We start from the raw sequence: 57,671 nt of genomic DNA, 5'->3' as shown, positions 1-57,671 counted from the left end.
CGCTGTGGGGCCCGCTGCACGGCGGTGCCAACCAGGCCGTGCTGGAGATGCTGGAGCAGATCCAGAAGGACGGCGGCGACGTCGACGCGTTCATCCGCAAGGTGAAGAACCGCGAGGACGGCGTCAAGCTGATGGGCTTCGGCCACCGCGTCTACAAGGCGTTCGACCCGCGCGCCGCGCAGGTCAAGGTGCTCGCCCACGAGGTGCTGGCCCAGCTCGGCAAGTCCGACGAGCTGCTGGACATCGCCCTCAAGCTGGAGGCGCACGCGCTCCAGGACGACTTCTTCGTCTCGCGCAAGCTGTACCCGAACGTGGACTTCTACACGGGTCTGATCTACCGCGCGATGGGCTTCCCGACCAGCATGTTCACCGTGCTGTTCGCGCTCGGCCGGCTGCCCGGCTGGATCGCCCAGTGGCACGAGATGATCAAGGACCCGACCAGCCGGATCGGCCGCCCGCGGCAGATCTACACCGGCGTCGAGCTCCGCGACTACGTGCCGCTCGACGGCCGCTGAGCGAGCCGCACCCGTACGAAGGGGCCCGGCCCCCTGCCACCCGATGAGGGAGGCGGGGCCGGGCCCCTTCGCGCTGCGGTCGTGCTGCTGTCGTGGTGGGGCGCACGGCGCCCGGGACGAACCCCGGGTGGGGAACGGCCGCTCAAAGCAATCCCCGGGCTCCCGGATCCGGCCCGGCGCCGTGCGCGAGGGCCGTCGACGAATCGACGACCGTCCGGGGCCCGCCGGAGCCCCGCTCTACAAAAGGTAAGACGTATCAGGGGGCGCAGAGTTACGCCAGGGGGGTGTGAGTTGCCTCTCTCCACTCTCCGTGTGCATCCGCGCACCCGTACGGCGGAGCGCATATCACACCGCACGGTGGGCGCGCGGCGTCACCCACCCCGCAGACACCGCAACCCAGCGTGATAGGAATCGTGGCAATCCGGTACGGACCGCCTGCCATCCGCTGAGCGGTGAACGGTCAGGGAGGGAGTGCGCCATGGCCAGGAATGTTGTTGTCACCGGTGGAGGCACCGGCATCGGCTTTGAGGTGGCCCGGCGCTTTGCCGAGGCCGGCGAGCGGGTGGTGATCGTCGGGCGCCGCCCCGGGGTCCTCGACCACGCCGCCGCGGAACTCGGCCCCAACGTCACCCCGTTGATCTGCGACCTGGCCGACCCGGACGCCGTGGAGGCCGCCCTGGCCGCGCTGCCCGCCCGGATCGACGTGCTGGTGAACAACGCGGGCAGCCGGGAGACCGTGTTCGGCGCCGGCCCGCACGCCGTACTGGCCCGCTGGCGCGGCGACTTCGAACGCAACGTGCTCACCGCCGTGCTGCTCACCGAGTCCGTCCGCGACCGGCTCACCCCCGGCTCCGGCCGGGTCGTCACCGTCTCGTCGATCGCCGCGCTGCGCGGCGCCGGCTCGTACGGGGCGGCGAAGGCCTCGCTGCACGCCTGGAACAACTTCCTGGCGGCCCAGCTCGGCCCGTCCGGCATCACCGCCAACATCGTGGCTCCCGGCACCGTGGCGGGCACCGAGTTCTTCGGGCCGCGCCTGGACGAGGCGGAGGTCGCCCGCCGCTCGGCGCGCACCCTGCTCGGCCGGATCGGCGAGTCCGGGGAGATCGCCGCCGCCGTGTGCTTCCTCGCGTCGGCGGAGGCCGGGTTCATCACCGGCGAGATCCTGCACTGCAACGGCGGCGAGCTGCTCGGCCGCTGACCCGCCCGCCGGACGGTCAGACCGGTCGGAAGTTGCGCAGCCGCAGGCTGTTGGTGACCACGAAGACCGAGGAGAAGGCCATGGCGGCTCCGGCGATCATCGGGTTGAGCAGGCCGGTGGCGGCCAGCGGCAGGGCGGCGACGTTGTAGGCGAAGGCCCAGAACAGGTTGCCCTTGATGGTGGCGAGGGTCCGGCGGGACAGCCGGATGGCGTCCGCCGCCGAGCGGAGGTCGCCGCGCACCAGGGTCAGGTCGGCGGCCTCGATGGCGGCGTCGGTGCCGGTGCCGATGGCCAGGCCCAGGTCGGCCTGGGCGAGGGCCGCGGCGTCGTTGACGCCGTCGCCGACCATCGCGACCGTCCGGCCCTCCTGCTGGAGGCGGCGCACGGTGGCGACCTTGTCCTCCGGCAGCACTTCGGCGATCACGTCCTCGGCGGGGATGCCGACCTCGGCCGCCACCGACTCCGCGACCGTCCGGTTGTCACCGGTCAGCAGGACGGGGCGCAGGCCCAGTGCCCGCAGCTCGGCGATCGCTGCCGCGCTGGTCGGCTTCACCGCGTCCGCGACCTCCAGCACGGCCCGCGCCGCACCGTCCCAGCCGACCGCGATCGCGGTCCGACCGGCCCGCTCGGCCGCGGCCCTGGCGTCGGCGAGGGCGGGCGGCAGGGGCGTGCCGGAGAGCAGTGCGGCGCGTCCGGCGACCACCGCGTGGCCGTCGACCACGCCCTGCACGCCGAGGCCCGGAACGTTCTCGAAGCCTTCGACGGCGGGCAGTTCGCCGAGCCGGTCCTGCGCGGCGGTGGCCACGGCCTGGGCGATCGGGTGCTCGGAGGCGTGCTCCAGTGCGCCGGCCAGCCGCAGGGCCTCGTCCTCGGTGGTGCCCGGGGCGGTGTGTACGGCGGTCAGGGTCATCCGGCCGGTGGTCACGGTGCCGGTCTTGTCGAGGACGACGGTGTCGACCTTGCGGGTGTTCTCCAGCACCTCGGGGCCCTTGATCAGGATGCCCAGCTGGGCGCCGCGGCCGGTGCCGACCAGCAGCGCGGTCGGGGTGGCCAGGCCCAGGGCGCAGGGGCAGGCGATGATCAGCACCGCGACGGCCGCGGTGAAGGCCTCGGTGGGGCTGTCGGAGGCCAGCAGCCAGGCGGCCAGGGTGCCGAGGGCGATCAGGATGACGGCGGGCACGAAGACCGCGGAGATCCGGTCGGCGAGGCGCTGGGCGGCGGCCTTGCCGTTCTGCGCGTCCTCGACCAGCTTCGCCATCCGCGCCAGCCGGGTGTCCGCACCGACCCGGGTGGCCTCGACCACCAGCCGGCCGCCGGCGTTGACGGTGGCGCCGGTGACGGGGTCGCCGACGGCGACCTCGACGGGCACGGATTCGCCGGTCAGCATCGACGCGTCCACCGCGGAGCTGCCCTCGACCACCGTGCCGTCGGTGGCGATCTTCTCGCCGGGGCGGACCACGAACCGGTCGCCGACAGCGAGCCGGTCGACCGGGACGCGGGTCTCCCGGCCGTCGCGCAGCACCGCCACGTCCTTCGCGCCGAGGTTCAGCAGGGCGTGCAGGGCGGCGCCGGCGCGGCGCTTGGAGCGGGCCTCCAGCCAGCGGCCGAGCAGGATCAGGGCGGTGACGGCGGCGGCGGTCTCCAGGTACAGGGTGGAGGAGGCGCCGGTGCGGTCGACGGTGAAGCTGAAGGAGTGCCGCATGCCGGTCATGCCGGCGTGGCCCCAGAACAGGGCCCACACGGACCAGCCGAAGGCCGCCAGGGTGCCGAGCGAGACCAGGGTGTCCATGGTGGCGGCGCCGTGCCGGGCGTTGGTCCAGGCGGCACGGTGGAACGGCCATCCGCCGTACACCACGACGGGGCCGGTGAGGGCGAAGGCCAGCCACTGCCAGTTGTCGAACTGCAGGGCCGGGACCATCGAGAGCAGCACCACCGGGAGGCTCAGCGCGGTGCTGATCAGCAGCCGGTCGCGCAGCGGGTCGCGTTCCGGGGCGGGCGAAGGGGCTTCGGGTTCGGGTTCCGGCGGGGGCGGGAGTTCGGCGGTGTAGCCGGTCCGCTCCACGGTGGCGATCAGGTCGGTGACGCTGGTGCCGGGGCCGAAGTCCACCCGGGCCTTCTCGGTCGCGAAGTTGACGCTCGCCTCGACGCCGTCGATCCGGTTCAGCTTCTTCTCGATCCGGGCGGCGCAGGAGGCGCAGGTCATGCCGCCGATCGCCAGTTCGACGCGCTCCCGGGGCCCGGCCGGGGCGGCGGGATCGGTGGTGGTGCTCATCGGCTCGTTCTCTCTCGGCGGCGGTGCGGGGGGTGGCCCGGGAGGCCCGGACCGCCCCCGCGGGAGGGTCAGGCGGCCTGGCCGACCAGCTCGTAGCCGGCCTCGTCCACGGCGGCGGCGATCTGCTCGTCGCTGAGCGGGGATTCGGCGGTCACCGTGACGGTGCCGGCCTTGGCGTCGGAGGAGACCGCGGTGACGCCCGGCAGGCCGGAGACCTCGCCGTTGATCGCCTTCTCGCAGTGGCCGCAGCTCATGCCGCTGACGGTGTAGGTGACGGTGCTGGACATGGTGACCTCCGGACGCTCGCTGCTTGTACCAACGTCAACAGCATACCCCCCAGGGGTATTCCGTCCAGGGGTGGGCGACGGTTTTCTCCCCGGGCCCGTCCCCGAGCCTAGTCCGCGCATCCCGCCCGCCCGCACCGCCGGGCGCCGCGCCGCGGGACCGTCCCCAGCTGCCGCTGCGAGCAGTCGGACCACCCCGGCGGCGCTCGTCCCGCGGGGCGGGGCGGGGCGAACGGAGGTCCGATATGTTCGAAACGTGCCCAGTTGGCGCCGGGATCGTTCGGTGGCCGCCGGGAGCGGCGACGTGCCGCCCTCCTGGCGCCGGGCCGCGCTGCTCGCCGACCTGCAGGACGTCCCCCCGCTGCTGCGCGCCGCACCCTCGCTGCTGGCCATCGGCCTGGTGGCGCTGGCCGACGTGCTGGCCGGGCCGAGCACCTACCTGGCGCCGCTGATGGTCGTCGTGCCGTCCGTCGCCGCGCTCACCCTCAGACCGCGCGAGCTGCTCGGGGTGTGCCTGCTCGGCCTGGTGGTGATGCTCGTCCTCAACCGCTACTACGACCGGGTCACCGCGCCGGCCGACAGCCGCTTCCTGTTCGGCGCGATGATCAGCTACGTCGTGCTGAGCGCGTTCAGCGCCTGGGTCGCCGACCTGAGGATGCGACGAGCCGAGGCCTTCGCCGCCGTCAGCTCGGTCGCGGAGGCCGCCCAACGGGCGCTGCTGAGCCAGCCCGACCCGGTCGTCGGGCCGCTGCGGCTGTCCGTGCGCTACGTCTCCGCCGCGGACGCCGCCCGGATCGGCGGAGACCTGTACTCCGTGCTGGACACCCCGCACGGCACCCGGGTGCTGGTCGGCGACGTCCGCGGCAAGGGGCTCGGCGCGGTGCAGACCGCCGCCGTGGTGCTCGGCGCGTTCCGCGAGGCCGCCTACGACGAGGAGCGGCTGCCGGACGTCGCCACCCGGATCGAGGCCAGCATGCACCGGCACGTCGCCGACGGGGAGTTCACCACCGCGCTGTTCGCCGAGTTCCGCGCCGCCGGCCACGTCGACCTGGTGCACCTCGGCCACGTGCCGCCGATCCGGGTCGCCGCCGACGGCCGCGCCGAGGTGCTGGAGGCCGCCGACCCGTGGCTGCCGCTCGGCCTCGGCGACCTCGCCGCCGGCGCACCCCGCTCGATCACCGTCCCGTTCGGCCCGCAGGACGTCCTGGTGCTGTGCACCGACGGCGTGATCGAGGCCAAGGGCCGGCGCTCCGGCGCGTTCTACCCGCTGGCCGAACGCGTCGGGCCGCTGGTCAAGGACGGCTGGCGCTCACTGACCGAGCTGGACACCGCCGTCGCCCGCCTCTACGGCGACCTGCTGGAGCACACCGGCGGCGGACTCGGCGACGACGCGCTGCTGCTGCTGATCAGCCGGCCGCCCCCGCCCGGGCGCTGAACGTCCGGGTGCTGAACGTCCGGGTGCTGGGCGTTCGGGCCCCGGGTGGGCGGTCATTTGGCGTCGCCGTAGCAGTCGACCACGGCTGTGCTGAGCGGGAAGCGGACCGGGGTGTCGCCGAAGACCAGGGCGGTGGCCTCCTCGGCGGCGGCGGCGACCTCGGCGGCCACCGCGTCGGCCAGGTCGGCCGGGGTGTGCACCACCACCTCGTCGTGCTGGAAGAACACCAGGTGCGGGCGGTCCGGGCCGGAACGCAGCGCGGACAGGCGGCGGCGCAGCGCTGCCAGCAGGGCCAGTGCCCAGTCGGCGCCGCTGCCCTGGATGACGAAGTTGCGGGTGAAGCGGCCGCGGGCGCGGGCCGAGCGGCCGGCCGCCTCGCCGGCCTCCGCGGCCTCGGTGAGGTCCAGCCAGTCCGCCGAGGGCGGCGGGCAGACCCGGCCCAGCCGGGAGGAGACCACGCCGCCGTCCTCGCCGGTGCGGGCCGCGGCCTCCACGTAGCCCATCGCGGCCGGGTAGCGGCGGCGCAGCGTGTTCAGCAGCGGGCCGATGCCGCCGCCGGTCTGGCCGTACATCGCGCCCAGCAGGCCCAGCTTGGCCTTCTCCCGGTCGCCCTGGAAGGCGCTGGCGGCGAGTGCCTCGTACAGGTCGCCGCCGGCGGCGGTGCGGGCCAGGCCGCGGTCTCCGGACAGCGCGGCCAGCACCCGCGGCTCCAGTTGCGCGGCGTCCGCGACGACCAGCAGCCAGCCCGGGTCGGCGACCACGGCGCGGCGCAGGGTGCGCGGGATCTGGAGCGCGCCGCCGCCGCGGGACGCCCAGCGGCCGGTGACCACGCCGCCGACCACGTACTCGGGGCGGAACCGGCCGCCGCGCGCCCACGCGGCCTGCCAGGCCCAGCCGTGTGCCGCGTACAGCCGCGACAGCTCCTTGTAGCGGATCATCAGGGCCGCCGCCGGGTGGTCGACCGCCTTCAGCTCCCAGGAGCGGGTGGAGGACAGCTGGATGCCGCGGTCGGCGAACGCCTTGATCACCTGGGTGTGCGAGTCCAGGTTGAACGGGCGGGCGCCGAGCGCCTGTTGGACCTCCAGGGCGAGTTCGGACAGCCGCGACGGCAGGGTGCCGGGCAGGGCCGGGCGCGGGCCGAGCAGCTCGGTCAGCAGCGTGTCGTGCACGTCGGTGCGCCACGGCAGCCCGTCGTGCGCCATCTCGCAGGCCAGCAGCGCCCCCGCCGACTCGGCCGCCACCAGCAGCCGGAACCGGGCCCTGGCCGCCGGGTCGTCGATCGCCGCGAGCCGCCGCAGCTGCTCCGCGTGGACGGCCACCGTGGCGTCCAACGCGTCGGTGCTGGGCGGCAGTTGGAGCCGGTCCGGGGCGAACAGGCCGTCCTCGTCGGGCAGTGCGCCCTCCGGCAGGTCGGCCGGCACCGGTAGCCCGTGCAGCCGCGCCCACGCCGCGCCGAGCGAACGCGGCGCGCCGAACCGGCCCTCGTGGCCGAGCAGCAGCGTCTCGGTCAGCCGCAGGTCGTGGCAGCGCGCCACCCGCTCCGGCAGGTCGGCCAGCAGCGGGCCGTACGCGGTGTCGGCGGTCGGCCACACCCAGCGCGGCGCGTGCTCGGCCTCCACCGCGGCCACCGCCTCGGCCAGCCTCGGCACCTGCTCGGCCGGGCCGAGCGGGGCGCCGTCCTCGGCCAGCGGGCGCAGCCGCCCGCCCGGGCCGTGCGGGTCGGGCACCAGGGCGTAACGCACGGGCGGCGGCTCCTCTCGGGCTCTGCACGGCAGGGTCGGGTACGGCAGATGGTGGACCTGTCGACGGTAGCCGGTACCGCTGACAGTTGCCGTGCGGAGCACAGCCGGGGATTCGGTGTTCCGCCCACGCGTTGCGACCAATAGGGTCGGCGAACATGAGCGACAATCCCTTCTTCTCGCCCAGCACCCTGGTGTACGAGCTCCCGCCCTTCGCCGAGATCCGGGAAGAGCACTACCGTCCGGCGTTCGAGCGCGGCATGGCCGACCAGCTCGCCGAGATCGCCGCGATCGTCGCCGACCCGGAGCCGCCGACCTTCGACAACACCGTGGTGGCGCTGGAACGTTCCGGTGCGGTGCTGCGCCGGGTGCGGGTGGTGTTCGAGAACCAGGACGCCTCCGACACCACCCCCGGCGTCCAGGCGCTGGACGCCGAGATCAGCCCCCTGCTGGCCGCGCACCACGACGCCATCCACCTGGACGCGGCGCTGTTCGCCCGCCTCGACGCCCTGTACGGGACCCGCCACGAACTCGGTCTGGACGCCGAGTCGCTGCGCCTGCTGGAGCGCCGCCACACTGCCTTCGTCCGGGCCGGCGCCCGCCTCGACCGGGCCGGCCAGGAGCGGCTGCGCGAGATCAACACCCGGCTCGCGGCCGACGCCGCCGCGTTCCGCAAGAACACCCACGAGGCTTCGCTGGCCGGTGCGATCGTGGTGGACAGCGCCGAGGCGCTCGACGGGCTGCCCGCCGGTGCGATCGCCTCCGCGGCCGAGAACGCCCGCGCCCTCGGCCACGACGGCAGCTGGGTGCTCAGCCTGAAGAACTTCTCCAACCAGACCGAACTCGACCGGCTCACCGACCGCGCGCTGCGCGAGCGCCTGCTCACCGCCTCGCTGCGGCGCGGCCTGGACACCAACGGCCCGCTGGCCGCCCGGATGGCCGCGCTGCGCGCCGAACGCGCCGCACTGCTCGGCTACGCCAGCCACGCCGCGTACGTGGTCGCCGACGAGACCGCCGGCACCGTCGAGGCGGTCGGCGCGATGCTCGGCCGCCTGGTCGGCCCCGCCGTCGCCAACGCGCAGCGCGAGGCCGCCGAGCTGGCCGCCGCCGCTGCCGCCGACGGCGTCGACGAACTCGCCGCGCACGACTGGGCGTTCTACGCCGAGAAGGTGCGCGCCGAGCGCTATGACGTGGACACCGCGGCGCTGCGCCCGTACTTCGAGCTGGAGCGGGTGCTGCAGGACGGCGTGTTCTTCGCGGCCGGCCTGGCGTACGGCCTGCGGTTCACCGAGCGGCCCGAGTTGACGGCCTACCACCCCGACGCGCGGGTGTTCGAGGTGAGCGACGCGGACGGGTCCGCGCTGGGCCTGTTCATCGGCGACTTCTACACCCGCGAGTCCAAGCGCGGCGGCGCGTGGATGAACGAACTGGTCTCGCAGTCCCGGATGCAGGGCCACAAGCCGGTGGTGGTCAACAACCTCAACATCGCCCGCCCGGCGGCGGGGGAGCCGGCGCTGCTCAGCTGGGACGAGGTGCGGACGCTGTTCCACGAGTTCGGGCACGCGCTGCACGGCCTGTTCTCGGACGTGCGGTACCCGCTGTTCGCGGGCACCGAGGTGCCCCGGGACTTCGTGGAATTCCCGTCCCAGGTCAACGAGATGTGGATGATCCGGCCCGAGGTGCTGGCCAACTACGCCCGCCACCACGTCACCGGGGAGCCGCTGCCCGCCGAGACGGTGCAGCGGATGCTGGCCGCCGAGAACTACGGGCAGGGCTTCCGGACGGTCGAGTACCTGGCCGCCGCGCTGCTCGACTGGGCGTGGCACTCGCTGCCCGCCGGGGCGAGCGTCGAGGACGCCGAGGAGTTCGAGGCGCGTGCCCTGGCCGAGGCGGGCGTCGCGATGGCGACGGTGCCGCCGCGGTACCGGACCGGGTACTTCAACCACGTGTTCTCGAACGGGTACAGCGCCGGGTACTACGCCTACATCTGGTCGGAGGTGCTGGACGCCGAGACGGTGGAGTGGTTCGGCGGCAACGGGCGCCCGGTGCGGGAGAGCGGCGAGCTGTTCCGGGCGGAGCTGCTGTCCCGCGGCGGGAGCCGGGACGCGATGGAGAGCGTGCGGGCGGTGCTGGGGCGGGAGCCTTCGATCGAGCCGCTGCTGGTCCGGCGCGGGCTGAACTAGGCGACGGGGCCGCAGGGCGCGCGGGTTCGTCGCGCGTGCCCTCGGCGCTGCCCGTGCGTGGTCGCCCGCGCAGTTCCCCGCGCCACTTCCGGGGCGCGGGGACGCGGCGGGGATCCGGAGAGTCCCGGTCGGGGCGCGGCTACTTCGCGAAGACGGGTCCGTAGCCGGGGGCGGGCAGGCCTGTCGGGGTGAGGGCGCAGTAGCCGCCGTTGCCCCGGCACCAGTACCACATGGTCCAGCCGGCGGCGAAGCCGTTCATCGCGGCGACCTGACGGCGGATCAGTTCGGCGTTGCCGGGGGTGGCGGCGCCGGGCGGGCCCCATTCGCCGACCAGGACCGGCAGGCGGTGGGCGCGGGGGTAGGCGGTGACGGCGGCGGTGTAGGCGTCGACGAAGCCGTCCGCGGGGTTCCAGTCCTGGCCGGCCTCGACGGCGGTGTCGTAGAAGTGCGGGGCGTAGCCGATCCGGTCGGCGCCGGGGCGGGGGTCGGCGAAGGCGGGGAGCCGGGTGGGGACGCCCTGGCCGACCAGCACGGTGGGTTCGACGAACAGCCAGGCGTCGTGGTCGACCTGACGGACCGCCGCGATCAGGCGGCGGTACATGGCGGGGAGCCGGCCCTGTTCGAGGGCGGCGGAGGCGGCGGCGAGCACGGCGGGGTCGGTGGGGTCGCCGTCCACCGGGCCGAACGGCTCGTTGAACAGGTCGTAGCCCAGCAGGGCGCGGTGGCCGCGCAGTTCGCGGGCGACGGTGGTGTACAGGTCGGCCTGGGCGCGTTGCAGGTCGCGGTCGTCGTAGAGGTGGCGGAAGGCGGCCTGGACGGCGGGCTGGAAGTAGCCGGCGAACCAGTCGTCGGGGTCGGGCGTGAACGGCAGGCCGTCGTCACGGGTGGCCCAGGCGGGTGCGCCGCCGTCGCCGCCGAGGAAGCCCTGCCCGTAGACGTCCTGGTGGAAGTCGACGACGGCGTACAGGCGGTACTTCTCGGCCCAGTCCAGGATGCGGTGCAGCCGCGCGAGTTGGGCCTTGTCGTAGCGGCCGGGGGCGGGTTCGAGGCGGGCCCAGGAGACGGCGACGCGGATCAGGCCGAAGCCGTGCGCGGCGAGGTCGCGCAGGTCGGCCTCGGTGGTCTCGTCGTACTTGTCGAGGTTGAAGCCGCGCAGGTCGAGGACGCGGCCCCACCGGTCGGTGAAGGCGGTACGGCCGTCGGCGAGGGTGGTGGCGGAGACCTTGCGGGCGTCGAACGGTGCGCGGTCGGCGGGCGGGCCGGCCGAGACGGTGCCGAGGACGGCGGCGGCGGTGAGCAGCAGGGCGGCGGCGGAGCGGCGGACGCGCACAGGGCACCTCGCGGCGGGGTGGGGGAGGGTGGGGTGCGCCGATCCTGCCGGAGCCGCCCCCGCCGCACAAGAGGTGAGACCTGCTCATGTTTGACGGGCGGTCAGGCCTCCGGCCGGGCCTCCGGGGCGGCGAGCATCGGCGGCAGGTCGGCGGCGGCGGAGAGCCGGCCCCACAGCAGGTCGGCGAGCGCCTGCACCATCCGGGCGCGCGGGCAGGGGTGGGTCTCCAGCCACCAGTCGCCGGCCGCCAGCACCATGCCGGTGATCGAGCGGCCCCAGGTCTCGGAGAGCAGCGGGCCGTCCTGGCCGAGGTCGATCTGCTGCTGGATGGCGCGGGTGATCTCCTCGGCGATCTGCCGCAGCGCGGGCGCCAGCGCGTTGCCCGCGCCGGTGGGGTCGCCGGGCTCGGGGTGGGTGAGCAGCCGGTACACCTGCGGGCGGGACTCGATCGCGGCCAGGTAGACGTCCAGCACGTGCTCGACCCGGTCGCGGCGCTCCAACGGCTCGTTCAGCGCGGCGCGGACGGCGGCCAGCAGTCCGCTCGTGTGACGTTCCGTCAGCGCGCCGATCAGGCCGTTCCGGTCGCCGAAGTGCCGGTACAGGATGGGCTTGGTGATGCCCGCCTCGGCGGCGATGGCGTTCATGCTGGCGCTCGGGCCCTCGCGCTGGACGACCCGGTCGGCGGCGTTGAGCAGTTGTTCGCGGCGGGGTTCGGTGGACATGCGCTGCTCCTCGTGCGGGTGGGGCCTGGACGGGCGTTGACACCGGTTACCTATCGGTAGCAGACTCGCCGCCATGTTACCGGAGGTAACAGCGCAGTGGCGCGGACGCTCCGGCCCGCACTCCCGTCTCCTGGAGGCCGATCATGACCACCTTCTCGCTCGACCCCGGGCCGGACCAGATCGCCGTCCGCGACTGGCTGCACGGCTTCGCCGCCGACGTCATCCGGCCGGCCGCCGCCGAGTGGGACGAGCGCGAGGAGACCCCCTGGCCGATCATCCAGGAGGCCGCGAAGATCGGCATCTACTCGCTCGACTTCTACGCCCAGCAGTTCTTCGACCCGTCCGGAGTCGGCATCCCGATCGCCATGGAGGAGCTGTTCTGGGGCGACGCCGGCATCGGCCTGGCCATCACCGGCACCACCCTGGCCGCCGTCGCGGTGCTGGCCAACGGCACCGACGAGCAGATCGGCACCTGGGCGCCGCAGATGTTCGGCACCCCCGACGACGTCAAGGTCGCCGCGTTCTGCTCCTCCGAGCCCGACGCCGGCTCCGACGTCTCCGCGCTGCGCACCCGCGCCGTCTACGACCAGGCCAAGGACGAGTGGGTGCTCAACGGCACCAAGACCTGGGCCACCAACGGCGGCATCGCGCACGTCCACGTGGTGGTCGCCACCGTCGACCCCGAGCTCGGCGCGCGCGGCCAGGCGTCCTTCCTGGTCCCGCCCGGCACCAAGGGCCTGAGCCAGGGTCAGAAGTTCAAGAAGCACGGCATCCGCGCCTCGCACACCGCCGAGGTCGTCCTCGACGACGTCCGGATCCCCGGCCACTGCCTGCTCGGCGGCAAGGAGAAGCTGGACGCCCGCCTCGCCCGGGCCCGCGAGGGCGCCAAGGGCGGCGGCAAGAACGCGGCGATGGCCACCTTCGAGGCCTCCCGCCCGGCCGTCGGCGCGCAGGCCATCGGCATCGCCCGGGCCGCGTACGAGGTCGCCCTGGACTACGCCAGGACCCGGGTCCAGTTCGGCAGGCCGATCATCGAGAACCAGGGCGTCGCCTTCCAGCTGGCCGACATGCTGACCCGGATCGACGCCGCCCGGCTGCTGGTCTGGCGCGCCTCCTGGATGGCCGTCAACAACCGGCCGTTCACCAACGCCGAGGGCTCGATGTCCAAGCTGTACGCCGGCGAGACGGCCAAGTTCGTCACCGCCCAGGCCATGCAGATCCTCGGCGGCAACGGCTTCACCCGCGAGTACCCGGTCGAACGGATGCACCGCGACAGCGCGATCTACACCGTCTTCGAGGGCACCAGCGAGATCCAGCGCCTGGTCATCGCCCGCGCCATCTCGGGCGCCCCGATCCGCTGACCCGACGCCGATCCGACGCCGACCCGGCGGTCGTCAGCGGGCGGCCCAGAAGGCCAGCCCGGCCGCGACCGCCCCCACCAGCGTGCCGACCGCCGTCTGGGCCGGGGTGTGGTCCCGCAGCACCACGCGGGACCACCCCACCAGCGCCACCCCGGGCAGCAGGAGCAGCCACCACGGGCCGAGCGCGATCGCGGTGCAGACGATGGCGCCGCTGAGCACGGCGGTGTGCACCGAGACCTTCCACCACACCGTGATCACCATGATCGGCACCAGCGAGGCGAACATCGCCAGCACCATCGCCGTCATGTCGGCCGGAGCGTCCAGGAAGATCATGGTCAGCAGGCTGACCAGCACCGACGCCATGATGAACGGGATCACCACCAGTCGGCGGCGGCGCTGGCCGACGTGCCGGTCCTCGATGTTGCCCCGGCGCACCCCGCGGGCGATGAACCAGGTCGGTATCACCGCGGCGAACAGCGCGGCGAACGCCGCCCAGGCCAGCCCGGTCCAGCCGTAGCGGACCACGCCGATCAGCGGCAGCACCGCGATGATCACGTTCTTCGGCTCCACGCCGTTGGTGATCCGGGTGGCCCAGGAGGTCTCGGCGGCGGGGGTGGACATGCTGCTCCTTCGGTCGGGCCGGATTCGCGGTGTGACGATCCGATCATCGGAGATTGTGCAGCACTTCCGAACGGCCCCGGGCCGCAGGGCCGGTCAGAACGTCGGCTCGCGCCGCTCCAGGAACGCCGCCAGGCCCTCGCGGACGTCCGGCGCGGTGCGGGAGGCGCGCTCCCAGGGCTCCAGGGCGGCGGCGGCCGCCTCCGGGGCGACCGCCAGGGCGGCCTTCACCGCGCCGATGGTCTGCGCGGAACGGCGCGTCAGCAGGCGGGCGAACTCGCGCGCCCGGTCGTCGAGTTCGGCGTCCGGAAGGACCTCGTCCAGCAGACCGAAGCGCTCGGCGCGGGCGGCCGGGACGAGGGCGCCGGAGAACAGCAGGTACTTGGCCCGGGCCGGGCCCACCAGGGCGGCCAGGCGGAGGGTGGGCACCGCCGGGTACACCACGCCGAGCTTGGCCGGGGTGATCCCGAGCCGGGAGTGCTCGGCGGCGAAGCGCAGGTCGCAGGCGACGGCCAGCTGGCAGCCGCCGCCCACGCAGGCGCCCCGGATCACCGCGATCGTCGGCCGGGGGAACGCCGCCAGCGCCTCCTCGGCCGCGACGTTCAGCGCGTGGTAGGCGTCCGCGGCCGCCGGGTCGGCGTAGGTGTCGGCGAGTTCGTCGATGTCCGCACCCGCCGAGAAGGCGCCACCCGCGCCGGTCAGCAGCAGCGCCCGGACGTCGGTGCGGGCGCCCAGCCCGGCCAGCAGGCCCGGCAGCGCCCGCCACATGGCGCCGGTCACCGCGTTGAGGCGCTTCGGCCGGTCCAGCAGCACCGTCGCCACCCCGTCCGCGCCGACCCAGCAGCGCAGGCCGTCCACGCCGGTCGGCAGCTCGGCGTCCCCGGGGCCGGGGCGGTCGAGCGGGTCGGTGCTCGGGGACATCGCGGCCTCCGGGAAGCGGGGAAGGGGACGGACCGTCAGCCTTCCACAGCGCGCCGGGCGTTCACCAGGTGATCCGGATCAGGCGGAGGCGTTCCGCGCCCGCCACTCCGGGGCCAGCATCGACCAGACCTCCAGGTCCAGACGCTCGCCGCGGTGCTCGGTGGCCTGGCGCATCGTCCCGTCCAGCGTCATGCCCAGGCGCCGGGCGACCGCGCGGCTGGCCGGGTTCACCGTGGAGTTCCACCACTCGGCACGGTGCAGGCCGCGCTCGACCAGCGCGTAGTCCAGCAGGTGCCGGACCGCGGTGGTGATCAGGCCGCGGCCGCGGCCGGCCGGCTCGGTCCAGGCGCCGATCTCGCACACCCCGCCCCCGGTCTCGAACCGGACGAACATCACCCCGCCGATCAGGGTGCCGTCGAGCCAGATCCCGTAGATCCGGCCGGTGTCGCTGCTCTGCTTGTCGGCGTACCGCTGAAGGGTGTTGCGGGCCGACTCCAGGTCGGTGCTGATGCTCGCCCACGGGATGAACGGGTCGACGGTGGCCCGGGCGCGGTCCAGGTGCGCCAGGAACTCCTCGGCCTGCCACGGCTCCAGCGGGCGGAGCTCGGCGTCCTCGGCGAGTGCGACGGTGTACATGGGCGGCCCCTCCGGCGGTCCGGCATACATAACAAACGTTTGGTAGGTACCCTAGCGCGCATGACACCACCCGCCCGCGGAGACCACGAAGCCCGCCGCCGGGACGTCTCCGAGGCGGTCTGGCGGGTGCTCGCCGCCCGCGGCTTCGGCGGACTCACCCTGCGCGCCGTGGCCGCCGAACTCGGCGCCTCCACCGGGCTGCTCACCCACTACTTCCCCAACAAGCGGGCCCTGGTCGCACACGCGCTGGACGTCCTCGACCGGCAGGCCGCCGACCGCCGCCGCCCCGCCACCGAGGAGGCCGGCGCCGCCCGCGGCCTGCGGGTGCTGCGCGCCGCGCTGCTCGACATCCTGCCGCTGGACGGCGCCGGCGCGGCCGGCAACCGGATCTGGGTCGGCTCCTGGGACGCCGCGCTCACCGACCCCGGGCTGACCGCCGAACACGCCGAGCGCTACCGCCGGGCGCGGCGGCGGATGACCGAGCTGTGCGCCGAGGCGCAGGAACTGGGGGAGCTCCCCGCCGACCGGCCGGCCGCGGACCTCGCCGCGCTGGCCCAGTCCTTCGCGCTCGGACTGGTGGTGCAGGCGCTGTTCGCACCGGCCGAGTTCCCGCCCGGGCGTCAACGCGCCCTGCTGGACGACTTCCTGGCCGCGCTGGTGGCGGGGGAGCGGCCGGGCCCGGCCGGAGACTGACCGGGGCGGGGGTGGGGCTCCTCGGTGGGTCGCCGGGTCGGAGCCTGGTGTGCCCCCAGCAGGATTCGAACCTGCGACCTACCGCTTAGAAGGCGGGTGCTCTATCCGCTGAGCTATGGGGGCCGGGGTGTGACGTCGGCCCGCTTGCCGGGCCTGGGCACCGGGACGGGATGTTCCGGGACAGGATACGGGTGTTCAGTTCCGCCACCTGGACTTCGAAGACCGGACAGGGGTGTGTCGGCCTCCACGGGGCGGTCCGATAATCGCAGGTAGCGCTCTGGAGCGCAGCGCCCTGCGGCGTCCTGGAGCCGGACGTTGTGCAGTCGTTACGGGGCTGTCTCCCCACCCGTTATGCATTCGGCGCGGGAATCCCCACGTTGGCCCGCGGGTGGGGGCATTTTTGGGGGTTCGTTCAGCCGGATGACATGGACGGGGCGAGTTGACGCCCGCCCGTTCGGGGTTTCGGCGGTGGCGTTCGGGTGTCCTGCAGGTGCACGGCATGCCTTGTCGTGGACACGACTCCAGGTTCGTCACTTCAAGTGATCGATTCCGAACAGCAAATCACCACTATTTCACTCCTGCGGGTTACCCCGGTTTTCCACAGGGCCGAGTTTTCCACAGGAGAAGGGAAGTCGCTGGTCCGAATTCACCGGTGGGCGGGAGGATCTGTGCGCGGCGGAAATTCCGTCGATAAATGGCGGACCGGCCGGTGCGGCGGCCGGAGAACGGAGACGCGGAAATGGACGGCGCGCTGGTGACGATGGTCGGCAATGCGGCCTCGAATGTGACGTACCGGGAGACGGCCGGCGGGGTCGCCGTCGCCAGCTTCCGATTGGCCTCCACCGAGCGGCGGTTCGACCGCGAGCGCGGCGACTGGGCGGACGGCGAGACCACCTGGGTGACGGTGGTGGCCTGGCGGCGGCTCGCGGTCAACCTGGTCGGCTCGGTCGCCAAGGGGGATCCGGTACTGGTGAGCGGGCGGCTGCGGGTGCGCGAGTGGGGGGAGGAGGGCAGTCGGCGCACCGAGGTGGAGATCGACGCCCGCGCGGTGGGCCACGATCTCGCCCGCGGCACCTCGCTCTTCAAGCGCGCGGTGGAGGCCCGGGCGGCGGAGGCCGCAACGGCGGCGGCGCCGGGCGGTTCGGCGGCCGAGTGGCCGACCGGTCCGGCGCGGGGCGGTTCGCGGGCGGTGCGACTGGTGGAGGAGGCGGTGCCGGAGTGGATCGTCAAGGCGGTGGCGGCCCGCCGGGAGGCCGAGGCGGCGGCGGGCGCGGCGGGTGGGGCGGCGGCAGGTCCGGCCGGCGGTGGCGCCGGGCCCGCGGGGCCGGAGGGATCGGATGTGACGGAGGGGGTTCTGAACTGACGGATTCTGTGCACCCGAGGCGCCGTTCAGTGCAATCCTGATTGCCGCGGCGGTGGCTCGTGACTTTATGTCGACTCATCAACTCCCGCTGGCAGTGCGCTCCTTGATAACAAAACAGCCACGATATCGTCCTGATTTGCTACGGCCGCCGAGCGCTCCGGCGGCGTCAATAGGATGCGTCTGGTCCACACACGTGCAGCGGCGCCACAGGGGGTGCCGCTTTGCAGGGGGCGGGTTGCCATCGGCACGTCGCCGCCCGGAGGGATCGCACATGTTCCACAAGCAGAGGCAGGTAGCCTCCCGCGTCGTTGCTGTCATGCTCGCGTCGGGCTTGGTCGTGGGATCGGGGCTGATCGCCGCCGGCGCCGCCGCCGCGGACACCCCGGCGGGAGTGACGGCGAAGATCGTCAAGGGGGCGGACGACAAGGAGACCGTCCAGTACCTCGACCCCAAGACGAACAACTGGACCAACACCGAGGCCGGTCCGTTCTTCATCCGGATCGGCGACGCCGAGCCGCTGCTGCCGGTGTACTGCATAGACCTGCTGCAGGGCGCCTCCTGGCAGGCCACGTACAACGAGACGAGCTGGGACGAGAGCTCGCTCAAGAACAACCCGGGCTCCGGGCCGAAGATCCTCTGGATCCTGAAGAACTCCTACCCGACCGTCGGGGCGGACGCGCTGGCCACCGCCTCCGGCGTCACGGGCCTCACCAAGGCCGACGCGGCGGCCGGCACCCAGGTGGCGATCTGGTCGTTCTCCGACCCGAAGATCCAGGTCAAGCAGGGCAGCAAGCAGGCCGACGACTTCGCCAAGTGGCTGATCGCCCAGGCCAACGAGCACGGCAAGGACGGCGAGCCCAAGCCGACGCTGAGCCTCGACCCGGCCTCGGTCGGCGGCAAGCCCGGCACCTCCGTCGGCCCGATCACCGTCACCGCCGGCGGCGGCACCGCCTCGGTCTCGCTGAGCCTCGACGACGCGGGCAAGGACGCCAAGCTGTCGCTGGTCGACGACAAGGGCGCCGCGGTCAAGGACGTGAAGTCCGGCGACAAGTTCTTCGCCAAGATCCCGGCCGACGCCACCAACGGCCACGCCAGCATCACCGCCTCCGGCAAGGCCGCCGCCTCGGTCGGCCGGGCCTTCGTCGGCCGGATCGGCGACAAGCCCAGCCAGACGCTGATCCTGGCCGGCACCAACACCGTCCCGGTCGCCGCCGCCGCCTCCGTCACCTGGGGCCTCGGCGCCGTCCCGACCGCCGACGCGGCGATCGACTGCGCCAAGGGCGCCCTCGTGGTGACCCTCGGCAACAAGGGCGACAAGGACGCGGTGCTCACCGTCGGCGGCAAGGAGTACACCGTCGCGCCGAACGACACCAAGACGGTCACCCTCCCCGCCAAGGAGGACGAGCAGTACTCCTTCACCGTCACCGGCCCCGAGGGCTTCACCAAGACCTTCACCGGCCTGCTGAACTGCAAGACGGACAGCTCCACCACCACGCCGAGCCCGGCCCCGTCGCCCAGCGCCAGCGGCCCCGAGCTGGCCTCCACCGGTGGCGGCATGGGCACCGGCATCACCGCCTCGGTCGCCGGCGTCCTGGTCCTCGCCGGTGGCGCCGCGGTCTACGGCCTGCGCCGCCGCGGCCGCCACAGCCGCGCCTGACCCGCACGCTGACCCTCCCCGGCCACCCGCCGGGGAGGGGCGGCCCCGTCCCCGCAACCGAGGGGGCGGGGCCGTTCGCGTCCCCTGGCCGCCGCAGCCGCGGCCCGGCCGTTCGCCGCCCGCCCGCGGGACAGGCACCCAGGGCGTTCGGGGCGGCATCGGCCTTACGGCACAATGGAACGCTGCAAGCCGATTACTCGACGACGACGCCGGAGCGATCTCACGTGGCGGAATACATCTACACCATGCGCAAGGTGCGCAAGGCACACGGCGACAAGGTCATCCTTGACGACGTGACGCTCTCCTTCCTCCCCGGGGCGAAGATCGGCGTCGTCGGCCCCAACGGCGCCGGTAAGTCCACCGTGCTGCGGATGATGGCCGGCCTGGACCAGCCCTCCAACGGCGACGCCTTCCTCTCTCCGGGCTTCACCGTCGGCATGCTCCAGCAGGAGCCGCCGCTGGACGAGACGAAGACCGTGCTGGAGAACGTCCAGGACGGCGTCAAGGAGACCAAGGCCAAGCTCGACCGGTTCAACGAGATCGCCGAGCTGATGGCGACCGACTACTCGGACGCGCTGCTGGACGAGATGGGCAAGCTCCAGGAGGACCTGGACCACGCCAACGCCTGGGACCTGGACGCCCAGCTGGAGCAGGCCATGGACGCGCTGGGCTGCCCGCCCGGCGACTGGCCGGTCACCAAGCTGTCCGGTGGCGAGAAGCGCCGCGTGGCGCTGTGCAAGCTGCTGCTGGAGCAGCCCGACCTGCTGCTGCTCGACGAGCCCACCAACCACCTCGACGCCGAGTCGGTGAACTGGCTGGAGCAGCACCTCGAGAAGTACCCCGGCACCGTCGTCGCCGTCACCCACGACCGGTACTTCCTGGACAACGTCGCCGAGTGGATCCTCGAACTCGACCGCGGCCGGGCCTACCCGTACGAGGGCAACTACTCCACCTACCTGGAGACCAAGCAGACCCGTCTCAAGGTCGAGGGCCAGAAGGACGCCAAGCGCGCCAAGCGGCTCAAGGAAGAGCTGGAGTGGGTCCGCTCCAACGCCAAGGGCCGCCAGGCCAAGTCCAAGGCCCGCCTCGCCCGTTACGAGGAGATGGCGGCCGAGGCCGACAAGATGCGGAAGCTGGACTTCGAGGAGATCCAGATCCCGCCGGGCCCGCGTCTGGGCAGCGTCGTCATCGAGGTCGACCACCTCAACAAGGCCTTCGGCGAGAAGGTCCTGATCGAGGACCTGAGCTTCACCCTGCCGCGCAACGGCATCGTCGGCATCATCGGTCCGAACGGCGCCGGCAAGACCACCCTGTTCAAGATGCTCCAGGACCTGGAGACCCCGGACAGCGGCACCGTCAAGGTCGGCGAGACCGTCAAGATCAGCTACGTCGACCAGACCCGTTCCAACATCGACCCGAAGAAGACCCTGTGGGAGGTCGTCTCCGACGGCCTCGACTGGATCAACGTCGGCCAGGTCGAGATGCCGTCCCGCGCCTACGTCTCCGCGTTCGGCTTCAAGGGCCCGGACCAGCAGAAGCCGGCCGGCGTGCTGTCCGGCGGTGAGCGCAACCGCCTCAACCTGGCGCTCACCCTCAAGCAGGGCGGCAACCTGCTGCTCCTCGACGAGCCGACCAACGACCTCGACGTCGAGACGCTGTCCTCGCTGGAGAACGCGCTGCTGGAGTTCCCCGGCTGCGCCGTGGTCATCTCCCACGACCGCTGGTTCCTGGACCGAGTGGCCACCCACATCCTCGCCTACGAGGGCGACAGCAAGTGGTTCTGGTTCGAGGGCAACTTCGAGTCCTACGAGAAGAACAAGATCGAGCGCCTGGGCGCCGATGCGGCCCGCCCGCACCGCGCGACCTACAAGAAGCTGACCCGCGGCTGATCCGCGGTCGCACCGGCGGCCCGGCAGCCCACCCCTCCTGGGGCGGACTGCCGGGCCGCGGCCCCCAGGGCCCGTCCTGGGCTTCCTGCGGGTCCACCTGATGTGAGGAGAACTCCCGTGGCACGCCACATCTACGCCTGCCCTCTGCGGTGGTCGGACATGGACGCCTTCGGCCATGTCAACAACGTGGTCTTCCTGCGCTACCTGGAGGAGGCCCGGATCGACTTCATGTTCACCCGGGCCGCCGAGGCCGGCGCCGGGGAGTTCGCGGGCGGCTCCGTGGTGGCGCGCCACGAGATCGACTACAAGCGGCCCCTGGTGCACCGGCCCGAGCCGGTCACCATCGAGACCTGGGTGACGAAGATCGGCGGAGCCTCGCTGACCGTCTCCTACGAGATCAAGGACGTCGCCGAGGACGGCACCGAGACGGTCTACGTCACCGCCTCCACCGTGGTCGTCCCCTACAACCTCGCCGAGGGCCGTCCGCGCCGGATCAGCCCCGTGGAGCGCGAGTTCCTCGGCCGCTTCATGGACGAGCAGCCCGTCGGCGCCGCCGTCTGACGGGCCGTCGGCCCGCGACGTTCCGAGCCCGCCGCGAAGGCGCCCCCCGCCCCGCCGCCCGCCGCACTGACGAATCGAGCTGAACCCCGGTGACCGCGCAGCCCCGCCTCGACCTCGCCGACCAGGGGGAGGCCGCCGACCTGGCGGCCTTCCTGGGCCGGCTGCTCCGCTTCGACCGGGCCGCCGCGGTCCGGTTGCAGGCGGTTCCGGGCGCGGACGGCGGCGGCGTGCTGGCGGTGTTCGGCCGGCTCCCGCTGGGCGGGTCGGCGGTGCTCGCGGTGCGCACCGTTCGGCTCGCCGGCGCGGTGGCGGCGGCCGATCTGACCGTCTCCGCCGGGCAGTTGCTGGAGTCCGTGGACGAGCCGGCGGCCGGCCTGACGCTGCCCGCCCCGGTCACCGGCCCGTCGTGGGCGGGCCTGCTGCCGCCGCGCTCCGGCTGGCAGCCGCTCGGGCAGCCGCCGGTGGACCAGGTGATGGACGAAGTGCGCACCGCCGTCGCCGAGTTCAAGCAGCGCACCGCCGAGGTGCCGGAGCACCACCGGAGCCGGCAGGCGGTGGACGCGATAGCGGACGAGATCTGGTCCCGGCCGCTGGGCGCCGTCGAGGGCCTGCCGCTGCGGGCCGCGCACGCCGCCCACGCGATCGGCTTCCTGCGCCCCGGCGCCCCGCTGCACGCGCACCGGGCCGGCCCGTGGCTGCGGCTGGACGCCCCGGCCGGCTCGGTCGCCCTGCGGGCCGGCGGCGCACCCGGCGCGGGCCTGGGCCTCAGCCCGCTGCGGTAGGGGCGGTTCGGCGGCGTTCGGCCCGCTGCCCCAGAAGACCGGTGGGGGCGTTCGGCCTGCCGCGCCAGGATCCCGGCGGGGTGCTCAGCCCGCCGTGTTGATCATCGAGGCGGCGGCGTAGGCCAGGTACTGCCACAGCTCGCGGTCGTCCTCGGCGGGCAGCGCGAGCTGGTCGAGGGCGGTGCGCATGTGCCGCAGCCAGGCGTCGTGCGCGGCCCGGTCGACCTTGAACGGGACGTGGCGCATCCGCAGGCGCGGGTGGCCGCGGTGCTGGCTGTAGGTGCGCGGGCCGCCCCAGTACTGCATCAGGAACAGGGCGAAGCGCTCCTCGGCGGGGCCGAGGTCCTCCTCCGGGTACATCGGGCGCAGCAACTCGTCCTGGGCGACGCCCTGGTAGAAGAGGTGGACCAGTCGGCGGAAGGTCTGCTCCCCGCCGACGCGGTCGTAGAAGCTCTCCTCCGCGGTCGTCTGCTGCTGCACGGTCTCCTCGTGTACGGTGTCGCGCCCGGTGTCAGTCACCCGTCCATGGTCGCAGACGCCGACGGGGGCCGTACACCGGGACTTTCGGCGTACGGCCCCCGTCGCGGGGCGGGTGCGGGCGGTTACCGCGTGCGGGCGGCTACGCGTCGTCCCAGTTGAAGAAGCGCCAGGCGACGGCGGACAGCACCACCGTGAAGCCCAGCAGGATGCCCATGCCGGGCAGCGCGTCGGCGATGCCGCCGCCCTGGCTGAGCACCGACTTGGCGGGGTTGATCAGGTAGCGCAGCGGCAGCGCCTTGGAGACGTCCTGAAGCCAGCTCGGCGCGAAGTCCAGCGGGATGAACGCGCCGCCGAGGAAGGACATCGGCAGGATGATCAGCTGGTTCATGCCGTTCGCGGCCTCTTCGGACTTCGCCAGCGAGCCGGTGACCAGGCCGATGGCCATGAAGGCCAGGGTGCCGCAGATCACCAGCGGGATCACCAGCCACCAGTTGCCGGTGAGCTTGAGGCCGAAGTAGTCGAGCTGTGCGACGGCGAGGAACAGCGCGGTCTGGGCGAGCGCCACGATCACGCTGACCAGCACCCGGGCGCCGACGATGGTGCCCGCCGAGATGGGCGCCAGCCGCAGGCGGCGCAGCACCCGCTTCTTGCGCCAGGTCACCAGGGTGAACGAGGCGCCGTAGACCGCGCCCATGGAGATGGCGTAGGCGAGCAGGCCGGGCGTCAGGTACTGGATCGGCTTGGTGGAGTCGTCCTCGACCGAGGCGGCGTCCAGGGTGAACGCCGGGGTGGCGTGCGAGGACATCTGGTTGGCGGTCTGCACCAGGGAGTTCACGATGCCCTGCACGGTGCCGGCCTTGACCTGGTCGGCCTGGCTGAAGCGGAGCACCACCTTGCCGTCGGGGCCCTCGGACACCAGCCCGTCCAGGTCGCCCTTCTTGACCTTGGCGAGCGCGGCGTTCTCGTCGGTGAAGGGGGTGATCTCCAGGACGGACAGCGGGCCGTCCTTCTGGTCCTTCACCGAGTCCAGCAGCTTGACCTGCCCGATCTCGGCGACCTTGACGTGCGAGGTGCCGCCGCCCTTGTAGAGGACGCCGAACAGGAGCAGGAACATCAGCGGCAGGGCCAGCGTGAAGAACAGGGTGCCCTTGTCGCGGACGAAGCCGAGCAGCATGACCCGGGACAGTCCGACGAAGGCGTTGGCCTTCTCCGGCCCGCCGCCGGCGGCGGGGGAGGTGCGGGCCTGGTCGGTGGCGGTCATGCCCGGTACTCCCGTCCGGTCAGCTGGAGGAAGACGTCCTCCAGGGTGGCGCCGCGGACCTCGAGGCCGCGCAGCGCGTTCTCCTCGGCCAGCATGGAGAGCACCGGCCCGGGCACGTGGGTGGACAGCGCCAGGGTGATGCCGTCGTCCTCCAGGTTGGTGAACACGGCGCCCGCGGCGGTGAGCAGGTCCCGGGCCCGGTCGGCGGTCAGCAGGCCGGACTCCACCCGGATCCGGACGGTGTCGTCGATCTCACGGACCAGGGCGGCGGGCGCGCCGGTCTTCAGCACCTTGCCGTGGTCCATCACCGAGACGCGGTCGCAGAGGATCTCCGCCTCGTCCAGGTAGTGGGTGGTGAGGACGACGGTGCGGCCCTCGGCGTTGATGTCGCGCAGCAGGTCCCACAGGTTGCGGCGGGCCTGCGGGTCGAGGCCGGTGGTGGGCTCGTCGAGGAACACCAGCTCCGGGTCGTGCACCAGCGCGCACGCGATGGACAGGCGCTGGGCCTGGCCGCCGGACATCTTGTCGGTCAGCACGTTCGCGGACTCGGTCAGGCCGACCCGCTCCAGCATCGCGTCGGCCGCCTTCGGGCCGATGCCGTAGAAGGAGGCGAAGGTGCGGATGGTCTCGCGCGCGCTCAGCTTGGTGAAGAACGCCGACGCCTGGAACTGCACGCCGATGCGCGGCAGCAGCTTGGCGTTGCGCGGCCACGGCGACATGCCGAGCAGCTCGACGCGGCCCTCGTCGGCCTCCCGGATGCCCTCCAGGATCTCCAGAGTGGTGGTCTTGCCGGCCCCGTTCGGCCCGAGCAGGCCGTAGAACTCGCCAGTGTTGACGGAGAGTGACACTCCGTCAACAGCCTGGACATCCCCGTACCGCTTCCGGATCCCGTCCGCGGTTATTGCTTCAGTCATGGGGCGAATCGTAGGGGGTGCGGCGGCACCACGAATGTACTTGTATGAAGTCTTGGCCGTTCGGTGATGGTCGTACACGCCCCGGTCCGGTCGGGCGGAGGAGAGCGAACTCCCCTCCGCCCGACCGGTGGTGACGCTCCGTCGGCAATCGGCCGGACGGCGGGCGGTCAGGCCCGGTGCACCGTGATGGTGGTCCAGGCGCCGATGTGGATGCGGTCGCCGTCGTTCAGCGGGATCGCGGTGTGCGGCGGCAGGGTGTCCGGGCCGCCGTTGAGCGTGGTGCCGTTGGTGGAGTCCTGGTCGACGACCACCCAGCTGCCGTCCGGCTGCTCGGCCAGCAGGGCGTGCTGGTGCGAGGCGCCCGGGTCCTCCGGCGAGACCGACAGGTCGATCTCCGGCACGGTGCCGCGCTGCTGGCTGCGCCGCCCGATCCGCAGCTGGCCCCGGCCGGTCAGCGGGACCCGGCGCTCCGGGGTGTACGGCGGGAAGGCCAGCCCGGCCGCCTCGGGGCCGCTGCGCGCCATCATGTCCGCGAAGTAGTCGTGGTCGGCGGCCACCACGGCGAACCAGCTGGTGCGCTGCGGCGGGGCCGGCGGCCGGTTCTGCCCCTGCTGCCCGGGCGGGGTCAGCCGGAACGAGGTGCCGAAGTCGTCGTCGTTCTGCTGCGGGGGACGCTGCTGGTGCCCCTGCTGCTGGTGCCCCTGCTGCGGACCGGACGGCTCGGCGTACACCGGGCCGGGACGCTCGTAGTCGCCGTCGGGGAAGGCCGCCGGCGGCTGCTTGTCGAACGAGGGCGCCGCCGGTGCGCCCGCCGCGGCCGGGTAGCCGGGCGCGGGCTGCTGGAAGCCCGGCCGCTCGTACGGGGACTGCGGCTCGAACGGCTGCTGCGGCCGCTCGAAGGGCGTCGGGCGTTCGAACGGCGTCGGCCGCTCGAAGCCGGCCGGCGCGGGCGCGGCGGGTTCGAACGCGGACGGTTCGAAGCCGGAAGGTTCGAAGCCGGAAGGTTCGAAGCCGGACGGCTCGTACCCGCCGGGTGCGGCCGGCGGCGCGGCGGGAGGCGGGAAGCCGTAGCCGTGCTGCGCGGGCGCCGGGGCCTGCGGGGCCCGGCCCGGTTCGGGGCGGCCGTGCGGCCCGCCGGCGGGCTGCGGCGCGGGCGGCGGCTGGTGCCCGGCGGGGGCGGGGCCGCCCGGCGGACGGGCCGAGGTGGCCAGGTTGTAGTCGTACCCGCACTCCTCGCAGTACCGGCCGTTCTGCGGGGTGCGGCAGATCGGGCAGGTGGTCAGCCCCGCGGTCGGGGCCGGCGGCGGGGCGCCGTACGGGCCGGGGGCCCCGGGCGGCGGGCCGCCGACGGGGCCGGTGGGCGTGCCGGCCGCCGGGGTGGCGGGGCGGCGCGGCTCGAAGTAGCCGCCGCCACCGGACGGGGTGCCGCCCGGCGGGGTGCCGCCCGGGCCGGCCGGCGGGTACCCGCCGGCGTACGGGGCCTGCGGTGCGGCGGGGCCGCCGGGCTGCGCCGGCGCGGCCGGGAAGCCGGGAATGGCCAGGCCGGGCGGCGGGGTCATCGGGAATCCGCAGTAGTCGCACCAGTCCTCGGCCTGAGACTCGTGTCCCCTAGGGCAGATCGGCATCAGGTCCCCCACACTCCAGCAGGTTCGGGTCCGGCGGGTGTCCGGCTCACTTCTTCACGCGTACGGTCTTGGTCGATCGGGTTTCGAGGGTCATCGAGTCGGCCGCGCTCACGTTCTTACGGAACCGAACGGTACCCTCCCTGGCGTCGACCACGTCCACCACCTTCTGCAGCAGCTTGAGCGTGCCCTCGTTGCCGCCGGCGTGGGCGAGGCGGACGGCCGTGCCGAGCTTGGCGGTGGCGCGGTCCAGGTCGCCGGCCCGGTGGGCGGCCATGCCGTCGCGGATCGACTCGGCGAGTTCGGCCTGGCCGGTGTAGTGCGCGACCTGGGAGTTGATCCGGGTCGAGGAGGCCAGGTCGTCGGTCCACACGGCGCGCACCAGGCCCTGGCCGAGCACCTCGGCGGTGCCGTCGGGCTGCGGCAGCACCAGGCTGATCCGGGCGGCCAGCATCTCGTTGCCGACCGCGGCGGCCGGGACTTCGACGCACACGTGGTAGTCGCGGGACTCGTCGCCCCACGATCCGGTCGGGTAGTCGCCCGCCCTGGTTCCCGCCGGGGTACGGCGCGCGGTGAGGTCCTCGACGGCGGGCGCGACCTGCTTGACGAACTTCACCTGCGCGTTGGCGGGCGTCCACACCCGCAGCGCCACGTCGGCGACCTGCTTGCCCATGGCGGCGGCCATCATGGCGCGGAAGTCGTCGGCGAGGCCGGAGGGTTCGGCGACGATGTCGACGGTGCCGAGCAGCGCGGAGGAGACCTTGCGCAGCTCGGCGACGTCCCAGTCGGTGCCGACGCCCCGGCAGTCGGCGGTGAAGGCGCCGGTCGCCGCGTCCAGGGCGCGTTGCAGGTCGGCGGGCTTCTCGTGCTCGTTGCGGCCGTCGGTGAGCAGCACCGCGTGCCGGATCGACGCCTCGGGGTGCGAGTCGAACAGCTGCCGGGCCTTGCTGATCCAGGTGCCGATCGCGGTGCCGCCGGACGGGCTGAGGCGGCGCAGCGCCTCCTTGGCGTGGCCGCGGGTGTACTGGCCGACGACGGCGAGCCGGCCGTTGCCGGGGAAGACGTCGACCGCCTCGTGGGTGCCGGCCACCACGGCGAACGCGACGCCGTCGCGCAGGGTGTCGATGGCGGCGGCGGTGGCCTCCCGGGCGTGCCGCATCTTGGTGTTCGGGTGCTCCATCGAGCCGGAGCAGTCGATCACCAGCACCACGGCGGCGCCCGGCCCGGGGGCACTCGCGCCGAGCGGCCGCCCGCCGGAGGTGCCGCCGCCGGTCGCGGTCACCGTGACGATCGCGTTGACCTCCCGGGCGCCCTGGGCGAGGTACTCGTTCTGGAAGACGTCGACGTCGAATCTCGGTGCGCCGGGCTTGGACAACGAGGCCATGCGGTGGGCTCCTGTCGGAAGGTCAGAAGTCGGGTGAAAGTCAGTTCACGGCCGGTTCGGCGGCCCGGCGCAGCGGCACGGTGGCGTCCTCCTCGGCGGCGCGCGGCAGCGGGACGTCGACCAGGGTGGCGTCGTGGGCGGACGGGGCGACGGGCGGGTCGATCGGCAGGACGGCGACGGTGATGTTGTCGTGCCCGCCGCGTTCGACGGCGAACCGGACCAGGGCCCGGGCGGCGGCCAGCGGTTCGGTGCGGGCGTCGGCGCGGACGAAGAACGCCAGGTCGGTGGCGGCCTCGGCGTAGTTCCACAGGCCGTCGGTGCAGATCAGCAGCACGCCGGGGACGTGCGGGGTGAAGCTGACGGTGTGCGGGTCGAGGTCCTCGGCGTCGGCTCCGAGCCAGCCGGTGATGGCGTGGGCGCGCGGGTCGGCGTAGGCCTCGGCCTCGTCCATCAGCTTGGCGGCGACCATCCGGGCCGCCCAGGAGTCGTCCTCGGTGAGGCGGTACGGCTCGGCGGACTCCCGGTCGTCGGGGATCCAGTAGGCGCGGGTGTCGCCGACCCAGCCGATGGTGACCAGGCCGGCGGCGCTGATCGCGCTGACGTAGGTGCAGGCGGGGGCGTTGTTGTGACGGCCCGGTTCGGCGGGGGTGCCGTCGTGGGCGAGCGCGGTGACGGCCCGGTTGGCGGCGCCGATCGCCTCCCGCATGGCGAGGGCGGGGTCGCGGCCGGCCTCCAGAGCGGCGAGCAGCGAGTCGGTGGCGGCGGTGACGGCGGTGGCGGACGCCTCGTCGGGGCGGGCCGAGGAGGAGACGCCGTCGCAGACCACGGCGACCACGGCGGGCGTGCCGTCCGGGCCGTCGGTGGTGGCGACGCCGAACGCGTCCTCGTTGCGGTGGTGGCGCAGGCCGCGGTCGGAGACCGCCGCGACGCCCGTCACCTCGTGCTCCTGGTGGTCGCGGGCGCGGGGCTGGGCGAGCCCGCAGGCCTGGCACCAGCCGTCGGCGAGCTCGGTGGAGCCGCAGTTCGGGCAGCTGGGCACCACCGGCAGGTCACGCTCGGTCGGCGGCCCGGTCAGGGCGATGCCGCAGGCCCCGCAGAAGGCGTCCTGGGGCCCCAGCGGTTCGGCACAGGTCGGGCACTCGGTCTGCTGCGGCATGTTCACACCCACGTCCGGGGGCGGGCCCGGTTGGCCCGTTCCACCCACTCGATCCTTTTCTCGGCCCGGTCGGTCAACCGCGCCAACACCCGGTAGGAGTGTTCCAGGGCAAGCCGCAGTTCCCGTTCCGCGGCGGGATGTCCCAGCACGGTCAGCGTGGCGGGCCTGCCCGCGGCCCCGGCGAGCACCCAGTCCAGGGCCGTCTCCAGCACTTCGGCGGCGAGTTCCGCACGTCGCCGGGCGTCCAGCGCGAGCGCCGTCAGCTGGGCGGAGCTGTCGCTGAGCTCGGTCGCCAGCGCCTCGGTGGCGGCCCGGCCGCGCAGCCGGGCGCGGACCGCGCCGATCCGGGCCGCGGTGTGGTGCGTGGAGCTCTCCGGCACCGACTCCAGCGCGGCGACCGCGCCGGGCCGGTCGCCGGCCCGCAGCCGGACCCGGGCCAGGCCGAAGGCGGCGCCGACGAACGACCGGTCGGTGCCGCCGACCAGCGCGTAGTGGGCGGCGGCCGGCCCGGGGTCGTCGAGCAGCTCGGCGCAGACCGCGAGCGCCAGCTTGGGTGCGGCCTCGCCCGGGAACGCCTCGTACACCGCCTCGAAGGACTCCGCGGCGGCCGCGGTCCGGCCCGCGGCGAGCGCGGCCAGGCCGCGGCACCACACCACCCGCCAGTCGCCGGGGTGTTCGCCCTCCAGGGCGGCCAGCGCCTGGCCGGCGGTGTCGTCGTCGCCGAGCTCCACGTACGTGCGCACCACTCGCAGCCGCAGTTCCGGGGAGTCGGTGCCGGCCGCCCGCAGGACGTCGAGCGCCTCGGCGGGGGCGGTGGCGGGCAGCGAGGAGAGGAAGCCGGCGTTCGGGTCGGCCGGGTCGACCAGCGGCGCGGGCAGCGCCAGGGCGGCGGCCCGGGCGTTCGGCGGCTGCTCGCCGAACTCCGGGTCCACCACCCGCAGTTCCGGGCCGAACAGGGTGGAGACGGCGGGCCGCGGCCGGCCGTCCTGGAGGCTGAGCACCTCGCGCAGCACGCCGGTGAGCTGGCCGGCCATCTCCTCGGCGGAGCCGAACCGGCGGGCCGGGTCCGGGTCGGTGGCGCGCAGCAGGAACCGGTGGAAGGACGCGTACCGGGTGAACACCTCGGCCTCGTCCGGCTCCGGCAGTTCGTGCCGCCGCTGGCCGGTCCAGCCGGGGAAGTCGACGGTCAGCACGGCCAGCGTGCGGCCCATCGTGTATAGGTCGGAGGCGGGGGAGGGGCCGTCGGCGGCGATCTCCGGGGCCTGGTAGCCGACCGTGCCGTAGATCGGCCCGTCGTCGTCGTGCCGGCGCACCGCACCCAGGTCGATCAGCTTCAGGGTGTCGTCGGACTGGATGACGTTCTCCGGCTTGAAGTCGCAGTACACCAGCCCGCGGGCGTGCAGGTGACCGAGCGCGGGCAGCGCCTCCAGGGCGTACGCGGCGGCCTGTTCGACCGGCATCGGCACCCGGCGGCCGTCGGGGGTGCGGCGCCCGTCGGCGATGTCCTTGAGCGACTTGCCGCCGATGTACTCCATCACGATGTAGCCGTCGGCGGCGCCGGTGCGGGCGTCGGGGTGCTCGACGAAGTTGATGATCCGGACGATGTTCGGGTGGTCGACCTCGGCCAGGAAGCGGCGTTCGGCGATCGCCACCGCCAGCGCGTCCTCGTCGCCGGTGTCCAGCAGGCCCTTGAGCACCACCCAGCGGTCGTTGACCCGGCGGTCCACCGCCAGGTAGATCCAGCCGAGCCCGCCGTGCGCCAGACAGCCCATCACCTCGTACTGGCCGCCGACCAGGTCGCCGCGCACCAGCTTCGGGGTGAACGAGTACGGGGTGCCGCACTTGGTGCAGAAACCCTCCGGGCGGCCCGGGACGCCGCCCTTCGCCCGGCCCACCGGGTGGTCGCAGCTGGAGCAGAACCGCCGGCCCTCGGGGACCTGCGGGTTCGTCAGCACGGCCTTCGACGGGTCGGCGGTCGGCACCGGCGGCACCGCGACCAGGCCCGCGCCGAGGTTGCCGCGCCGGCCGCTGCTGCCGGTGCTGCCCCGGGAGCTGCGCACCGAGACGGCGCGGCCGGAGGAGGTGCGGGAGGAGGAACGGGAGGAGGAGCGCGGCGAGGAGGTCGGGGCCGGGCCGGACCAGGCGGCGGTGGACTCGGCGGGGCCGGTGCCGGTGGTGCCGGCGGGCTCGGCGGCCAGGCCGCAGTCGTCGCAGTAGCCGTCGGCGTCGATCGTGCCGTCGCAGCCCGGGCGGCCGCACGGCTCGCCGGGCGCGGGGGCCTTGCGCGCGACGGGTGCGGAGCCGCCTGCGGGTGCGGAGACCGGTGCCGAACCCGGGCGCGGAGCCGGGACGGAGCCGGCGGACCCGGCGGCCAAGCCGCAGTCGTCGCAGTAGCCGTCGGCGTCGATCGTGCCGTCGCAGCCGGTGCGCCCGCACGGGGCCGCGCCGGACGTGGGTGCGGCGGACGCGGGCGCGGCGGACGTGGGCGTGGCCGCGAGGCCGCAGTCGTCGCAGTAGCCGTCCGGATCGATCTCGCCGCCGCAGTCCGGACGGGCGCACGCCTCAGCCATCGGTTTCCTCCCCCTCGGCGCTGTCACTGTCCTCGGTCTGCGGTGCGCCCTGCCGTTCCGGGGCGCGCAGCACCTGCTGGTAGCGGGCCACCGCCTCGGCGCCGGCCCGCAGGTCGCACGGGGCGCTCCAGAGCAGCCAGCGGGCCTTCTCGAAGCGCTCGACCACCTCGGGGTCCTCGGCCAGGCCGAGCCGGGCGGCCATCGCCTTGTACGCCTCCAGCCGGCCGCGCAGCTCGGCCCGGACGGCGAGCGGCTGGGCGACCTCGGTGAGCGCCTGGCGGGCCCGGCCGAGCTCCTTGGCGGCGGCGTCCTCCAGGGCGTCCAGCAGCGGGCCGAGCCGGTGCCACTGGCCGGTCTGCTGGTAGTCCACGGCCTGCCCGATCGCCTCGCGCAGCGCGGACGCCGGGCCGGGCACGGCGGGCACCTCGGTGGCGGCGATCTTCGCCAGCACCTCGCCGCGGGCCCGGCGCGCCTCGGCGAGCGTCAGATCGGCGCGCTGGAGCAGGTCGGCGACCTGCTGGAGGCGTTCGTGGGACTCGTCGCGCAGCCGCAGCAGCCCCTCCAGTTCGACCCGGACGTCGTCCAGCGCGCGGCCCATCCGGTCGAAGCCGCCGGTGTCGACGGCGCCGGCGGGGGAGGCCCAGGCGGCGTCGTCGGCGCCCCGGCCGCGCTGCGCGGGCACCCGGGCGGGCCGCCACAGCGCCAGCGGGTCGGCCGCCACCTCGGCCCGGAGCGCCGTCAACTGCTCGGCCAGCCGGTCGAGATCGTCGGCCAGCGGGTGCCCGCCGGGGCGCACGCCGACGGAGAGCGCGAGCATCTGCACCCGGCCGAGTTCGGCGAGCAGCAGGTCGATCCGGGCGGGCAGCGCCGACCACACCGCGTCGACCGCGCTGACCACCTCGACCACCACGGCGTACCAGCCGTTCATCCGCTCCAGCAGCTCGGTCAGCGTGACCCGCTCCACCATCCGGACGGGCGTGCCGAGCTGGCCGGCCGCCTCGGGGAGCCGACCGCCGGAGACGGTGACGGCGCGGCCGGAGAGCAGTTCGGCGAGCTCGGCGAGTTCGGCGGCGGTCGGCCGGGCGCGGCGCGAGCGCACCGCGCGGGCCGAGGCCAGTGCCTCCGCGTACCGGTCGAACAGCGCCCACAGCATGGCCAGGCCGCCCTCGGCGACCGCCCAGCGCTCCCGGGTGCGCCCGGACAGCTCGGCGCCGGTCAGCAGCCGCAGCCCGGGGTGGTCCTGGAGCGCCAGCAGCGCCGTCTCGACCGCGTCGCGCTCGGCACCGAGCCGGGCCAGCGCACGGTCCACCTGCTCACGGTTCATCCCCGGGCGGGTTCCTCCGGCCATCGCCGTTCCTCCTCTCGGCCACGTGTGCGGTGACGGGGCGTCGGCCCGTCGGCGGCAAGTCTCCCCGACGCCCGGTGCGGTGCGGACGGCGGTCCCCCGCCGTCGCGCCGGGCGGTCACGGCAGGTACGGGTCCGGGGCCCCCATGGTGTCGCGCAGCCAGTGGTCGTAGGACGCCCGCCAGCCGCCGTCGGCCCGCCAGTCGGCGAGCACCTGGTTGACCCAGGCGATCAGGTCGGTGTCGTTCTGGTTCATCGCCACCCCCATGTACGCGGGCAGGATCGGCTCGCCGACCATCTCCACCTGCGGGTCCTGGGCGACCTGCGCGGCGGCCAGCTCACTGTCCGTCAAGGTGGCGTCCACCTCGCCGAGTTGCATCCGCACCAGGCAGTCCAGCTGGTTCTCCAGGGCGATCACCGAGACGGTGCCGTGCGGGTTGCGCTTCAACTCGGCCTCCGAGGAGGAGGTCTGCGCCACGCACGCCCGCTTGCCGTTCAGCGCGCCGTCCAGGGTCGTGGCGTGCGCGGCCTTCGGCACCACCACCCGCTGGGCGACCCGGAAGTACGGGACGGAGAAGGCGATGTCCTTCTTGCGGTCGCAGGTGATGGTCATGGTCCGGGTGATCAGGTCGACCTCGCCGTTCTTCACCGCCTCGACCCGGCGGGCGGTGGGCACGGTCTTCAGGGTGACCTTGTCCGGGTCGCCGAGCAGCGACTTGGCGATGGTGTGCGCCAGGTCGAGGTCGAAGCCCTCGATCCGGCCGGTCTGCGGGTTGCGGAAACCCCAGTGGTAGCTGTTCTGGTCGACGCCGACGACCAGGGTGCCGCGCTCGCGGATCTTGGCGATCTTCGCCCCGACCGACTGCCGGGGCGGCAGCGAGTCCGTGGGGTCGCAGCTGTCGGCGGGCGCCGCGGGGGCCGCCGGCGCTTCGAGCGCGGCCTGCGGGGCGGGCCCGCCCGCGCCGTCGGCGCTGCCGGTGCCGAGCACCCCGGCGGTGAGCACCGCCGCCGCCACCAGGAAACGTGATCGTGCCGTGCGCATCCCTCGTCCCCCCTCTACCGGTACTCGGCCAGTCGGCGGCCGATGCCGCGCAGCGCGGCGGCCGCGCCCAGCACGGACAGCACGCCCGCGGCGACCGCCTGCCCGGCCAGCACCCCGTCCACGCCGCCCGTGGCCCGGGCGAACGCGTCCTGCTCGGCCTTCGCGGCGGCCGCCCACTTCTCGTCGGCGGACCGGAACGCGGCGTCCGCGGTGTCGGCGCCGCCCGCGGTCAACGTCCGTTGCAGCGCGGCCTCGTAGTCGCCGGCCGCGTTCTTCGCGGCGGCGTCCTGGTGCCGGTCCTGCCACTGCTGGTACTGCTGCCGGGCGTCGGCCAGCGGGCCGTTCGCCCCGGCGGGGGAGTCGGCCGACAGCCCGCCGAGCGAACCGGTCGCCCCGGCCGGGCCGGCCAGCGCCGCGACCAGCGCGTCCCACTGCTTGGTGTACTTGTCGGTCGAGCCGCGCGCCACCAGGTCCAGGTTCTCCGCGGTGTGCGCCTGGAGCGCCTCGATCCGCACCGCGTCCAGGCGGCGCAGCGGCTGGGTGCCGTGGAGCCGGCCGTCGGACAGGTCGCCGGACGCGGTGGCGGTGCCCGCCAGCAGCCACCCCAGCGCGGCCAGCACCGCCAGCGAACCGCCGAGCAGCCCGAGGTTGAACACCCGGTTGGTGCGCCGGAACAGCAGTACCTGGTAGCGGGCCAGCGCGGCCAGCGCCAGCACGCCGAGCGCCAGCGCCGCCCACGGGACGGCCCCGGCGGTGCGGTGGTCGGCGTCCAGCCCGGCCGATTCGGCGTCGGCGAGGCGCTGCGCCTGCGGCAGCACGGTGCCCTGCATCAGGTCGGAGGCGTACCGCAGGTAGGCCCCGCCGAGCGGCAGGCCCTGCCGGTCGACGGCCCGGGCGGTCTCCACCAGGCCCGCGTAGCGCGGCAGTTGCCGGTTGAGCTCGGCCAGTGCGGAGCGCGACTCGGTCGAGCCGCCGCTGCGGCCCGCGGCCTCGGCGATCAGCCGGGCGGCGGTCGCCAGGTCGTCCTGGTAGCGGGCGCGGACCTCGGCGGGCTCGTCACCGGCCAGCAGGAACCCGGCGGCGGCGGTCGCGTCGGCGTCCGCCAGCCGGCGGTAGATCTCGGCGGCGTCCTGGCTGAGCGGGCCGCTGGCCGACACCACCTGCCCGGCCGCGCGGGAGCGGAGCGCGGACTGCCACACCGCCACCGTGCCGAACAGCAGGACCAGGGCGGCCAGCACCGCGCCCGCCGCGCGCAGCCGCCCCGGCGGGGTGGCCGCGGCCTGCCGCAGCCGGGCCGCCGGCCCCGGTCCGTGGGCGGGTGGCGGTGCGAGTGCGCCCGCCCGCGCCTGTGCCACTGCCGGTGCTGTCACCGTCCGACCTCCCCGTCCGACGTCCCCCGTGTCATCCCGCAGTATGGCGGTCCGCGGCGTTCACCACACCTGACTTGAGCGGGAGTTGATCGCTTCGTGTCCGTCCGGCCGGGTGCGGTCCGCGTCCGCTGCGACGCCCGACCGGCGGTGGACGGTTCCGCTCCTCGTAAGCTGAGTGCCATGCGCCTGATCGGAACCGTCACCCCCGACCGCCCGCTGCTCGTCCTCGCGCTGCCCGAGGAGGCCGCGTACCTGGACGCCGGACTGCCGGTGCTGCTGACCGGCATGGGGAAGATCAACGCGGCGGCCGCGCTGGCCGGCGTGCTGGCCGGCGGCGCGCTGCCGTCCGAGGTGGTCAACCTGGGCACCGCCGGGGCACTGCGGCCCGGGCTGGCCGGCACCCACGAGATCGGCCGGGTGCTCCAGCACGACCTGGACACCCCGATGCTGGAGCGGCTCGTCGGCCGCCCGCTGGACGGCCCGATCGACCTGGCCGCCGCCGGGCCGGTGCTCGCCACCGGCGACCGGTTCGTCTCCTCCGACGCCGACCGCGACGAACTCGCCCGCACCGCCGACCTGGTGGACATGGAGGGCTACGCGATCGCCACGGTCGCCCGCCGCGCCCAGCTGCCCGTCCGACTGGTCAAGCACGTCAGCGACGAGGCCGGCGAGGGTGCGGCGCTCAGCTGGCAGGAGTCCGTGGACGGCTGCGCCCGGCTGCTCGCCGACTGGGCCGCCGCGCACCTGCGCTGACGGCCCGCCGGGTCGGCGAGGCGCCCGCCCGGGGTTCGGACGGGCGCGCCGCGACGGCGGATCAGCTCTGGTACGGGTTGGCGCCCGGCTGGCTCGGCTGCGGGTAGGCCTGGCCCTGCGGCGGGTACGGCTGCTGCCCCTGCGGCGGGTAGGGCTGCCCCTGCGGGGGGACGGCCGGGCCGCCGCTGAACAGGCCGTTGACGAAGGTGTCCAGCTCGTTGCGCCAGTAGCGGCCGATGTTCAGGCGGGTCGGCTTCGGCTCGCCCGGGAACTGGATCTTCAGCGAGCTCCACAGGGTGGCGCGGTTCACGTCGCTGATCGCGGCGCGGGCCTGGTCCAGCGGCATGACCTGCACGAGCTCCTGCGGACGGTTGCTCATCCGGGAGGCGCGGTGCACCGTGACCACCCGGTGGGTCAGGGTGACGAAGTAGTACTTCACGAACAGCTGGCCGATCAGGCCGAGCTGGCTCATCAGCCACGGGCTCGGACCCGAAATGGTGTGGAAGGTCACCACCGGACGGTCGTTCGGCTCGATCGCGGCGATCGCCGCGGCGACCTGCTCCTGCATGGTGGACTTACGGATCGCCATCTGGCGTCGGCTCCCGGATTCCCCGCGCACCCCCGTCGGACACGCTGTGAGTGCGGGACGCTAGCGGCCCCGCGCAGGGCCCTTCAACGGACAGAACAGGGCATCCTGCGCAATCGCTCCGAGATTTTCCCCAATCGAAACACGTACCTCGATCTGTCCTCGCCATGACGTACCGTCACCCGCGCGGGGCGCACGTGGCGTCGGCCGTTCCGGAGACGCGACGCCGCCGGCGGGAGCAGGAAGGCTGTTCCCGCCGGCGGCGGTTTCGGAGTGGGCGGGCCGTCAGGCTGCCACGGGCTGGACGGTGGGGTAGGCGGCGCGCAGGCGGTGGTGGGCGGCGGGGGCGGCGTCGAGGTGGTCGAGGCCGAGCAGGGCCGCGCCGAGGACCGGTGGGGCGACCACGATGCGGGGTTCGGCGAGCGGGGCGGCGGCGGCCAGCCGGGCGGTCAGGTTGTCGATCAGCAGGGGGTGCCGGGAGGCCAGCACGCCGCCGCCGAGGACCACCGGGACGGCCCGGTCGAGCAGGTCGAGACGGGTGAGCGCGACGGTGGCGAACCGGCAGATCTCGTCGGCCTGCCGGTCGACCAGCGACAGCGCGATCGGGTCGCCGGCCTCGGCGGCCCGGAACAGCACCTGGGAGACCTCGTGCAGCCGGGGCAGCGCGAGCTGCCCGAGGTGGATGGCCTCGGCGACCGCGTTGGCCCCGGCCAGGCCGAAGTGCGCGCCGATCATCGGGGAGAGCAGGGTGGGTTCGCCGCGCCCGTCCTCGGCCCGGGCGGCGTGCCACATCGCGGCGTCGGCGAGTCCGCCGCCGCCGCCCCAGTCGCCGGTGAGCCGGCCGAGCGCGGGCCAGCGGGCGGTGCGCCCGTCGGGCCGCAGGCCGACGCAGTTGATGCCGGCGCCGCACACCACGGCGACGCCGAGCGGCCCGTCGGTGCCGGCCCGCAGCAGGCCGAAGGTGTCGTTGGCGACGTGCACGGACGGCGCCCAGCCGTGCGCGGTGATCGCCTCGTGCAGCCGCTGCTCCTCGACCGGCAGGTCGGCGTTGGCCAGGCAGGCGCTGACGTGGCTGGTCAGCGGCGCCCCGCCGGGCCGCAGCGGGACGCCGGCCTGCCGGGCGACGTCCTCGACCAGCGGGGCGAGCGCGGCGATCGCGGCCTGCGCGCCGGTGTTCTGCGGCTGGAAGCCGCCGCCGCGGGCGGTGCCGAGGACCCGCCCGTCGGCGCCGACCAGGGCGAGGTCGGTCTTGCTGTTGCCGGCGTCTATCGCGAGGACGCCGGGCAGGTGTGCGACGTGGCTCATCGGCCGGTCCCCCCGTGGTGGTGCGTGGTACGGATCGTTCTCATGCTGCCGGTCACGCCCAGCTCAGGTGGTCGCGGTTGTGCGCGAGCAGCCGGTCGGTGAGCTGCTCGGCGAGGTCCAGCTGGCCGACCAGCGGGTGGGCGAGCAGCGCGTCGAAGACCCGGTCGCGGCCGCCGTGCAGGGCGGCGTCCAGCGCCAGGTGCTCGTACGCGGTGACGCCTGCGATCAGGCCGGCGTACAGCGGCTCGACGGGCCGCTGCGGCAGCGGGCGCACGCCGGTGGCGTCGACCTCGGCGGGGACCTCGATCACCGCGTCGTCGGGCAGGAACGGCAGCACCCCGTCGTTGCGGGTGTTGACCACCTGCACGGTGGTGCGGCCGTCGGTGCCGAGCAGCGAGGCGATCAGCTGCACGGCGGCCTCGGAGTAGAACGCGCCGCCGCGCTTGCCGAGTAGTTCGGGCTTGGTGTCGAGCGCCGGGTCGGCGTACATCTCGAGCAGCTGCTGCTCGATGGCGGCGACCTCGGCGGCCCGCGAGCCCTTGACCTTGAGCTCCTCCACCACCAGGTCGTGCTGGTAGAAGTAGCGCAGGTAGTAGGAGGGGACGACGCCGAGCCGCCGGATCACCGGCTCCGGCAGGTGCAGGTCGGCGGCGATGGCCGCGCCGTGCTCGGCGAGCAGCTGCGGCAGCACCTCGCGTCCGCCGGCGGCGTTCGGGGCGTCGAGCAGGGTGACGCCGCGCTCCCAGGTGAGGTGGTTGAGGCCGACGTGGTCGAGGCGGACCAGCTCCGGGTCGACGCCGAGGTGGGCGGCGAACTTGCGCTGGAAGCCGATCGCCACGTTGCACAGGCCGACGGCCTTGTGGCCGGCGGTCTGCAGGGCGCGGGTGACGATGCCGACCGGGTTGGTGAAGTCGACGATCCAGGCGTCCGGGTTGGTGCGGCGGACCTGCTCGGCGATGTCCAGCACCACGGGGACGGTGCGCAGCGCCTTGGCGAGGCCGCCGGCGCCGGTGGTCTCCTGGCCGACGCAGCCGCACTCCAGCGGCCAGGTCTCGTCCTGGTTGCGCGCGGCCTGGCCGCCGACCCGCAGCTGCAGCAGCACCGCGTCGGCGCCCTGCACGCCGGCGGTGACGTCGGTGGCGGTGGTGACGGTGGCGTGGTGGCCCTGCTTGGCGAAGATCCGGCGGGCCAGCCCGGCGATCAGCTCCAGGCGGTCCACGGCCGGGTCGATCAGCACGAGTTCGCCGATCGGCAGGGTGTCGCGCAGCCGCGCGAACCCGTCGATCAGCTCCGGCGTGTAGGTGGAACCGCCGCCGACGATTGCCAACTTCAGTGCGGACATCAGCCCTTGACCCCTGTCAGTGTGACGCCTTCGATGAAGGCGCGTTGTGCGAAGAAGAACAGAACGATCACCGGCGCCATCACCAGCAGCGTGGCCGCCATGGTGAGGTTCCAGTTGGTGTGGTGGGCGCTCTTGAAGGACTCCAGGCCGTAACTCAGCGTCCAGGCACCGGGGTTCTCGCTGGCGTAGATCTGCGGGCCGAAGTAGTCGTTCCAGCAGTAGAAGAACTGGAACAGCGCGACGGCGGCGACGGCGGGCTTCGCCATCGGCAGCACCACCCGCAGCAGGGTGCGCAGTTCGCCGCAGCCGTCGATCCGGGCGGCCTCCACGTACTCCTTGGGGATGGTCAGCAGGAACTGGCGCAGCAGGAAGATCGAGAACGCGTCGCCGCAGGCCATCGGGATGATCAGCGGCCACAGCGATCCGCTCAGGTGCAGCTGCTTCGCCCAGAACAGGTACATCGGGATGATCGTGACCTGCGGCGGCAGCATCATCATCGAGATCACCGCCATCAGGGCCAGGTTGCGGCCCCGGAAGCGGAACTTGGCGAGCGCGTACGCCACCGGCAGGCTGGAGACCACGGTCAGCGCGGTGCCGGCCGCCGCGTACAGCAGGGTGTTGCGCCACCAGGTGAGGAAGCCGCGGGTGTTCCACACCTTCTCGAAGTTCGACCACTGCCAGCGGGCGGGCCACAGGTCGGAGGTGAGCGCCTGATGGTCCGTCATCACCGAGGTGAGGAAGACGAACACGAACGGCAGCACGAAGAACAGCGCGGCGGCGATCGCCAGCGCGTGCACGGCCACCCAGTGCAGGGCGGCCCGGCGGCGGGCGGTGCGGGCGGCGTCGGCCGCCGGGGCGGCGGCCTCGCGCGGCAGGGCGGGGGCAAGTGTCATCGGGAGCTCAGTCCTCCGCCAGGAAGCCGGACCTGCGGCGCAGCAGGAGCGAGGTGAACGCCATCGAGAGCGCGAACAGGATGATCGCGACGACGCAGGCCGAGCCGTAGTCGGACCGCTGGAAGGCGAGGTTGTAGACCATCTGCGGCAGCGTCCAGGTGGAGCCGGACGGATACCCGGGGTCGAACTGCTGCCCGGAGCCGCCGATCACGCCGGAGGCGACCTTCCCGGCGACGATCGCCTGCGTGTAGTACTGCATGGTCTGGATCACCCCGGTGACCACCGCGAACATCACGATCGGCGAGATGTTCGGCAGGGTGACGTACCGGAACCGCTGGGAGGCGCTCGCGCCGTCGAGTTCGGCCGCCTCGTACTGCTCCTTGGGGACGTCCAGCAGCGCCGCCATGAAGATCACCATCAGGTCGCCGATGCCCCACACGGCCAGCAGGGTCAGCGCCGGCTTCGACCAGGCGGGGTCGTTGAACCAGCCGGGCTGCGGCAGGCCCAGTTCGCCCAGCAGGTGGTTGACCGGGCCGGTGCCCGGGTTCAGCAGGAACGCGAACGCCATGGTGGCGGCCACCGGAGGCGCCAGGTACGGCAGGTAGAAGGCGGTGCGGAAGAATCCCGCGCCGGACTTCACCTTGGTGATCAGCATCCCGATGCCGAGGCCGAACACCACCCGCAGGCCGACCATGATGGTGACCAGCCACAGGGTGTTGCCCAGGCCCTTCCAGAACGACGGGTAGCCGGTGAGGACGTAGTTCCAGTTCCGCAGGCCGGAGAAGGTCGGTGCGCCGAACCCGCCGTAGTGCATGAACGAGAAGTAGACCGTCGAGACCAGCGGGTACAGGAAGAAGACCCCGAACCCGACCAGCCAGGGGGACAGGAACGCCAGCGTCCTGACCGCCTCCCGCCGGCGCTTGGCCCGCAGCGCCGGCGGGACGGGGGAACTCACGAGTGCCATGGCGCGCCCGTCAGTTCTTCGCCTGGGCGATGGCGGCGTCGATCTCCTTGGCGGTGGCGGCCAGGCCCGCCTTCAGGTCGGTCTGCTTGCCGGACTCCACCTCGAAGCTGAAGTTCTGCAACGAGATCTGGTACGCGCCGCCGTTGATGCTGGCCGGGGTGGTCGCGGAGTTCGGGTTGCGGGCGATGTCCAGGAAGGTCTTGAAGTTCGGGTCGGCGTCCAGCTTCGGCGACTCCAGCGCGGCCAGCGTGCTGGGCACGTTGTGGATCGCGTTGGCGAAGGACACCACCGCATCGGTGTCGGTGGTCAGGTACTTGACGAACTCCCAGGCGGCGGTGCGCTTCTTGGAGTTGTTGGCGACGCCGATGATGGTGCCGGTCTGGTAGCCGCGCCCGTAGGTGGAGGCCAGCTCGTCCGGCACCGGGAACGGCGCGGTCGCCCACTCGAAGGACGGCTTGTCGTCGGCCAGCGAGGCGGTCCGCCATTCGCCGTCCATGCTCATCGCGACCTGGCCGGTGGTGAATGGATTCTTCGCGCTGAACTCGTCGCCGAAGGTGGTCCGGTACTTCTCCAGCTTCTCGAACCCGCCGAGCCGGTCGACCAGTTGCTTCTGCCAGGTCAGCAGGGCCGTCACGGTCGGGTCGGTGGCCACATTGGACTTGCCGTCCGGGCCGAAGTAGCCGGAGCCGTACTGGCCGAGGTAGTGCGCGATCGGCGTCTCGTAGCCGTGGTAGTTCGGCATGAAGCCGAGCTGCTTGAACGAGTCGCCCTGGGGGATCGTCAGCTTGGCCGCGTCGTCGGCGAGTTCGCTGAAGGTCTTCGGCGGGCCGCTGATCCCGGCCGCCGCGAACGCGGTCTTGTTCCAGAACAGGCCGTAGGCGTCGCCGAGCAGCGGCAGCGAGCACTGGTTGCCCTCGAACTGGCTGTACTGGAGCATCGCCGACGGGAAGGTCTTCGCCGGGTCGATATTGTCCTTCTTCAGCAGCGGCCCGAGGTCCGCGAACACGTGCGACGAGCAGAACTTGCCGACGTTGTCGGTGCTGAACGAGGACACCACGTCGGGCGCGTCCGGCCCGCCGGCCCGCAGCGCCTGCTGGCTCTTGTCGTCGGTGATGTTGTCCCGCACCTTGACGTGGATGTTCGGGTGCAGCTTCTCGAAGGCGGCGACGTTGTCGTTGATCGCCTTCACCTCGTTGTCCTCGGTCCAGCCGTGCCAGAAGGTGATCGTCACGTCCTGGCCGGACGCCGAACCGTCCTCCGCCCCGGTGGAGTCGGTGCCGGTGCAGGCGGAGGCCAGCACGACCGTGCAGAGCGCGGCGGCGAGGGCGGCGAGCGGGCGGCGGGCGAGCGGTGAGCTGCGAGTGGTGTCCACGGGATTGCACTCCTGACGGGGGTACGGACGGCAGGCCGGCGAGGCCCGGCGCCCGTGCGGGGAAAGGGGAGCGGGAACGTGCGGATCGGACGTGCAGGTGGAGCGACTCAGCGGGTGCTGAACAGGGCGTCCCGGCTGGACGCCAGCGCGCGCTGCAGCGCACCGGCCAGGACGGGTGAACCGGGGAGGGTGGACAGCCGGACCTCCGGCCGGGGCAGCGACAGCCGGCCCAGCGCCTGCTGGACCAGCTCCCGCAGGCGCTCACCGCCCGCGGTCGGCGTCCCCCCGGAGAGCACCACCAGCTCCGGGTCGACCACCGAGGCGATCACCGCCAGGCCGACCGCCAACCGCTCGGCCAGCTCGGTGAGGAAGGCCTCGCCCCCGGGCGCGTCCAGGGCCGCGGCGACCGCCTGCGCCGCGTCGGCGCCGCGCAGCCCGTGCGCCCGGGCCAGCGCCAGCACCGCCGGCTCGCCGGCCAGGTCCTGGAACCCGCCGGAGTGCTTCCGGCGGGAGTTCAACGACACCGGCGCCCCCGGCACCGGCATGTAGCCGACCTCGCCCGCGCCGCCGGTGAAGCCGCGGTGCAGCCGGCCCGCCAGGACGATCGCCGCGCCGATGCCCTCCTCGGCCCACAGCAGCACGAAGTCCTCGCACCCGGCCGCCGCCCCCACGGACTGCTCCGCCACCGCGGCCAGGTTCACGTCGTTCTCGATCGACACCGGCGCGCCGACCGCCGCCGCCAACTCCTCCAGCAGGCGCGGCGAGTGCCAGCCCGGCAGGTGCGAGGCGTAGCGCAGCTTGCCGGTCACCGGGTCCGGCGCGCCGCCGATCCCTATCACCGCCTCGCGCAGCGAACCCGGCGGGAGCTGCGCGCGGCGCACCGTCTCGGCGACCGCCTCCGCGACCCGCTCCACCGTGGCCGCCGCCGGCCACCCCTTGCAGGACACCTGGTGCTCGGCCAGCGTGACCCCGGTGATGTCGGCCACCGCGACCCGGACCGTCGTGCTGGTGACGTCCAGGCCCGCGACGTACCCGGCCGCCGGATTCACCTGGTACAGCTGGGCGTTGGGCCCCGGCCCGCCCGCGGTCGTCCCGACCGGCACCACCAGGCCCGCGGCCTCCAGCCGGGCCAGCAGCTGGGAGGCGGTCGGCTTGGACAGCCCCGTCAGACTCCCGATCTGCGTGCGGGACAATGGGCCGTTGGCGAGCAGCAGTTCCAGCGCGGCACGGTCGTTTATGGCCCGGAGCAGGCTGGGCGTGCCGGCCTGCGGGGAGCGGGGACTCTTCTGGGTGGTCACAGGCCTGATCATCCTCCATCCGGTGACGCCGACGCGGCCAACTGTTAGGAAAGTTTCCAATCGCCGGGGCGCGATGTCAACGGTCGGATGCGTGTTCGTTACCGGAGTGTCGGCGGCGGTGTCCGGGGGCTGCGACGGGCCCGATTCCTGAGGGATCGTCAATCAGCTTGTCAACAAAGCTTGTTACCCCTTTGTGGTGAAAACGGAAGGCGTTGTTCCGAAGCCCGTCCGGGCCCGCTACCCTCCGACACATCGTGTGCCCGCTCCGGGGGGAGCCGGGTGCCGAAAGGAGGAGGGGAGGAACGTGCAACTCAAGAAGAACGGATACCGGCGGACCGCCGCGCTGGCGGCCTTACTCGCGGCCGGGATCGCCACGGGCCCGGCGGTGTCCGCGCCGGCCGCCACCGCGGACGGGTCGGTGACGGTGCGGGTGGTCCGCGCCGTCGACGAGAGCGGGACGTACAGCCCGGCGCTGGAGCCGGGGTTGGCCGGGGTGACGGTGACGCTGACCGGCCAGGACGGCGCGGTGCGCACCGGCGTCACGGCGGCCGACGGCACGGTGACGCTGACACCCGCGAAGGCCACCGCGAGCGGCAAGTACCGGGTCGAGGTGGTCAATCCGAAGCCCGGCGTGCTGTACCCGGCGTTCGCCGCCCGCGAGGGGCTGGCGGGCGCGCCGGACAGGCTCAGCAGCAACGAGGAGTTCGTCGACCTCTCGGCGGGCAAGCAGGCCGCGTTCACCACCGGCCTGTGGAACCCGGCGGACTACTGCCAGAAGAACGCACCGCTGGCCACCGCCTGCCAGCCCTCGGTCACCGAACCGGCCGGCCGGCGGACCCTGCTGACGTTCCCGTACGAGTCCCGGGGCATGAACCAGGACGTCACCGACATCTCGACCAACGGCGACACCGGCAACGTGTTCGGCATCGCCTGGGACCGCGACAGCCGGCGCCTGTTCAGCTCCGCCCAGGCCAAGCGGGACGCGCCCTACGGCCCCGGCGGCCCGGGCGCGATCTACGTCACCGACCCGACGACGAAGGCCACCAAGCTGTTCGCCACCGTTCCCGACGTCGGCAGCACGCCGCACACCGGCAACGGCGACGTCGGCTACCTGACCGCCGTCGGCCGGGAGAGCCTCGGCGGGCTGAAGCTCAGCGAGGACAACCGCGACCTGTACGTGGTCAACCTCAACAACCGCAAGCTGTACCGGTACGACGCCACGGCGGCCACCGCCTCCGCGCCGAAGGCCGTGTACGCGATCCCGACCCCGGCCTGTCCGTCCGGGGCGAACGACTGGCACCCGTTCGGGCTCGGCATGCAGGACGGTGTCGGCTACCTGGGCGGCGTCTGCTCCGGCGAGTCCACCCAGAAGCTCGCCGACGTGCGGGCGATCGTCTACCCGTTCGACCCGGCCACCGGCGTCTTCGGCACGGCCGTGCTGAACCAGACGATGGACTACCGCGGCACGCCGACGGTGCCCTGCTCCGGCTACTACTGGTACCCGTGGACCAACGCCAAGCCGGACAACGGCTCCGGCGGCTGCTACTACTACGGGCAGCCCGAGCTCGGCGAGATCGGCTTCGAGACCGACGGCTCGATGCTGCTGTCGTTCCGCGACCGCTACTCGGACGAGGCCAGCGGCACCGGAGTGATCGGCGTCGACTTCATCGCCAACGCGGCCTCCGGCGACCTGAACAAGGCGTGCAAGTCCGGTGACGCGTACGTGATGGACGTCAACCTCGGCTGCGGGATCACCACCCCCGGCAAGGGCTACTTCGACACCCGCCGCCTCGGACACATCTACGCCACCTTCGCGGGCATGGCCCTCTCCAAGGTGGAGGACTCCATCGCCACCTCCGGCTACGACGTGCTGGAGCACGCCTACTCCGCCGGCACCATGTTCACCCTGCGCACCGGCGCCCGGGACCCAGGCCTGGGCAACGAACTCTCCAACGGCACCGCCAGCTTCGGCAAGGGCGCCTCGATGGCGGACCTGGAGGTGCTCTGCGACAAGGCGCCGCTCCAGATCGGCAACCGGGTCTGGTACGACCCGGAGCGCTCCGGGCTTCAACTGCCGCAGCAGAAGCCGGTTCCGGGCGCGACGGTGAACCTGTACGACGCGAGCGGCAAGAAGGTCGGCACCACCAAGACCACCGACCGGGGCGAGTACTACTTCGACAACACCGATGTGACGGGCGGTCTGAAGCCGAACACCGCCTACACCATCCGGCTCGACAACCCCGCCGACTACGCGAAGGGCGGCCCGCTGTACCACTGGGTCCCGACCAAGGACAACGTCGGCGGCAACCGGGCGGTCGACTCCGACGGGACCATCCCGAAGGGCGGCACGTACGTCGAGCGCGCCCTGACCACCGGCGGGCCCGGCCAGAACGACCACACCTTCGACTTCGGCTTCATGCAGCAGCAGGGCGAACTTCGCCTGGTGAAGAACGACCAGGACGGCAAGCCCCTGCCCGGCGCGGTCTTCCAGCTGTGGCGGGAGACCAACGACACCGACGGTCTCCAGGCCGACGGCGACAAGGCCGACACCAAGGTCGGCGACCCCTGCACCACCGGTGACGACGGCACCTGCCACGCCACCGTCGACAAGGGCACCTACTACTGGCAGGAGGTCACCCCGCCCAAGGGCTACCAGGTGCCGCAGCAGCCGGTCCTCGGCCCGGTCGTGCTGGACGACGACCACCTGGAGGCCGGCATCACCACCACCGCCGTCAACCAGCTGATCCCCCCGCCGCCCGCCACCCCGACGCCGACCCCGACCCCGCCCCCGGCGCCGTCGCAGCCGTCGGGCAGCCTGGCCTTCACCGGCACGGACGACACCACGCTGACCTACGCGCTGGTCGGCGGAGCGATCCTGCTCGTCGCCGGCGCCGGACTGCTGATCGTGGTTCGCAAGCGCCGTAGCTGACGTTCCGTCACTTGCGGCGACAGGGGCCCCGGGAGACTCTCCCGGGGCCCCTTTTCGCATGCCTGACCAGCAGTCAGATCACGTATGGACAAAGGGTGTTGTCGACAAGTGGTGAAAGCGGAAGGCCCTGTTCCGAAGCCTGCCCGGGACCCGCTAGTCTCCGAGCATCGTGTGCCCGCTCCGGGGGAGCCGGGCGCCGACAGGAGGAGGGGAGGAACGTGCAACTCAAGAAGTACGGATACCGGCGCACCGTAGCGCTGGCGGCCTTACTCGCGGCCGGGATCGCTACGGGCCCGGCGGTGTCCGCGCCCGCCGCGACTGCCGACGGGTCGGTGACGGTGCGGGTGGTCCGCGCCGTCGACGAGAGCGGGACGTACAGTCCGGCGCTGGAGCCGGGGTTGGCCGGGGTGACGGTGACGTTGACCGGCCAGGACGGTGCGGTCAGCACCGCGGTGACCGCCGCCGACGGCACGGTGACGCTCAAGCCGTCCAAGTCGACCGTCAGCGGCAAGTACCGGGTGGACGTGGTCAATCCGAAGCCCGGCGTGCTGTACCCGGCGTTCGCCGCCCGCGAGGGCCTGACGGGCGCGCCGGACAAGCTCAGCAGCAACACCGAGTTCGTCGACCTGTCCGGCGGCAAGCAGGCGACGCTGACCACCGGCCTGTGGAACCCGGCGGACTACTGCCAGAAGAACGCCCCGCTGGCCACCGCCTGTCAGCCCTCGGTCGCCGAACCGGCCGACCGGCGGACCCTGCTGACGTTCCCGTACGAGTCCCGGGGCATGAACCAGGACGTCACCGACATCAGCACCAACGGTGACACCGGCAACGTGTTCGGCATCGCCTGGAACCGTGACGACAAGCGGCTGCTCAGCTCCGCCCAGGCCAAGCGCGACGCGCCCTACGGCCCCGGTGGCCCGGGCGCGATCTACGTCACCGACCCGACGACGAAGGCGACTTCGCTGTTCGCCACCGTGCCGGACGTGGGCGGCACCGCCCACACCACCGACGGCGACGTCGCGTACCTCACCGCGGCGGGCAAGGAGAGCCTCGGCGGGCTGAAGCTCAGCGAGGACAACCGCGATCTGTTCGTGGTCAACCTCAACAACCGGAAGCTGTACCGGTACGACGCCACGGCGGCCACCGCCTCCGCGCCGAAGGCCGTGTACGCCATTCCCACTCCCGACTGCCCGTCGGCGGACGACTGGCGGCCGTTCGGCCTCGGCATGCAGGACGGCGTCGGCTACGTCGGTGGTGTCTGCTCCGGCCAGTCCACCCAGAAGCTGAGCGACGTTCGGGCCATCGTCTACCCGTTCGACCCGGCCACCGGGAAGTTCGGTACGGCCGTCCTCAACCAGCCGATGGACTACCGCGGTCCGTCCCCGGCGGTCTGCTCCGGCTACTACTGGTACCCGTGGAAGGACGCCAGGCCGACCGACAGTACGTGCTACTACTTCGGGCAGCCCGAGCTCGGCGAGATCGGCTTCGAGACCGACGGCTCGATGCTGCTCTCCTTCCGCGACCGCTACGGCGACCAGGCCAGCGGGACCATGGCCGCCGAGTACGTGTTCGCGATCGCCTCCGGTGACCTGAACAAGGCCTGCAAGTCCGGGGACATGTACGTGATGGACGTCAACCTCGGCTGCGGGATCACCACTCGAGGCAAGGGCTACTTCGACCTCCGGCGCGTCGGCGACGTGCACACCTACGCCACGTATGCGGGTATGGCGTTGTCCAAGGTCGAGGACTCCATCGCCACCTCCGGCTACGACGTGTACAACCACGCGTACAGCGCCGGGACCATGTTCACCCTCCGCAACGGCGCGCAGGACCCGGGCTTCGGCAACGAACTGTCCAGCGGCTCGAAGTTCGGCAAGGGCGCTGCCATGGCGGACCTGGAGGTGCTCTGCGACAAGGCGCCGCTCCAGATCGGCAACCGGGTCTGGTACGACCCGGAGCGCTCCGGCCTGCAACTGCCGCAGCAGAAGCCGGTCCCCGGCGCGACCGTCAACCTGTACGACGCGAGCGGCAAGAAGGTCGGCACCACCAAGACCACCGACCGCGGCGAGTACTACTTCGACAACACCGACGTCACGGGCGGCCTGAAGCCGAACACCGCCTACACCATCCGCCTGGACAACCCCGCCGACTACGCGAAGGGCGGTCCGCTCTACCACTGGGTCCCGACCGGGGCGAACGTCGGTGACGACCGCCTGATCGACTCCGACGGCACCGTCCCGAAGGGCGGCACGTACGTCGAGCGGGCGCTGACCACCGGCGGGCCCGGTCAGAACGACCACAGCTTCGACTTCGGCTTCATGCAGCAGCAGGGCGTGCTGCGCCTGGTGAAGAACGACCAGGACGGCAAGCCGCTGCCGGGTGCCGTGTTCCAGCTGTGGCGGGAGACCAACGGAACCGACGGTCTCCAGGTCGACGGCGAGAAGACGGACACCAAGGTCGGCGAGCCCTGCACCACGGGCGACGACGGCTCCTGCGCCGCCACCGTCGACAAGGGCATGTACTACTGGCAGGAGGTCACCCCGCCCAAGGGCTACCGGGCTCCCGAACAGCCGGTCCTCGGGCCGGTCGTGCTGGACGACGAGCACCTGGAGGCCGGCATCACCACCACCGCCGTCAACCAGCTGATCCCGCCGCCGCCCACCACCCCGGCCCCGACCCCGCCGGCGACCCCGACCCCGCCCCCGGCGCCGTCGCAGCCGTCGGGCAGCCTGGCCTTCACCGGCACGGACGACACCACGCTGACGTACGCGCTGGTCGGCGGAGCGATCCTGCTCGTCGCCGGCACCGGACTGCTGGTCGTCGCCCGCAGGCGCCGCCACAGCAGCTGACGCCGAGTCACTGACGACAGGGGCGCCGGGAGACCCTCCCGGCGCCCCTGTCGGCGTCTGCTACTGAGGTGGCGTCAGGCCCGATGTCAAGCAGGCGCGTTACCGTTCCGGTGCAAACGGAAGGCAGAATTCCGAAGTGCGCCCCCAACCGCTACCCTCCGACCATCGTGCACGCCCCTCCGGGGGGAGGGGCGCGCGTTCAGCAGGAGGGGAGCACGTGCAACTCAAGCACTACGGATACCGGGGCTCGGCCGCGCTGGCGGCCTTACTGGCAGTGGGGATTGCCACGGGCCCGGCGGTGTCCGCGCCCGCCGCGACTGCCGACGGTTCGGTGACGGTGCGGGTGGTGCGCGCCGTCGACGAGAGCGGAACCTACAGTCCGGCTCTGGAGCCGGGGTTGGCCGGGGTGACGGTCACGCTGACCGGCGAGGACGGCGGCGTGCTGACGGCGGTGACGGCGGCCGACGGCACCGTGACGCTCAAGCCGTCCAAGTCGACCGTCAGCGGCAAGTACCGGGTGGACGTGGTCAATCCGAAGCCGGGCGTGCTGTACCCGGCGTTCGCGGCTCATGAGGGTCTGACGGGTGCGCCGGACAAGTTGAGCAGCAACACGGAGTTCGTCGACCTGTCCGGCGGCAAGCAGGCGACGCTGACCACCGGCCTGTGGAACCCGGCCGACTACTGCCAGCAGAACGCGCCGCTGGCCACCGCCTGCCAACCCGCGGTCACCGACCCGGCGGCCAAGCGGACCCTGCTCAGCTACCCGTACCGGTCCCGTGGCATCAACCAGGACGTCACCGATCTCAGTACGGCTGCCGACACCGGCAACGTGTTCGGCATCGCCTGGGACCGCGACGGCCGACGGCTGTTCAGCTCGGCCCAGGCCAAGCGCGACACGAACTACGGCCCCGGCGGCCCGGGCGGAATCTACGTCACCGACCCGGCGACGAAGACCACTTCGCTGTTCGCCACCGTCCCCGACGCCGGCAGCAGCGTGCACGAAGGCCTCCTCGACCCGGCGTTCATGGCGGCGGTCGGCAAGGAGAGCCTGGGCGGGCTGAAGCTGACCGAGGACGGCCGCGATCTGTTCGTGGTCAACCTCAACGACCGGAAGCTGTACCGGTACGACGCCACGGCGGCCACTGCCTCCGCGCCGAAGGCCGTGTACGCCATTCCCACTCCCGACTGTCCGTCGGCGGACGACTGGCGGCCGTTCGGCCTCGGCATGCAGGACGGCGTCGGCTACGTCGGTGGTGTCTGCTCCGGCCAGTCCACCCAGAAGCTGAGCGACCTGCGGGCGATCGTCTACCCGTTCGACCCGGTCACCGGGAAGTTCGACACGGCGGTGCTCGACCAGCCGCTCGACCACCGCGGCACGTCGGCCACCCCGTGCAACACCTACAACTGGTATCCGTGGACGGACACCAAGCCGGCCGACCGCTGCAACTACTACGGGCAGCCCGAGCTCGGCGAGATCGGCTTCGAGACCGACGGCTCCATGCTGCTCTCCTTCCGCGACCGCTACCCCGACCAGGCCAACATCTATCCGAGCGCCGACCAGCCGGCCCCGCCCGGCGGCGTGACGGCGCTCGCCTCCGGTGACCTGAACAAGGCGTGCAAGTCCGGTGACGCGTACGTGATGGACGTCAACCTCGGCTGCGGGATCACCACCCGCGGCAAGGGTTTCTACGACGTCCGCCGGTACCACGACTCGCACACCTACGCCACGTACGCGGGCATGGCGCTGTCCAAGGTGGAGAACTCCATCGCCACCTCCGGCTACGACGTGCTCGACCACATCGTCACCGCCGGCACCATGTTCACCCTCCGCACCGGCGAGAAGGACCCCGGCCTGGGCCAGGAACTCTCCGACGGCCGCTCCAGCTTCGGCAAGGGCGCCGCCATGGCGGACCTGGAGGTGCTCTGCGACAAGGCGCCGCTTCAGATCGGCAACCGGGTCTGGTACGACCCGGAGCGCTCGGGCCTGCAACTACCGCAGCAGAAGCCGGTTTCCGGCGCGACCGTCAACCTGTACGACGCGGACGGCAAGAAGGTCGGCACGGCGAAGACCACCGACCGCGGCGAGTACTACTTCGACAACACCAATGTCACGGGCGGGTTGAAGCCGAACACCGCCTACACCATCCGGCTCGACAACCCCGCCGACTACGCGAAGGGCGGCCCGCTGTACCACTGGGTCCCGACCAGGGCGAACGTCGGTGACGACCGCCTGATCGACTCCGACGGGAGCATCCCGAAGGGCGGCACGTACGTCGAGCGGGCGCTGACCACCGGCGGAGCGGGCCAGAACGACCACAGCTTCGACTTCGGCTTCATGCAGCAGCAGGGCGTGCTGCGCCTGGTGAAGAACGACCAGGACGGCAAGCCGCTGCCCGGCGCGGTCTTCCAGCTGTGGCGCGAGACCAACGGCACCGACGGGCTCCAGCAGGACGGCGACACCAAGGTGGGCGAGCCCTGCACCACCGGCGCCGACGGCACCTGCGCCGCTACTGTGGACAAGGGCACCTACTACTGGCAGGAAGTCACCCCGCCCAAGGGCTACCGGGCTCCCGAACAGCCGGTCCTCGGCCCGGTCGTGCTGGACGACGAGCACCTCGACGCCGGTCTCACCACCACGGCCGTCAACCAGCTGATCCCCGAGCCGCCCACCACCCCGGCCCCGACCCCGCCGGCGACCCCGACGCCCACCCGGGCGCCGTCCCAGCCGTCGCAGCCGTCGGGCAGCCTGGCCTTCACCGGCACGGACGACACCGCCCTCAGGTACACCCTGATCGGCGGAGCGGCCCTGCTGGTCGCCGGCACGGGCGTGCTGATCGCCGTCCGCAGGCGTCGCGCCTGACGCCGCATCAGCAGCGGATGGGGGCTCCGGGATCAACTCCGGGGCCCCTGTCGGCCGTTCGTGACTGAATAGGCGTCAAGGCCGTTATGCAGTCGTGCCGTTGTCCCAATCGGGCGAAAACGGAATCCAAGGTTCCGAACTGCCTCCGGGACCCGCTAGCCTCCGGTCCATCGTGTGCGCCTTCCGGGGGAGGGGCGCACGACCACAGGAGGGGAGAACGTGCAACACAGGAGAATCGGGTACCGGCGTCCTGCCGCGCTGGCGGCGGTACTTGCGGCCGGGATTGCCACGGGCCCGGCGGTGTCCGCGCCCGCCGCGACTGCCGACGGTTCGGTGACGGTGCGGGTGGTCCGCGCCGTCGACGAGAGCGGGACGTACAGTCCGGCGCTGGAGCCGGGGTTGGCCGGGGTGACGGTGACGTTGACCGGCGAGGACGGCGGCGTGCTGACGGCGGTGACGGCGGCCGACGGGACAGTGACGCTGAAGCCCGCGAAGTCGACCGCGAGCGGCAGGTACCGGGTGGATGTGATCAATCCCCAACCCGGGCTGCTGTACCCGGCGTTCGCGGCTCGTGAGGGTCTGACGGGTGCGCCGGACAAGTTGAGCAGCAACACGGAGTTCGTCGACCTGTCCGGCGGCAAGCAGGCGACGCTGACCACCGGCCTGTGGAACCCGGCGGACTACTGCCAGCAGAACGCGCCGCTGGCCACCGCCTGCCAGCCGGCCACCACCGAACCGGCCGACCGGCACACCCTGGTGAGCCTCCCGTACCGGACCCGGAAGGGGGCCGACCCGGCCAAGGACGTCACCGTCCTGGCGACCGGCGTGCAGACCGGCACGGTGTTCGGCCTGGCGTGGGACCGGGACGGGCAGCGGCTGTTCAGTTCCGCGCAGGCCAAGGCCGGTACCGCGTACGGTCCGGGTGGGCCGGGCGCGATCTACGTCACCGACCCGGCGACGAAGGCCACCAAGCGGTGGGCCACCGTCCCGAACACCGGTGCCACCGCGCACGCGGGCGACGACGCCGGATTCCTCGCCGCCCCGGGCAAGGAGAGCCTCGGCGGGCTGAAGCTCACCGAGGACGGCCGCGACCTGTACGTGGTCAACCTCAACGACCGGAAGCTGTACCGGTACGACGCCACGGCGGCCACGGCCGAGAAGCCCAAGGCGGTGTACACCGTCCCCACCCCCGACTGCCCGTCGGCGGACGACTGGCGGCCGTTCGGCCTCGGCATGCAGGACGGCGTCGGGTACCTGGGCGGCGTCTGCTCCGGGCAGTCCACCCAGCAGGTCGGCGACCTGCGGGCGATCGTGCTGCCGTTCGACCCGGCGAGCGGGGAGTTCGGCGCGGCAGTGCTCGACCAGCCGTTGGACTACCCGCGCGAGCCCTCCTTCTTCCGGGCCACCGACCCGCTCTGCCGAGGTGCGGGCTGGTACCCGTGGACGGACGCGTGGCCCGCCGGCGAAGGCGGAAACCCGTGCGGCGGGAGCGGGTTCGGCAAGCCGGAGCCGGTGCTCGGCGAGATCGGCTTCGAGACCGACGGCTCCATGCTGCTCGCCTTCCGCGACCGGGCCGCCGACCGCGTCTCGGGTGCGAACCTGAGCGCCCCGGTCTGGGCCAACGGCGACCTGGACAAGGCCTGCAAGTCCGGTGACACGTACGTCATGGACGTCAACAACGGCTGCGGCCTCGGCCCGCGCGGCACCAAGTTCTTCGACTCCCACCGAGTCACCATCAACGGGACCACCTTCCACCCGAACGCCGCCTACGCGGGCCTGGCCCTGTCCAAGGTGGAGACGTCCATCGCCACCGCCGGTGTCGACCCGGACGACAGCCTCTACGCCTACGGCCCGCTGTTCACCCTGCGCGACGGCACGGTCGATCCCGGCCAGGGCGTACGCCTCAACTCGGGCGATCGCGCGGCCTTCGGCAAGGGCGCCTCGATGGGCGACCTCGAAGTGCTCTGCGACAAGGCGCCGCTCCAGATCGGCAACCGGGTCTGGTACGACCCGGAGCGCTCCGGCCGGCAGCTGCCGCAGCAGAAGGCGGCCGCCGGCGTGACCGTCGACCTGTACGACGCGGACGGCAGGAAGGTCGGCACGGCGAAGACCACCGACCGCGGCGAGTACTACTTCGACAACACCAACGTCACGGGCGGCCTGAAGCCGAACACCGCCTACACCGTTCGCCTGGACAACCCGGCGGACTACGCGAAGGGCGGCCCGCTGTACCACTGGCAGCCGGCCGAGGCCGACGCCCACGGGCAGTTCGCCGAGCGGGCGCTGACCACCGGCGGAGCGGGCCAGAACGACCACGGCTTCGACTTCGGGTTCACGCCGCAGCAGGGCGTGCTGCGCCTGGTGAAGAACGACCAGGACGGCAAGCCGCTGCCGGGGGCGGTGTTCCAGCTGTGGCGGGAGACCGACCGCACCGACGGGCTCCAGCCGGACGGCGACACCAAGGTCGGCGAGCCCTGCACCACCGCCGCCGACGGGAGCTGCACGGCCACCGTCGACAAGGGCATGTACTACTGGCAGGAGGTCACCCCGCCGCACGGCTACCAGGCCCCTGAACAGGCCGTTCTCGGTCCGGTGGTGCTCGACGACGAGAACCTGGAGGACGGCGTCACCACCACCGCCGTCAACCGGCTGCTCCCCGAGCCGCCCACCACCCCGGCCGCGACCCCGCCCCCGACTCCGGGCGCCGATCCCGCGTCCACGCCGTCGCGGAGCGGTTCGCAGAGTGGTTCGCAGCCCTCGGGCCGCCTGGCGTTCACGGGCATGGACGACACCGCCGTCACGTGCACGCTGGTCGGCGGAGCGGCGCTGCTGGTGGCCGGCGCCGGCGTGCTGATCGCCGTCCGCAGGCGTCGCGCCTGACGCCGTGACAGCAACGGGCCGGGGCCCGGGGGAGTTCGCACTCTCCCGGGGCCCCGGCCGTCGGTCTGTCGCGCTACGGCTGGGTCGGTATCGGCCTGGTGGCCAGCGACCGTGCCGAGGCCGGGTCGGACAGGGCGGACGGCGGCAGGACGTCGGGGGCGGCGGCCTGCACCGGGACGGCGGCCGGGGCCTCCTCCTTGAGCTTGACGCCGGCCAGGTCGAACGCGGCCTTGATGCGCAGCCGCAGCGCGCGGGAGACCTGCGAGGCCTTGCCGGGCGTGCAGCGGGCCTCGATCCGCAGCTCCACCGAGTCGACGGCCACCGATTCGACGCCGAGGACCTTGACCCGGCCCCAGATCAGCTCGTCGAAGGGGGCTTCCTTGGAGAGCTGCTCGGCGGCCTCGGTGACCAGCAGTTCGATCCGCTCCAGGTCCTCCTTGTAGCCGACCTGGACGTCCACCGTGGCGGTGCCCCAGCCCTGGCTCATGTTGGCGATCCGCTTGACCTCGCCGTTGCGGATGTACCAGATCTCGCCGCCGGAGCCGCGCAGCTTGGTGACCCGCAGACCGACCTCCAGCACCGTGCCCGAGGCGACTCCGGTGTCGATCTCGTCGCCGACGCCGTACTGGTCCTCCATGATCATGAAGACGCCGGAGAGGAAGTCGGTGACCAGGTTGCGGGCGCCGAAACCGATCGCGACACCGGCCACACCGGCGGAGGCCAGCAGCGGGGCGAGGTCCACGCCGAGCACCGACAGGGCCATCAGCGAGGCGGTGCCGAGGATGGTGAAGGACGCCACCGAGCGCAGCACCGAGCCGATCGCCTCGGAACGCTGCTGGCGGCGCTCGGTGTTGACGACGCCGCTGTTGGCCAGCAGCCCGCCGAGCACACCGTGGTCGCTCTCGGTCTCGGTGGGACGGCCCATCCGGGAGACCAGCTTGTCGATGACCTTGCGGACCACCGCCCGCAGTATCAGCGCGAGCAGCAGGATGAAGACGATCCGCAGCCCGTCGATCAGCCAGCCCTGCCAGTTGTCGTCGAGCCAGTTGGCCGCCTGCCGGGTGGAGTCGGTCACCTCGGCGGCACTGGTGGGCAGGTTGAAGGACGGCGTAGGCGTGTCGGGAGGGGAATCGGCGAGCATCGCCCCACTCTAGGGCCTGCCCGTTGCGCCGCCGTGCCCCTGTTCACCCGCCCGGACGGCCCGTCGGACCGGTTCCGGCCACCCTCCGCGTCGCGGCGGGCACGGTGGGTGCAGGAGGGTCCCGAGCTGGGCATACCGGCTATGGACGGCCGTACCGGGTCCACCCGGCGCGGGTGGCCCGTTCACAGAGAAATGGTGGCGTCGTACGAGGACGTAAGGCGACACTGAGGGAGATCGCGTCCCGCAGGGGCACGATCGCCCGCTCGACTCGGCGCGAGCCACGCGCCGCAGGCGTCCAAGGAGGCCCCGTGCCGCATGTCCTTGTCCTCAACGCGTCGTACGAGCCACTCGGTGTCGTCTCGATGCGACGCGCACTCATCCTGCTCCTCAACCACAAGGCGATCGCCCTGGAGGATGCGGGAACCACTCTGCACAGCGCCACCAGCGCCGTTCCGGCGCCGTCCGTCGTCAAACTGACCCGTTTCGTGCGGGTTCCCTACCGAGGCCCCGTGCCGCTCACCCGGCGCGCGCTGTTCGCCCGCGACCACGGGCGGTGCGTGTACTGCGGGGCCGCCGCCACCAGTGTCGACCACGTCATCCCGCGCAGCCGGGGCGGTCAGCACCGGTGGGACAACGTGGTGGCGGCCTGCCGCCGCTGCAACCACACCAAGGCCGACCGGCACCTCGCCGATCTCGGCTGGCGGATGAAGCGCCCCCCGGCCGCGCCCAGCGGCCTGGCCTGGCGGGTCATCGGCACCGGGATCAAGGATCCGCGCTGGCGGCCCTACCTGGAGCCGTACGGCGGCCTCGACCAGTTCCGGGACTTCGAACACCACGACCGTACGGACCTGCCGCCCGCCGTTCCGTCCCCGGTCCGCACCCGTCCCGTCCGCCGCGGCGAGCAGCACGCTCCGCTCTCCGCCTGACCGACAAGGGCTCGCCCGACACGACATTCGGTACGCCTCATGGGCCGCCGGCGCACCCCCGCAGCGGGAGCGACGGCGGCCCGCCGCGTGTCCGGCTAGCCGGTGACGGCGTACAGCTCGACCCCGGACAGCGTGTACCCGTAGCGGCCGGCCCGGCTGACGCCCTGCACCCGCAGGTACCGCACGTCCTGGGCGTCGAAGCGGACCGTCTCGGTGCCGCCCTGCCCGTTGTCCACCGCCGCCACCGTGGTCCACGTCACGCCGTCGGCG

Annotated in this window: 44 protein-coding genes and 1 tRNA gene (2 of these 45 running past the window's edge); 17 read left to right on the top strand and 28 right to left on the bottom strand. The window is 73.1% G+C overall.

Translation table 11 applies throughout. The annotated features are described in order from the left end of the window. Both ACIQF6_RS22900 and ACIQF6_RS22895 read left to right on the top strand, forming a co-directional pair. Positions 1 to 515, top strand: the final stretch of a protein-coding gene (locus ACIQF6_RS22900) for a citrate synthase (protein ID WP_400897808.1). Its footprint begins 775 nt before the window's first position; 515 of the gene's 1,290 nt are visible here — the last part of the coding sequence; its start codon lies off the left edge, out of view; the stop codon is at positions 513 to 515. Positions 516 to 993: 478 nt separating this feature from the next. Then, positions 994 to 1,713 (top strand): SDR family NAD(P)-dependent oxidoreductase, encoded by a 720-nt coding sequence (locus ACIQF6_RS22895; protein ID WP_400897806.1) that lies wholly within the window; start codon positions 994 to 996, stop codon positions 1,711 to 1,713. A gap of 16 nt (positions 1,714 to 1,729) precedes the next feature. Here the strand turns inward: ACIQF6_RS22895 and ACIQF6_RS22890 are convergent, their stop codons facing one another. Beyond that, entirely contained in the window at positions 1,730 to 3,985 is a 2,256-nt protein-coding gene (locus tag ACIQF6_RS22890) for a heavy metal translocating P-type ATPase (RefSeq protein ID WP_400897804.1), read from the bottom strand. A gap of 68 nt (positions 3,986 to 4,053) precedes the next feature. Continuing rightward, a complete protein-coding gene (locus tag ACIQF6_RS22885; protein ID WP_400897802.1) occupies positions 4,054 to 4,272 on the bottom strand; it encodes a heavy-metal-associated domain-containing protein in 219 nt (72 codons plus the stop codon). Between the two features lie 280 nt (positions 4,273 to 4,552). Here ACIQF6_RS22885 and ACIQF6_RS22880 point away from each other — a divergent pair, with 280 nt between their 5' ends. Beyond that, on the top strand, positions 4,553 to 5,704 hold the full coding sequence (locus ACIQF6_RS22880; protein ID WP_400897800.1) for a PP2C family protein-serine/threonine phosphatase: 1,152 nt from the start codon (positions 4,553 to 4,555) through the stop codon (positions 5,702 to 5,704). Between the two features lie 53 nt (positions 5,705 to 5,757). On the opposite strand, the gene ACIQF6_RS22875 is transcribed toward ACIQF6_RS22880, so the two are convergent. Beyond that, a complete protein-coding gene (locus tag ACIQF6_RS22875; RefSeq protein ID WP_400897798.1) occupies positions 5,758 to 7,446 on the bottom strand; it encodes a bifunctional 3'-5' exonuclease/DNA polymerase in 1,689 nt (562 codons plus the stop codon). Positions 7,447 to 7,601: 155 nt separating this feature from the next. Here ACIQF6_RS22875 and ACIQF6_RS22870 point away from each other — a divergent pair, with 155 nt between their 5' ends. After that, positions 7,602 to 9,626 (top strand): M3 family metallopeptidase, encoded by a 2,025-nt coding sequence (locus ACIQF6_RS22870; protein WP_400897796.1) that lies wholly within the window; start codon positions 7,602 to 7,604, stop codon positions 9,624 to 9,626. 139 nt (positions 9,627 to 9,765) lie between these two features. Here the strand turns inward: ACIQF6_RS22870 and ACIQF6_RS22865 are convergent, their stop codons facing one another. Then, positions 9,766 to 10,956, bottom strand: coding sequence for a glycoside hydrolase family 5 protein (locus tag ACIQF6_RS22865; protein ID WP_400897794.1), 1,191 nt, complete (start codon positions 10,954 to 10,956; stop codon positions 9,766 to 9,768). Positions 10,957 to 11,057: 101 nt separating this feature from the next. Beyond that, complete coding sequence (locus tag ACIQF6_RS22860; RefSeq protein ID WP_400897792.1) at positions 11,058 to 11,678, bottom strand: TetR family transcriptional regulator; 621 nt, start codon at positions 11,676 to 11,678, stop codon at positions 11,058 to 11,060. A gap of 143 nt (positions 11,679 to 11,821) precedes the next feature. Between ACIQF6_RS22860 and ACIQF6_RS22855 the strand changes: the two genes are divergently transcribed. After that, the gene (locus tag ACIQF6_RS22855; protein ID WP_400897790.1) at positions 11,822 to 13,039 is read left to right on the top strand and encodes an acyl-CoA dehydrogenase family protein; all 1,218 of its coding nucleotides are present in this window, start codon (positions 11,822 to 11,824) and stop codon (positions 13,037 to 13,039) included. Positions 13,040 to 13,072: 33 nt separating this feature from the next. On the opposite strand, the gene ACIQF6_RS22850 is transcribed toward ACIQF6_RS22855, so the two are convergent. From ACIQF6_RS22850 to ACIQF6_RS22840, 3 genes are all read right to left on the bottom strand, one after another. Beyond that, complete coding sequence (locus ACIQF6_RS22850; protein ID WP_400897788.1) at positions 13,073 to 13,660, bottom strand: hypothetical protein; 588 nt, start codon at positions 13,658 to 13,660, stop codon at positions 13,073 to 13,075. A 93-nt stretch (positions 13,661 to 13,753) separates the two neighbouring features. Beyond that, entirely contained in the window at positions 13,754 to 14,578 is an 825-nt protein-coding gene (locus ACIQF6_RS22845) for an enoyl-CoA hydratase/isomerase family protein (protein WP_400897786.1), read from the bottom strand. Positions 14,579 to 14,656: 78 nt separating this feature from the next. Next, entirely contained in the window at positions 14,657 to 15,214 is a 558-nt protein-coding gene (locus ACIQF6_RS22840) for a GNAT family N-acetyltransferase (RefSeq protein ID WP_400897784.1), read from the bottom strand. A 60-nt stretch (positions 15,215 to 15,274) separates the two neighbouring features. Between ACIQF6_RS22840 and ACIQF6_RS22835 the strand changes: the two genes are divergently transcribed. Continuing rightward, the gene (locus ACIQF6_RS22835) at positions 15,275 to 15,907 is read left to right on the top strand and encodes a TetR/AcrR family transcriptional regulator (RefSeq protein ID WP_400897782.1); all 633 of its coding nucleotides are present in this window, start codon (positions 15,275 to 15,277) and stop codon (positions 15,905 to 15,907) included. A 50-nt stretch (positions 15,908 to 15,957) separates the two neighbouring features. Here the strand turns inward: ACIQF6_RS22835 and ACIQF6_RS22830 are convergent. Then, a tRNA-Arg gene (locus ACIQF6_RS22830) sits at positions 15,958 to 16,030 on the bottom strand. 571 nt (positions 16,031 to 16,601) lie between these two features. Between ACIQF6_RS22830 and ACIQF6_RS22825 the strand changes: the two genes are divergently transcribed. From ACIQF6_RS22825 to ACIQF6_RS22805, 5 genes are all read left to right on the top strand, one after another. Continuing rightward, positions 16,602 to 17,270: a single-stranded DNA-binding protein gene (locus ACIQF6_RS22825; protein ID WP_400897780.1), complete on the top strand. Its 669-nt coding sequence runs from the start codon at positions 16,602 to 16,604 to the stop codon at positions 17,268 to 17,270. Between the two features lie 337 nt (positions 17,271 to 17,607). Next, a complete protein-coding gene (locus tag ACIQF6_RS22820; protein ID WP_400897839.1) occupies positions 17,608 to 18,927 on the top strand; it encodes a Cys-Gln thioester bond-forming surface protein in 1,320 nt (439 codons plus the stop codon). A 224-nt stretch (positions 18,928 to 19,151) separates the two neighbouring features. Continuing rightward, positions 19,152 to 20,816 carry an energy-dependent translational throttle protein EttA gene (gene ettA / locus ACIQF6_RS22815; RefSeq protein ID WP_400897778.1) on the top strand — a complete coding sequence of 555 codons (1,665 nt, stop codon included), beginning with the start codon at positions 19,152 to 19,154 and terminating at the stop codon, positions 20,814 to 20,816. 117 nt (positions 20,817 to 20,933) lie between these two features. Beyond that, positions 20,934 to 21,377, top strand: a complete 444-nt coding sequence (locus ACIQF6_RS22810; protein ID WP_400897776.1) for an acyl-CoA thioesterase — start codon at positions 20,934 to 20,936, stop codon at positions 21,375 to 21,377. Between the two features lie 89 nt (positions 21,378 to 21,466). Continuing rightward, complete coding sequence (locus ACIQF6_RS22805) at positions 21,467 to 22,159, top strand: hypothetical protein (protein WP_400897774.1); 693 nt, start codon at positions 21,467 to 21,469, stop codon at positions 22,157 to 22,159. An 84-nt stretch (positions 22,160 to 22,243) separates the two neighbouring features. Here the strand turns inward: ACIQF6_RS22805 and ACIQF6_RS22800 are convergent, their stop codons facing one another. The 10 genes from ACIQF6_RS22800 to ACIQF6_RS22755 all read right to left on the bottom strand — a co-directional run bounded on the left by ACIQF6_RS22800 (position 22,244) and on the right by ACIQF6_RS22755 (position 35,303). Further along, positions 22,244 to 22,678, bottom strand: coding sequence for a globin (locus tag ACIQF6_RS22800; RefSeq protein WP_400897772.1), 435 nt, complete (start codon positions 22,676 to 22,678; stop codon positions 22,244 to 22,246). A 100-nt stretch (positions 22,679 to 22,778) separates the two neighbouring features. Next, entirely contained in the window at positions 22,779 to 23,900 is a 1,122-nt protein-coding gene (locus ACIQF6_RS22795) for an ABC transporter permease (protein WP_400897770.1), read from the bottom strand. Next, positions 23,897 to 24,814, bottom strand: a complete 918-nt coding sequence (locus tag ACIQF6_RS22790; protein WP_400897768.1) for an ABC transporter ATP-binding protein — start codon at positions 24,812 to 24,814, stop codon at positions 23,897 to 23,899. Before ACIQF6_RS22790 ends, ACIQF6_RS22795 begins: the two co-directional genes overlap by 4 nt. 167 nt (positions 24,815 to 24,981) lie before the next feature. Continuing rightward, a complete protein-coding gene (locus ACIQF6_RS22785; RefSeq protein ID WP_400897766.1) occupies positions 24,982 to 26,373 on the bottom strand; it encodes an FHA domain-containing protein in 1,392 nt (463 codons plus the stop codon). Positions 26,374 to 26,485: 112 nt separating this feature from the next. After that, on the bottom strand, positions 26,486 to 27,820 hold the full coding sequence (locus ACIQF6_RS22780) for a VWA domain-containing protein (RefSeq protein WP_400897764.1): 1,335 nt from the start codon (positions 27,818 to 27,820) through the stop codon (positions 26,486 to 26,488). Between the two features lie 40 nt (positions 27,821 to 27,860). Beyond that, on the bottom strand, positions 27,861 to 28,976 hold the full coding sequence (locus ACIQF6_RS22775; RefSeq protein ID WP_400897762.1) for a protein phosphatase 2C domain-containing protein: 1,116 nt from the start codon (positions 28,974 to 28,976) through the stop codon (positions 27,861 to 27,863). Positions 28,977 to 28,978: 2 nt separating this feature from the next. Then, positions 28,979 to 31,546 carry a tetratricopeptide repeat protein gene (locus ACIQF6_RS22770; protein ID WP_400897760.1) on the bottom strand — a complete coding sequence of 856 codons (2,568 nt, stop codon included), beginning with the start codon at positions 31,544 to 31,546 and terminating at the stop codon, positions 28,979 to 28,981. Next, the gene (locus ACIQF6_RS22765) at positions 31,539 to 32,870 is read right to left on the bottom strand and encodes a hypothetical protein (protein ID WP_400897758.1); all 1,332 of its coding nucleotides are present in this window, start codon (positions 32,868 to 32,870) and stop codon (positions 31,539 to 31,541) included. Before ACIQF6_RS22765 ends, ACIQF6_RS22770 begins: the two co-directional genes overlap by 8 nt. 139 nt (positions 32,871 to 33,009) lie before the next feature. Then, the gene (locus tag ACIQF6_RS22760) at positions 33,010 to 33,933 is read right to left on the bottom strand and encodes a glutamate ABC transporter substrate-binding protein (protein WP_400897756.1); all 924 of its coding nucleotides are present in this window, start codon (positions 33,931 to 33,933) and stop codon (positions 33,010 to 33,012) included. A 14-nt stretch (positions 33,934 to 33,947) separates the two neighbouring features. Continuing rightward, the gene (locus tag ACIQF6_RS22755; RefSeq protein WP_400897754.1) at positions 33,948 to 35,303 is read right to left on the bottom strand and encodes a hypothetical protein; all 1,356 of its coding nucleotides are present in this window, start codon (positions 35,301 to 35,303) and stop codon (positions 33,948 to 33,950) included. Positions 35,304 to 35,483: 180 nt separating this feature from the next. On the opposite strand from ACIQF6_RS22755, the gene ACIQF6_RS22750 reads away from it, so the two are divergent. Further along, entirely contained in the window at positions 35,484 to 36,056 is a 573-nt protein-coding gene (locus ACIQF6_RS22750) for a nucleosidase (RefSeq protein WP_400897752.1), read from the top strand. A 61-nt stretch (positions 36,057 to 36,117) separates the two neighbouring features. Here ACIQF6_RS22750 and ACIQF6_RS22745 read toward each other — a convergent pair whose 3' ends face one another. The 7 genes from ACIQF6_RS22745 to ACIQF6_RS22715 all read right to left on the bottom strand — a co-directional run bounded on the left by ACIQF6_RS22745 (position 36,118) and on the right by ACIQF6_RS22715 (position 43,828). Continuing rightward, entirely contained in the window at positions 36,118 to 36,645 is a 528-nt protein-coding gene (locus ACIQF6_RS22745; RefSeq protein WP_400897750.1) for a hypothetical protein, read from the bottom strand. Positions 36,646 to 36,927: 282 nt separating this feature from the next. Continuing rightward, positions 36,928 to 37,947, bottom strand: coding sequence for an N-acetylglucosamine kinase (locus ACIQF6_RS22740; RefSeq protein ID WP_400897748.1), 1,020 nt, complete (start codon positions 37,945 to 37,947; stop codon positions 36,928 to 36,930). Positions 37,948 to 37,999: 52 nt separating this feature from the next. Further along, positions 38,000 to 39,280: a 6-phospho-beta-glucosidase gene (locus tag ACIQF6_RS22735; RefSeq protein WP_400897837.1), complete on the bottom strand. Its 1,281-nt coding sequence runs from the start codon at positions 39,278 to 39,280 to the stop codon at positions 38,000 to 38,002. A gap of 8 nt (positions 39,281 to 39,288) precedes the next feature. Further along, complete coding sequence (locus tag ACIQF6_RS22730) at positions 39,289 to 40,182, bottom strand: carbohydrate ABC transporter permease (RefSeq protein WP_400897746.1); 894 nt, start codon at positions 40,180 to 40,182, stop codon at positions 39,289 to 39,291. Positions 40,183 to 40,189: 7 nt separating this feature from the next. Next, positions 40,190 to 41,146 carry a carbohydrate ABC transporter permease gene (locus tag ACIQF6_RS22725; RefSeq protein WP_400897744.1) on the bottom strand — a complete coding sequence of 319 codons (957 nt, stop codon included), beginning with the start codon at positions 41,144 to 41,146 and terminating at the stop codon, positions 40,190 to 40,192. 10 nt (positions 41,147 to 41,156) lie between these two features. Then, positions 41,157 to 42,518 carry an ABC transporter substrate-binding protein gene (locus ACIQF6_RS22720; protein ID WP_400897742.1) on the bottom strand — a complete coding sequence of 454 codons (1,362 nt, stop codon included), beginning with the start codon at positions 42,516 to 42,518 and terminating at the stop codon, positions 41,157 to 41,159. Positions 42,519 to 42,625: 107 nt separating this feature from the next. Beyond that, positions 42,626 to 43,828, bottom strand: coding sequence for an ROK family transcriptional regulator (locus ACIQF6_RS22715; protein WP_400897740.1), 1,203 nt, complete (start codon positions 43,826 to 43,828; stop codon positions 42,626 to 42,628). Between the two features lie 292 nt (positions 43,829 to 44,120). On the opposite strand from ACIQF6_RS22715, the gene ACIQF6_RS22710 reads away from it, so the two are divergent. From ACIQF6_RS22710 to ACIQF6_RS22695, 4 genes are all read left to right on the top strand, one after another. Continuing rightward, positions 44,121 to 46,745: an SdrD B-like domain-containing protein gene (locus tag ACIQF6_RS22710; protein WP_400897738.1), complete on the top strand. Its 2,625-nt coding sequence runs from the start codon at positions 44,121 to 44,123 to the stop codon at positions 46,743 to 46,745. A gap of 218 nt (positions 46,746 to 46,963) precedes the next feature. Next, positions 46,964 to 49,594 carry an SdrD B-like domain-containing protein gene (locus ACIQF6_RS22705; protein WP_400897735.1) on the top strand — a complete coding sequence of 877 codons (2,631 nt, stop codon included), beginning with the start codon at positions 46,964 to 46,966 and terminating at the stop codon, positions 49,592 to 49,594. Positions 49,595 to 49,811: 217 nt separating this feature from the next. After that, complete coding sequence (locus ACIQF6_RS22700) at positions 49,812 to 52,454, top strand: SdrD B-like domain-containing protein (RefSeq protein ID WP_400897733.1); 2,643 nt, start codon at positions 49,812 to 49,814, stop codon at positions 52,452 to 52,454. A gap of 219 nt (positions 52,455 to 52,673) precedes the next feature. Then, positions 52,674 to 55,334 carry an SdrD B-like domain-containing protein gene (locus ACIQF6_RS22695; protein WP_400897731.1) on the top strand — a complete coding sequence of 887 codons (2,661 nt, stop codon included), beginning with the start codon at positions 52,674 to 52,676 and terminating at the stop codon, positions 55,332 to 55,334. Between the two features lie 73 nt (positions 55,335 to 55,407). On the opposite strand, the gene ACIQF6_RS22690 is transcribed toward ACIQF6_RS22695, so the two are convergent. Then, positions 55,408 to 56,475, bottom strand: coding sequence for a mechanosensitive ion channel family protein (locus ACIQF6_RS22690; RefSeq protein WP_400897729.1), 1,068 nt, complete (start codon positions 56,473 to 56,475; stop codon positions 55,408 to 55,410). 308 nt (positions 56,476 to 56,783) lie between these two features. Here ACIQF6_RS22690 and ACIQF6_RS22685 point away from each other — a divergent pair, with 308 nt between their 5' ends. After that, positions 56,784 to 57,401 (top strand): HNH endonuclease, encoded by a 618-nt coding sequence (locus tag ACIQF6_RS22685; RefSeq protein ID WP_400897727.1) that lies wholly within the window; start codon positions 56,784 to 56,786, stop codon positions 57,399 to 57,401. A 95-nt stretch (positions 57,402 to 57,496) separates the two neighbouring features. Here the strand turns inward: ACIQF6_RS22685 and ACIQF6_RS22680 are convergent, their stop codons facing one another. Continuing rightward, positions 57,497 to 57,671, bottom strand: partial view of a beta-N-acetylglucosaminidase domain-containing protein gene (locus tag ACIQF6_RS22680; protein ID WP_400897725.1) — the 3' portion only. The gene runs 3,638 nt beyond the window's last position; 175 of the gene's 3,813 nt are visible here — the last part of the coding sequence; its start codon lies beyond the right edge, outside the window — the gene reads right to left on this strand; it ends in the stop codon at positions 57,497 to 57,499.

The sequence above is a fragment of the Kitasatospora sp. NPDC092948 genome (assembly GCF_044754805.1).
GTDB lineage: Bacteria > Actinomycetota > Actinomycetes > Streptomycetales > Streptomycetaceae > Kitasatospora.
The sequence above is the reverse complement of the archived record's forward strand: the minus strand, read 5'-3'. Positions and strand labels throughout refer to the sequence as shown.

Excerpts from the sequence above, each read along its gene's own strand:
- ACIQF6_RS22895 (WP_400897806.1), top strand. The coding sequence starts at position 994 with ATGGCCAGGAATGTTGTTGTCACCGGTGGAGGCACCGGCATCGGCTTT.
- ACIQF6_RS22890 (WP_400897804.1), bottom strand. The coding sequence starts at position 3,985 with ATGAGCACCACCACCGATCCCGCCGCCCCGGCCGGGCCCCGGGAGCGC.
- ACIQF6_RS22885 (WP_400897802.1), bottom strand. The coding sequence starts at position 4,272 with ATGTCCAGCACCGTCACCTACACCGTCAGCGGCATGAGCTGCGGCCAC.
- ACIQF6_RS22870 (WP_400897796.1), top strand. The coding sequence starts at position 7,602 with ATGAGCGACAATCCCTTCTTCTCGCCCAGCACCCTGGTGTACGAGCTC.
- ACIQF6_RS22860 (WP_400897792.1), bottom strand. The coding sequence starts at position 11,678 with ATGTCCACCGAACCCCGCCGCGAACAACTGCTCAACGCCGCCGACCGG.
- ACIQF6_RS22855 (WP_400897790.1), top strand. The coding sequence starts at position 11,822 with ATGACCACCTTCTCGCTCGACCCCGGGCCGGACCAGATCGCCGTCCGC.
- ACIQF6_RS22850 (WP_400897788.1), bottom strand. The coding sequence starts at position 13,660 with ATGTCCACCCCCGCCGCCGAGACCTCCTGGGCCACCCGGATCACCAAC.
- ACIQF6_RS22845 (WP_400897786.1), bottom strand. The coding sequence starts at position 14,578 with ATGTCCCCGAGCACCGACCCGCTCGACCGCCCCGGCCCCGGGGACGCC.
- ACIQF6_RS22840 (WP_400897784.1), bottom strand. The coding sequence starts at position 15,214 with ATGTACACCGTCGCACTCGCCGAGGACGCCGAGCTCCGCCCGCTGGAG.
- ACIQF6_RS22835 (WP_400897782.1), top strand. The coding sequence starts at position 15,275 with ATGACACCACCCGCCCGCGGAGACCACGAAGCCCGCCGCCGGGACGTC.
- ACIQF6_RS22825 (WP_400897780.1), top strand. The coding sequence starts at position 16,602 with ATGGCGGACCGGCCGGTGCGGCGGCCGGAGAACGGAGACGCGGAAATG.
- ACIQF6_RS22795 (WP_400897770.1), bottom strand. The coding sequence starts at position 23,900 with ATGACCGCCACCGACCAGGCCCGCACCTCCCCCGCCGCCGGCGGCGGG.
- ACIQF6_RS22790 (WP_400897768.1), bottom strand. The coding sequence starts at position 24,814 with ATGACTGAAGCAATAACCGCGGACGGGATCCGGAAGCGGTACGGGGAT.
- ACIQF6_RS22785 (WP_400897766.1), bottom strand. The coding sequence starts at position 26,373 with ATGACCCCGCCGCCCGGCCTGGCCATTCCCGGCTTCCCGGCCGCGCCG.
- ACIQF6_RS22780 (WP_400897764.1), bottom strand. The coding sequence starts at position 27,820 with ATGGCCTCGTTGTCCAAGCCCGGCGCACCGAGATTCGACGTCGACGTC.
- ACIQF6_RS22775 (WP_400897762.1), bottom strand. The coding sequence starts at position 28,976 with ATGCCGCAGCAGACCGAGTGCCCGACCTGTGCCGAACCGCTGGGGCCC.
- ACIQF6_RS22770 (WP_400897760.1), bottom strand. The coding sequence starts at position 31,546 with ATGGCTGAGGCGTGCGCCCGTCCGGACTGCGGCGGCGAGATCGATCCG.
- ACIQF6_RS22765 (WP_400897758.1), bottom strand. The coding sequence starts at position 32,870 with ATGAACCGTGAGCAGGTGGACCGTGCGCTGGCCCGGCTCGGTGCCGAG.
- ACIQF6_RS22760 (WP_400897756.1), bottom strand. The coding sequence starts at position 33,933 with ATGCGCACGGCACGATCACGTTTCCTGGTGGCGGCGGCGGTGCTCACC.
- ACIQF6_RS22750 (WP_400897752.1), top strand. The coding sequence starts at position 35,484 with ATGCGCCTGATCGGAACCGTCACCCCCGACCGCCCGCTGCTCGTCCTC.
- ACIQF6_RS22745 (WP_400897750.1), bottom strand. The coding sequence starts at position 36,645 with ATGGCGATCCGTAAGTCCACCATGCAGGAGCAGGTCGCCGCGGCGATC.
- ACIQF6_RS22740 (WP_400897748.1), bottom strand. The coding sequence starts at position 37,947 with ATGAGCCACGTCGCACACCTGCCCGGCGTCCTCGCGATAGACGCCGGC.
- ACIQF6_RS22730 (WP_400897746.1), bottom strand. The coding sequence starts at position 40,182 with ATGACACTTGCCCCCGCCCTGCCGCGCGAGGCCGCCGCCCCGGCGGCC.
- ACIQF6_RS22725 (WP_400897744.1), bottom strand. The coding sequence starts at position 41,146 with ATGGCACTCGTGAGTTCCCCCGTCCCGCCGGCGCTGCGGGCCAAGCGC.
- ACIQF6_RS22715 (WP_400897740.1), bottom strand. The coding sequence starts at position 43,828 with ATGATCAGGCCTGTGACCACCCAGAAGAGTCCCCGCTCCCCGCAGGCC.
- ACIQF6_RS22690 (WP_400897729.1), bottom strand. The coding sequence starts at position 56,475 with ATGCTCGCCGATTCCCCTCCCGACACGCCTACGCCGTCCTTCAACCTG.